A 44,425-nucleotide genomic window follows, 5' to 3' on the forward strand; every position below is an offset into this window, starting at 1 on the left:
CGAGGACATCGAGATCGACGGCGACAACAATACGATCTCCGGTGGCTCCGCCGACATGATCGACATCGAAGGCAACAGCAACACGGCAGAAGCAGACGCCGTGGAGGAGATCAGCGTCGACGGTGACGGCAACACCGTCGAGGTCGGCGAGACCCGCGCGATCGACGTCGAAGGCAACGACAACACCGTCACCTATCGGACCGGTGACCCGGTCGTCGAGACCGAAGGGAGCAACTCGGTCTCGGCCTCCTGACGGGGGTCCACTGCTGTTGACTTCTCCCCGATAAACGAGCACGCTTGGGGTTCTCGCCCCGGACCCTGGCGGAGGACCGCTACTGCCGTTCCACCAGGGGAGTCCCATGGCACACGTACGAAACGACGAGCGCTACAGCGAGCGCAGCTCTGCCCGGACCCATCGACGTGCCGCGGCTGGGATGTGCGAAGCATGAGCGAGGAACTCAGGGGTGGGTTGTCGCCGCAGCACGGTGGCAGTGTGCGGGAACGCGATCTCGCCACGGAACTGGCCGAGTTGGCTCGCGAACTGCAGGGGGAACCGGACTCCGACGCGATCCTCGCCGGCTTCGTCCACGCGGCCCTCGACCTGATCCCCGGGGTCGACGAAGGGTCCGTCAGTCTTGTCCTCGGGCGCAAGCACATCGGAGCCCACGCCCCCTCCGGGGAACTACCGAGGCGCATCGATGCACTGCAGATGGAGACCGGGCAGGGCCCGTGCCTGGAATCGGCGTACGAGCACCGGACCGTGCGGGTCCCCGACATGGCGCACGAGCAGCGGTGGCCCCTGTTCGCGCCGCGGGCCGCCGAGGCCGGCGCCAAGGGGATGCTTTCCATCCAGCTGTGGGTCCAGGGCGACGATCTGGGGGCGCTGAACCTCTACTCGTACGAGGCCGACGCGTTCACGGACGAGTCGGAGAACGTGGGCCTGCTGGTCGCCTCCCACGCGGCGGTGGCGTTCGCCGAGGCCGAGAAGAGCCGGCAACTCCACCAGGCCATCGATTCCAGGGACGCCATCGGTCAGGCCAAGGGCATCCTCATGGAACGCCACAAGATCACCGGCGAGCAGGCCTTCATCGTGCTGTCCATGGCAAGCCAGCGCACCCACCTGAAGCTCTGGAACGTCGCCGAGCACCTCATCAGCAGCGGCGACCTACCCCACAGGGACACCGCGCGCTGACGGGCGCGCGATGCGGGAGCGCTAGCCGCCCTCGTTGCCCTTGCCGTTCCCGGGAGGGCTCTTCTCCCCGCGCTGGGCAGCTTCCCTGGCCTTGTCCTCGGCCTTGCGCTGCTGCTCGGCAGCCTTCTGGGCTGCTTTCTCGGCGGCCGGGCCTCCACTGTTCTCCCGTGCGCCCTGACCGGGGGCGTCCTCGCCACTCGGATCGTCGCTGCCGGCATCGTCGCCCGTGACGTCGTCGTCGGCATCCGTCTCGTCAGGCTCGGTCTCGTCGGGCTCGGTCTCGTCGGGCTCCGTGCCATCAGGGACCGTGCCGTCGTCGGGGTCCGGAGCAGGAGCGGGCAGGGCCGGGGGTTCGTCGGCGGGAGCGGGCTGCGCCTCAGTGGGCACAGGCTGCGCGGGCGCAGGAACGTCATCCGGGACCACCGGCGTCGAGCTGTCCGACGGCGCTTCGGCCGGCGCCTCGATCGATTCCCCCGGAGTCACGACGGGGACCTGTCCCGCGTCGAGCGAGGCGATCAGGGCGTCGATGCGCGTGCTGATCACGGCAGCACGGTCCTCGGTGACGCTGCCATCGGTCCGGGCGCCGTCCACGCGGTCCTTCAGCCGCTGAGCCAGGACGACGGCGCCGTCGGCGTCACCGGCGGCGGCCGACGTGGCGATGGCTCGGACCTCCGCCTGGAAGTCCCCGGCCGTGCCGGCGTCCAGGGCCTCGTTCCCACAGGCGGTGAGGAGGAGCGCCGCGCCGACCAGGAGGGGCAGCATCTGCCTGCGGAGGGCGGTCATGGCTGCACGCTGTCGTAGAGTTCCTGCAATTTCTCGCCTGTCTCGCCGGGGACTACCGGCAGGGGTTCGATCCCGGATCCCGGCTCGGGAGCGGTCGTGATGGTGAAGGCCCACAGGGCGGCCGTCAGAAGCCCGATGACGAGCAGCGTGACCAGCCACGGGAGCACGTGCCGCCGGCGTCCGGAGGGACGGGCTCCGGCCGGCTGCCGCCGTGGGGCCGTAGGACCCCGGTCCGCCGGGTGGTGAACTGTCGCTGACACGCCCCGGGGGTCGGACACCGCGATAGCGGGAGCAGCGGGCTCGACCATCGGGCCGGGCACCGTGTCAGCCGCAGTCCGAGTAGCCGCCGTGGATGTCGCCGCCGTGCGGGCCGCGGTGTCCGACGCCGTAGGGGGTGCCGCACCCCCCGTCGCCGCCGTTCGGGACGCCACGCCACCGAAGGCTGCCGTCTCCGATGCCGCCGCGGCTGAGCGCGGCGTGGCGCCACCCGGAGGCATCGTCGTCGTGCGTGCCACACCGGCGGGCAGCATGACCGTGGCCGCGTTCGCGCGATCGTTCTGCGGGCCCATGGCCATCAGGGCCCGGACCACGCGGCCGGCGTCGGGCCGGTCGGCCGGCTCGTCGAGCATCATGGACACCAGGAGCGCCGAGAGGGCGGGGCCGGCCGAGTGCGGGATGGACGGGCTGCGGTGCAGACGCGCCAGGGCGGCTTCGACGCCGGTTCCGGGGAAGGCCCGCTCCCCCGTCAGGGCCTCGATCAGCACGAGGCCGAGGGAATAGATGTCCGAGGGCTGGCCCACGCCGTCGCCCCGTGTCTGTTCGGGACTGAAGTACGCGGCACTGCCGATCACCTGGCCCGTGGCGGTCATCCGGCTGCCGTCGAAGAAACGGGCGATGCCGAAGTCGGTGAGCAGGAAGCGGAAGACGCCGCTGTCCGCCTCCGCCGGCCGGGTCAGGACGTTCGAGGGTTTCAGGTCACGGTGCACGATCCCGCGGCCGTGGATGTACTGGAGGGTGCGGGCGAGGTCGAGCGCCAGGAGGCGGACGTCCTCGCTGTCGAGCGGACCGCCGGAGCGCAGCAGTACGCCCAGGTCCGGTCCGTCGACGAGTTCCATGACCAGGTAGGCGTTGTCCCCGGTGTCGTCGCCGCTGTCCATGTCCAGGACGCGGACCAGGCCTGGGTGGTCGAGCCCGGCGAGCATCCGCGCTTCCGCGGAGCCCCGTTCGATGCCGTCGGCGATGCCCGGCCGGAAGAGCTTGACGGCCACGTCCCGCTCGAGCCTCGTGTCCCGGGCCGAGAAGACCTCCGCCATCCCGCCGGTGCCGACCCGCTCCCCGAGGGCGTACCGCCCGGCCAGTGCCTGCTGCTCCAATGCCACCCGCTTCCACTACCCCGCTGTGCGGCTTCCGGGCATGCGCGATCCGCGCACGTCCGGGGATTTGATAAGCCGACTTTCCATCCAGTGTACGGGGCGTGCCGGGCCCGGGGGGAAGCGGTGTCGTCGTGCGCGCGGTCGGACCGGCGCGGCGCGGCGCGACATGCTGCCGATCCCGACCACGGCGCGGGCGATGCCCTGCGCGAACCCGCCGACGGCCTTTCCGATAAGGGCGCTACGACTGCTGCCCCTGGGCGATGTGGACGGGTTGGACGCCGGATGGCAGCCGCTGGGCTACCTCTTCCACGACGGGCGCATCGTCGAGGACATCATCGCCGAATGGGCGACCAGCCACACGGACCCGTTCCATCTGGAGCTGACCGGACCCGCCGGTGGAACCTTCATCCGGCGTGCAGCTTCCGGGGCGGATCCGCTCGAGATCGACGCCATCGACGCCTGCCGCATCCTCTCCGGCCGGGGAACCGCCGTGGGAGTGCTGCGACACCCGCTGCCGCTCTGAGAGCGCACAGGCCGACGGCGCCGCACCCGGATGGGTGCGGCGCCGCCGGACGCGGGTCCGGAAGGACCGATGTGATCAAGCGACGTTGTTCTCGTAGTCGCGGTCGCGGGTCTCCCGCGAGAACCAGAGCGCGATGAAGGTGGCGACGGCGGCCACGCTCAGGTAGGCGCCGACCAGCACGGTGCTTCCGTCCGCGGCCTGCCACAGCGCAACGGCGATGAAGGAGGCCGGGGCGGCTCCGATCATGCTCGACACGTTGTAGGCGACCGCCGAGCCCGTGTAGCGGACGTTGGCGGGGAAGAGCTCGGGCAGCACCGCGGCCATGGGGCCGAAGGTGAGTCCCATGAGGATGAAGCCGATGATCAGCAGCGCCATGGCACCCACGGTCCCCGCGCCGAACAGGGGTGCCCACAGGAGCCCGAAGACCGCGATGCCCACGGTGGTCGCGAGGAGCATCTTGCGGCGACCGAAGCGCTCGGCCAGCGGGCCGGAGACGAGCGTGAAGATACCGAAGAACACGACGCCGAGGATCAGCATCCAGAGGAAGTCGGTGCGGTCCATACCCAGGCCGGGCACGAACGCCGCGGCCTGCGCGTCGGTGAACTCCTTGCCGGTGGCTTCCGCCCTGGCCCGCGCCTGCTCCACGCTCGACGGCGCAGTCCCGTACGTCAGGGTGAAGGCGGTCATGAAGTAGAAGAGCACGTAGGTCGCGAACATGATGAACGTGCCGAGGATCAGGGCACGCCAGTGCAGGCGGAACGTGGTGCCGAGCGGCACCTTCACGACCTTGCCCTCGGTCTGGACCTTCTGGAAGGACGCGCTCTCGATGAGCTTGAGCCGCACGTAGAGGCCGATGATCACCATGACCGCACTCAGCAGGAACGGCACGCGCCAGCCCCACTCGAGGAAGTCCTCCGGGCTGAGGACTGTGCTCAGCAGGACGAACAGGAGGTTGGCCAGGATGAAGCCGATGGGTGCGCCGAGCTGCGGGAACGTCCCGTAGATGGCCCGCTTGCCCTCGGGGGCGTTCTCGGTGGCCAGGAGGGCCGCGCCGCTCCACTCGCCACCCAGCGCGAGGCCCTGGAGGAAGCGCAGCACCACGAGCAGCAGCGGGGCGAGGAACACCCATCCGTCATTGGTCGCCGCCGGTAGCAGGCCGATGAGGAAGGTCGCGATGCCCATGGTGAGCAGTGAGGCCACGAGGGTGGCCTTGCGGCCGATCTTGTCACCGAAGTGGCCGAAGACGACGGAGCCCAGGGGCCGGGCGACGAACGCGACGCCGAAGACGGCGAAGGAGCTGAGCAGCTGGTTCGCGGAGGTCTGGTTCGGGAAGAACAGGGCGGGGAACACCAGGACGGCGGCCGTGGCGTAGATGTAGAAGTCGTAGAACTCGATCGTCGTTCCGATGAGGCTGGCGAAGATCACCTTGCCCCGCGAGTTCAGCGGCTTGGTGGTTCCGCCGGCACTGGCGGACGTGGAGGAGGTCATGGGCGTCGGCTTTCTTGAAACGAGGCGCCTCCGCGGGAGCCCGGAGCCCCCGCAGCACGGCGTCCGTGCAACAGATGAATGCCAACATCTGACCACCGGCGTCCATCAGGTGGATAAGCCTGTCCACCATCTGGACACCGGGAACCCGATCCCCGGCCCGGACCCGAGGGTCAGATGTGCACGTGCAGGCGGCGTGCCGCCTCGGAGATGGACCCCGTCAGCGACGGGTACACAGTGAACGTGTTGGCGACGTCGTCCACGTGCAGCTTCTTCGTCACCGCGAGTGCCAAGGGGAAGATGAGTTCGGACGCGCGGGGGCCGACGACGACGCCCCCGATGACCGTGCCGGAGCCCTTGCGGGAGATCACCTTCACGAAGCCGTCCTTGACGTTCATCATCTTGGCCCGCGCGTTGGTGTGCAAGGAGAGCTTGACGATGTCCCCCTGGTACCGGCCGGACTCGATGTCCTCCTCCGTCACGCCCACGGTGGCGATCTCCGGTGAGGTGAAGATGTTCGAGGCGACCTGCTTGAGCTTGATGGGGCTCACGGAATCCCCCATGAGGTGGGCGATGGCGATCCGGCCCTGCATCGCCGCCACCGAGGCGAGCGCGAAGACCCCCGTGCAGTCGCCGGCCGCGTATACGTTGGGCGCCGTGGTGCGGGAGACGCCATCCACGGTGATGTGCCCGGACTCGTTGACGGCGACGCCGGCCTCCTCGAGGCCGATGCCGCCGGTGTTGGGGACCGCGCCGACCGCGACGAGGCAGTGGCTGCCCTCCACCGTCCGGCCGTCCGCCAGGCGCACGAGGACGCCGTCGTCCGTGCGGTCCACCGCCTCGGCGCGGGACTTGGACAGGACGGTCATGCCTCGGTCCTTGAACACGCCCTCGAGGACCTCGGCGGCGTCGGCGTCCTCGCCCGGCAGCACGCGGTCCCGGCTGGAGATCAAAGTGACCTTGGAGCCCAGCCCGTTGTAGGCGCTGGCGAACTCCGCCCCGGTGACGCCGGACCCGACGACGATCAGGTGGTCCGGGATCTCCCGGAGGTTGTAGAGCTGCGTCCAGTTGAAGATGCGTTCACCATCGGGCATGGCGCTCGGCAGCTCGCGCGGCGTGGCACCGACCGCGAGGAGCACGGCGTCGGCCTCGACGATGCTCGTCTCTCCACCGGACTGGACCTCGAGGCGGTGGTCGTCGAGCAGCTTCCCCGTACCGATGATGACCCGCACGCCGAGGCGCTCCAGAGTGGCGCGGATGTCGGAGGACTGCTCGACGGCGAGCTTCAGGAGCCGCTGGTTGACCTTGTCCAGGTCCGCGTAGACCTTGCTGTCCTCGGAGAACCGGACGCCGAGTCCGCTCGCGTCCGTGAAGCGCGTCATGGTGTCCGCCGTCGCGATGAGGGTCTTGGACGGCACGACGTCCGTGAGGACCGCCGACCCGCCGAGGCCCTGGCGCTCCACGACGGTGACGTTCGCGCCGAGCGACGCGGCGACCAGCGCCGCTTCGTAGCCGCCGGGGCCGCCGCCCAGGATCGCGAGACGCAGTGAACTGAAATCGAGTTGGTTGGTCACCGCCCCATCATCGCGCATGCCACTGACGCGCGGGAAATAGAGGGTAAGTTGTAGCGGTGACTTCTGATCCCTTTGACCTGGCCCGCGACGCTGCCGGCCACATCGCCCGCGCCACCGGCATCGACCGGCATGACACCGCGCTCGTCCTCGGCTCCGGCTGGGGGGAGGCCGCCGAGCTCATCGGCGAGACCACCCACACCCTCGATGCCGCGGACATCCCCGGCTTCTCGGCCCCCGCCGTCGTCGGCCACACCGGCACCATCCGCTCCGTCCTCACGCCGGCCGGCAAGCGCGCGCTGGTCCTCGGCGCCCGCACCCATTTCTACGAGGGCAAGGGCGTGCGGGCCGTGGTGCACGGCGTCCGCACCGCGGCCGCGACGGGCGCGACGACGATGATCCTCACCAACGGCTGCGGCGGCCTGCAGGAGCACTGGAAGCCGGGCACGCCGGTGCTGATCAGCGACCACATCAACCTGACGGCGTCCTCGCCGCTCGAGGGTGCAACCTTCGTGGACCTCACGGACCTGTACTCCCCGCGATTGCGCGACCTCGCCCGCCAGGTGGACCCCACCCTCGAGGAGGGCGTGTACGCGCAGTTCACCGGACCCCACTACGAGACGCCGGCCGAGGTCCGGTACGCCAAGCGCATCGGCGCCGACCTCGTGGGCATGTCCACGGCGCTCGAGGCCATCGCGGCCCGGCACGCCGGCATGGAGGTCTTCGGCCTCTCGCTCGTGACGAACCTCGCGGCCGGGATCAGCCCCGTCCCGCTCAGCCACACCGAGGTGCTCGAGGCCGGCCAGGCGGCCGGGCCCCGCATCTCCCGCCTGCTCGCCGACATCGTCGCCGCGCTCTAGCCGCACCCCGGCCCGGCGCCGCCACCGCAGCACCGCCGCCGCTCCCCCGCCTTCGATCCACCCACGTAAGGGACCCGCATGACCACCCCCGCCCTGGACACCCTCCTCGCCGCCGCCGACGCCTGGGCGGCCACCGACCCGGATCCGCGGACGGCGGAGGAACTCAGGACCCTGACCGGACTCGTGCGGTCCGGCGACGCCGCCGCGGAGCAGGAGCTGCAGGACAGCTTCTCGGGTCCGCTCCTGTTCGGCACCGCCGGGCTGCGGGCGGCCCTCGGTGCGGGCCCCAACCGCATGAACCGCGTGGTGGTCCGCCGGGCCGCCGCGGGGGTCGCCGCCCATGCGCTGGACCTCGCGGCCGAAGCCTACGCGCCCCGCGCCGTCGTCGGCTTCGATGCCCGCCACAACTCGCGCATCTTCGCCGAGGAGACCGCGGCCATCCTCACCGCCGCCGGGATCGAGACGTTCCTCATGCCCCGCGAGCTGCCGACGCCGGTGCTCGCCTACGCCATCCGTGCCCTCGGGTGCGAGGTGGGCATCATGGTCACCGCGAGCCACAACCCGCCGCAGGACAACGGGTACAAGGTCTACCTCGGCGGGCGCGCCGTGGAGGAGGACGCCCGCGGCGTCCAGATCGTGGCCCCGCACGACGCCGGGATCGCCGCCCGCATCGACGCCGTCCGGGACACCCCGCTCGCGGCCTCCGGCTGGACGATCCTCCCGGACGCCATCGAGACCGACTACGTGGACGCCGTCGCAGCCCTCGCCGATCCGGCCCTGACGGAGCGGGACCTGAAGATCGTCCTCACGCCGCTGCACGGGGTGGGCGGCCGGGCCGCCCGGGCGGTACTGGCGGCCGCCGGGTTCGACGACGTCACCGTCGTCGAACGCCAGGCCGAGCCGGACCCCGACTTCCCCACCGTCGCGTTCCCCAATCCCGAGGAACCCGGCGCCCTGGACCTCGCCCTCGAGACCGCGGCGCAGGTCGGTGCGGACCTCGTGATCGCCAACGACCCCGACGCCGACCGCGTGGCCCTCGCGGCACGCGAACCCTCCACCGGTGCATGGCGCATGCTGCGCGGCGACGAGGTGGGCACGCTGCTCGGCCTGCACCTCGCGGCCCGCTTCGCAAGGGGGACGGCCGCCGACGGGGCCGCCGGCGCCGCCCGGACCCGGGTCTTCGCGAACTCGATCGTCTCCTCCCGCCTGCTCGGCAGGATCGCCGCGGCCTCCGGCATCGATCACGAGCAGACCCTGACCGGCTTCAAGTGGATCGCCCGCGTCCATGACCTCTCCTTCGGGTACGAGGAGGCCCTCGGCTACTGCGTGGCCCCGGAGCTGGTGCGGGACAAGGACGGCATCTCCGCCGGGCTGCTGCTCGCCGAACTCGCCGCCGCGACCAAGGCCGCCGGCCGCACCCTCTTCGACCTGCTCGACGACGCCTTCCTGGTGCACGGCCTGCACGCCGCGGACCAGCTCTCGGTCCGCGTGGAGAGCCTCGGCCTGCTCGGCGCCATGATGGGCCGGCTCCGGGAGAACCCGCCGTCGTCCTTCGCCGGCTCCGCCGTCGGCGTCGCCGAGGACCTCGCCCGGGGTTCGGCGCACCTGCCGCCCACCGACGGGCTCCTCTACCTCACGCAGGACCGGACGCGCGTCATCATCCGGCCCAGCGGCACGGAGCCGAAGCTCAAGTGCTACCTCGAGGTGGTGGAGCCGGTCGGGTCCGCGAGCGGCCTCGGGGACGCGAAGGAGACCGCCCGCGTGCGCCTCGAGGCGGTCAAGCACGACGTCGCCGGGGCCCTCGGCCTCTGACCCCTGGCCCGGACGGCAGGAAAGACCGGTCCTGGCGCGGATCCCGGCCATTCCTGCCCCCGCGGCGGCGGGCTCGACGGTGCGGACATGGAAAGATGGGGAGCATGCCTAACGACGTATCCCTCGCCTCCTACATCGACCACACCCTGCTGAAGCCCGAGGCAGACCGTGAGCAGATCCTCACCGTCTGCCGCGAGGCGGTCGAGTACTCGTTCAAGTCCGTCTGCGTGAACCCCGTCTGGGTCAGCACCGTGCGCACGGCGGTGAAGGACACCGGTGTCCTCACCTGCTCCGTCATCGGGTTCCCCCTCGGCGCCACCACCACCGAGGTCAAGGTCTTCGAGGCCCAGGGCGCAGTGGCCGACGGCGCCGACGAGATCGACATGGTCATCAACATCGCGGCCGCGCGCGCCGGGGACCGAGACCTCCTCGTCCAGGACATCCTCGCCGTCGCGGAGGCCGTCCACGAGCACGGTGCCATCCTCAAGGTCATCATCGAGACCTCCCTGCTCACGGACGAGCAGAAGGTGCTCGCCTGCGAGGCCGCCGTCGAGGCGGGCGCTGACTTCGTGAAGACGTCCACCGGCTTCAACGGCGGCGGCGCCACGGTCGAGGACGTCGCCCTCATGCGGAAGACCGTGGGCCCGGACCTCGGGGTGAAGGCGTCGGGCGGCGTGCGGTCCCTCGAGGATGCGCGCACCATGATCGACGCCGGCGCAACGCGTATCGGGGCGAGCTCGGGAGTCGCTATCGTTAAGGGTGAACAGGGCGCATCGGGCTACTGACCACCAGGAGCCCGGCCCGCGGCCCCCGCAGCAGATCCACCAGCACACCCAGCAGTAGACCCGGCACGCACGAACGCAGTCAAGGAGACCCAATGTCACACGAAGCCAACGTCGAGAAGCAGCCCTCCCACGCCGGCGAAGGCCACCTCGTCGAGAACGTCGTAGTGTTCGTGCTCATCTTCGGCGCCTTCCTGCTGGGCATCTACCTGCTCAACTGGCTGACCCTCGACACCGTCTGGCCGATGACCGCCATCGTGGTCCTCGCCTTCCTCGCGTTCTTCATCCCGCAGGGGATCCTGGGCCGCTCGGACACCGGCTACAACCTCGCCGAGGGCAAGCAGACGGACGAGAAGGAGACCTCCGCGGGCGTCAGCTCGTAACGACCGCGCAGATCCACGCATTCCGTGGGAAGGCCGCCCCTCCGGGGGCGGCCTTCCCGCGTTTCCCGCCCGTGATCCCGCCCACGCCGGTCCGGGATCCGCCTACGCGGTGAACACCGCGTCGAGCACGTTCTTCGCCCAGTCCAGGATCTCGGCGTCCACGAGGTCCCGGCCGCCGATCCTCGCGGTCTTCGGCTTCGGGACCAGCACCGCGTTGAGCGCAGGCTTCACCGCGGCCCCCGGGTACATCCGCGTGAGGCGCATCTGCTTGGACTCCGGCAGTTCGGCCGGGGCGAACTTGATGAAGTTGCCCTGCAGCGCCACGTCCGTGAGGCCCAGGGCCCGGGCGGACACCCGGAAGCGCGCCACGGAGATGAGGTTCTCCACGGCCGCCGGCGGCTCCCCGTAGCGGTCCTTGAGTTCGGCGACGACGGCGTCGATCGCCTCGTCCGTGATGGCGGAGGCCAGCTTCCGGTAGGCCTCGAGGCGGAGCCTCTCCCCCGGCACGTAGTCGTGCGGCAGATGCGCGTTGATCGGCAGTTCGATCTTCATCTCCGCCGCCTTCTCCTCGGCCTCGCCGCGGAAGTTCGCGACGGCCTCGCCGACCAGCCGGATGTAGAGGTCGAACCCGACGCCCTGGATGTGCCCGGACTGCTCGCCGCCCAGCATGTTGCCGGCACCGCGGATCTCGAGGTCCTTCATGGCCAGCTGCATGCCCGCGCCGAGTTCGTTGTGGGACGCCACGGCCTTCAGTCGCTCGAGGGCCACCTCGCCGAGCGGCTTCTCCGACGGGTACAGGAAGTAGGCGTAGGCCCGCTCCCGTCCACGGCCCACCCGGCCTCGGAGCTGGTGCAGCTGGGACAGCCCGTAGGAGTCGGCGCGGTCCACGATCAGCGTGTTCGCGTTGGAGATGTCCAGGCCCGTCTCGATGATCGTGGTGCAGACCAGGACGTCGAACCGCTTCTCCCAGAAGTCCACGATGATCTGCTCGAGCCGGGACTCCGTCATCTGGCCGTGGGCGACGGCGACACGCGCCTCGGGCACGAGCTCCCGGAGCTGCGCGGCCGTGCGGTCGATCGACGAGACACGGTTGTGCACGAAGAACACCTGGCCCTCGCGCATGAGTTCGCGCCGGATGGCGGCGGAGGCCTGCTTGTTGGTGTAGGGCCCCACGTAGGTGAGGACCGGGTGGCGCTCCTCCGGGGGTGTGGCGAGCGTGGAGGTCTCGCGGATGCCGGTCAGGGACATCTCGAGCGTGCGCGGGATGGGGGTGGCGCTCATCGCGAGGACGTCCACGTTGGTGCGCATCTTCTTCAGCGCCTCCTTGTGTTCGACGCCGAAGCGCTGCTCCTCGTCCACGATCACGAGCCCGAGGTCCTTGAAGGCGATCTCCTTCGACAGCAGGCGGTGCGTGCCGATGACGACGTCGACCGCCCCCGAGGTGAGGCCCGCCGCCGTCTCACGCGATTCCTTGGCCGTCTGGAACCGTGAGAGCGCGCGCACGCGTACCGGGAAGCCGGAGAACCGCTCCGAGAAGGTCTCGAAGTGCTGCTGCACCAGGAGCGTGGTGGGCACGAGCACCGCCACCTGCTTGCCGTCCTGCACGGCCTTGAACGCGGCGCGGACGGCGATCTCCGTCTTGCCGTAGCCGACGTCGCCGGAGACCAGCCGGTCCATGGGGACCTCGCGCTCCATGTCCGCCTTGACCTCGTTGATGGTGGTCAGCTGGTCGGGCGTCTCGACGTACGGGAACGCCTCCTCCAGCTCGCGCTGCCAGGGGGTGTCGGGGCCGAAGGCGTAGCCCTTGGACGCCATGCGGGCGGAGTAGAGCCGGATGAGTTCGCCGGCGATCTCCTTGACGGCCTTGCGGGCCTGGTTCTTGGTCTTGCTCCAGTCGGAGCCGCCCATCTTGCTCAGCGCGGGGGCGTCCCCGCCCACGTAGCGGGTCACCTGGTCCAGCTGGTCCGTGGGCACGAACAGGCGGTCCCCGGGGGCCCCGCGCTTGGACGGCGCGTACTCGAGCACGAGGTATTCGCGCGTGGTCCGGGTGGGCCCCGCCCCGGTGGAGCGCTGCAGCAGCTCGACGAACTTCGCGACGCCGTGCTGCTCGTGCACCACGAAGTCGCCTTCCTTGAGCTGCAGGGGGTCGACGGCGTTGCGGCGCCGCGAGGGCATCTTGCGCATGTCGCGGGTCCCGGAGGCGCTCGTGCGGCCGAGGAGATCGGCCTCGGTGAGCAGCCCCAGCTTGAGCCCGTCCACCACGAAGCCCCGGCCCGCGCACGCCGTCGTGATCTCGATGATGCCCGGTTGCGGCGCGGCGTCGAGGGAGTCGACGCGGCTCGTCGGGATGTCGTTGTCGTGAAAGAGCTCCGCGAGGCGCTGCGCCGGGCCGGGGCCCTCCGTGGCGACGACGACGCGCCACTGGTCGCGGACCCGCCCGCCGATGAAGTCCATCATCTCGGCGACGTCGCCCTGGTAGCCGCGCGGTTCGCGGGCATGCAGCGTGAAGCTGTCGACGTCGGCCAGCTCCTCATCGGCCCCGAAGGACGTGATGCCCCACCAGGCCACCGCGTGGGCGAGCGCCGTGGCCCGCGTGTCGGCGAGGGACCGGAAGCTCGCCTCCTGCAGGTCGGCGCCCAGGGCGCCGCCGAGGTCCAGCGGTGCGGCGCCGCCGTCGGACGCCGTGGACCACGCGGCCGCGAGGAACTCCTCGTTCGTGGCGGCAAGGTCGTGCGCACGGGTGCGGACCTTCTCCGGCTCGAGGACGACGGCGATCGAGCCGGCCGGCAGTTCGCCCATGAACGGCACCATGGCGTCCACGAGCACGGGGGCGAGGGACTCCATGCCCTCGACGGCGATCCCGCCGGCGATCTTCTCCAGCATGGACGCCGCCGCCGGCAGCTCGGACTGCAGCTTCGCGGCCCGGGACATCACCGACGGCGTGATGAGGATCTCGCGGCACGGTGGGGCGTACAGGGCGGTCGGCGGCTCACCCGAGGTGAGGGAGCGCTGGTCGGCGACGGCGAACCAGCGCATCTGGTCCACCTCGTCGCCGAAGAAGTCCACGCGGACCGGGTGGTCCTCGGTGGGCGGGAAGACGTCGATGATGCCGCCGCGGACGGCGAACTCCCCGCGGTGCGTGACCATGTCCACGCGCGCGTACGCGGCGTCGGAGAGGGCACGGACGACGTCGGAGAACGCGACCTCGTCGCCGACCTTCAGCGATACCGGTTCGAGGTCGCCGAGCCCCGCGACGAGCGGCTGCACGACGGCGCGGATGGGCGCGGTGATGACCCGCACGGGGTTCCCCTCCGGGTGGGCCAGCCGGCGCAGCACGGACAGGCGCCGGCCCACGGTGTCGGAGCGCGGCGAGAGCCGCTCGTGGGGCAGGGTCTCCCAGCTGGGGAACTCCTCGATGGCGCTCTCCGGCAGGTAGCTGCGCAGCGCGGCCGCCAGGTCCTCCGCCTCCCGACCCGTCGCGGTGATCGCCAGGACCACCGGCTCGGCACTGCCGGCATCTCCCGGAGAGGCCGGGACGGCGTCCAGGCCGTCGACCATCTCGGCGATCAGGGGCGCGCGCATCCCGGCGGGAGCCCCGATCTGCAGGTCGGGGCTCCGCTCCTCGACCGGGCGTGACGCGTTGGTCAGCACGCGCGCATAGGACGCATCCTCGGCGAGCGCTGCGCGCAATCCGTTCAGGCTCATCTGGTGGGACTCCTCGGGCAACGGGGGTGGAGAACGGGGTGACGACAGCACGAAAGCCCGGAAACAAGACGCGTTCCCGGGGATGCTTCCACATTACCAAGCCCCGCCGACGCTCCCCGTGGCGTGTAATCGGCGGCACACCGGGCGAGGCCAGGCCGTAGGATTGCGGGAGACCCCTGACCTGCCGCCCCGCGGCACCACCTGTGCATCCTTCGGAGGAACCATGGCATTGAACGCGTCCACCACGCTCCCCTACGACACCCGGACGGTGCTCGGCGTCTTCACGGACGAGGGCTTCGTGCGCCACATGAGCGAGTACGTCGGCGGCACCCTCGAGTCCCTCACGGTCGACGGCGACACCTCCGGTCCCTTCACCCTGACGGCCGTCCGCACCATGCCCACCGACCGGCTCCCGGACATGGCCCGCAAGTTCGTCGGAGAGACCCTCTCCGTCACGCAGACCGAGCAGTGGAGCGCGCCGTCCGCGGACGGCTCACGCGAGGCGAAGCTCGAGATGACGGTCGCGGGCGTCCCGCTGAACGTCGCCGCCGTCCAGCGCCTGATCACCCAGGGCACGGACACCGTCGTCGACCTGCAGGGCAACGTCACCTCGTCCATCCCGTTCCTCGGGGGCAAGATCGCAGGCGCCGCCGAGCCGATGATCGGCAAGGCGCTGAACGTCCAGGCCGTCGAGGCCCGGAAATGGCTCGCGAACCGCTGACCGCGGCCACGCCACCCGCACCCTCCCCGTCGACCCGAGAGTTCCGCGCACGCCATGCACCTGCCCACGCCCCTCGCCCTCATCCTGATCCTCGCCGGCGTCTGGACGCTCGTCGTCTGGCCGCCGTTCCTGCGGCGCATCCTCAAGGACCCGCGCGCCCGTGACGAGAACGGAGCCGCCACGCGGTTCCTCACCGTGCACATGATGCTCATCTCCACGTCGATGATCCTCGGCGCGGCGACCGCCGTCATCGGCGTCCGCGCCCTGGTCGCCTAGCGGCACCCGCCGCAGCCCGCCCCACCCAGGAGACCCCATGGCCCACGACGAGTCCCCGAAGCCAGCCGGCTCCCACCCGGTGATCCTGCAGCGCTCCAGCTATCCCGAGTACCTGCGCATCTCGGAGATCCTCCGCAAGGAGACCGTCGGCGGCATCCTGCTGCTGATCGCCGCGAGCCTCGCGATCATCTGGGCCAACTCCCCGTTCTCCGACTCCTACTTCGCCATCCGCGATGCCGAGTTCGGCTACGAGCCGTGGCACCTGAAGCTCTCCGTCGGCCAGTGGGCGTCGGACGGCCTCCTGGCGGTGTTCTTCTTCCTCACGGGACTCGAGCTCAAGCGCGAGTTCGTCGCCGGTGACCTCCGGCGGATCAGCCGCGCGATCGTCCCCGTGGCGGCGGCCTTCGGCGGCGTCGTCGTGCCCGCGCTGATCTACACGGCCGTCAACCTGTCCTCCCCGGACACCCTGCGCGGCTGGGCCATCCCCACCGCGACGGACATCGCCTTCGCGCTGGCCGTGCTCGCGGTGATCAGCTCGCACCTGCCCGGGGCCCTGCGCATCTTCCTGCTGACCCTCGCGGTGGTCGACGACCTCATCGCGATCGCGATCATCGCGTTCTTCTACTCGGAGGACGTCAGCTTCGTCTTCCTGCTGTGGATGCTCCTGCCGCTCGGGCTGTTCGCGCTGCTCGCGCAGCGCCTGCCCAAGTTCTTCGGCAGCACAACGCGCGGCCCGTGGCTGATCCTCCTGCCCCTCGGCATCGCCACCTGGGCCCTGATGCACGCGTCGGGCGTCCACGCGACGGTTGCGGGTGTGCTGCTCGGTTTCTGCGTCCCCGTCCTGCGCAGGTCCGGCGGGAAGACCGTGCTGCCCCGCCCGGACAAGCCCGGCCTGGCCGAGGTGCTGGAACACCGCTTCCGTCCGCTCTCCACCGGTTTCGCCGTCCCGGTCTTCGCCTTCTTCTCGGCGGGTGTGGCGATCGGCGGTGCCGCGGGGTTCGCTTCGGCGGTCACCGATCCGGTGTTCATCGGGATCGTGCTCGGCCTCGTCCTCGGCAAGCCCATCGGCGTCCTGCTGACCACGTTCGTCGTCACGAAGCTGACCCGCGCCAACCTCGACCCCGGGCTGAGCTGGTGGGACCTGCTGGGCGTCGGGATCCTCGCCGGTGTGGGCTTCACGGTCTCGCTGCTGGTGAACGATCTGAGCTTCGGCGCGGGCAGCGAGCACGACGACCACGCGAAGGTCGCCATCCTCGCCGCGTCCGTGCTGGCGGCGCTCCTGGCGAGCGTGGTGCTACGCGCCCGCAACAAGCGCTACCGGCGGATCGACGAGGAGGAGAAGGTGGACTCCGACGCCGACGGCATCCCGGACGTCTTCGAGGAGCGCGGCAACTAGGATCGGTCCATGACGGACACCGGCGGGTCGGGGGAACGGGAGGACCGCCCCGGGGCGGGGCGGTCCCGGAACCGCCGCCGGCGCATCATCCTCAGCGAGCTCGCCCTCACCGTCACCTTCACCCTCGCCGTCGGACTGGGCCTCGCCCAGCGCGACGCCCTCGACTCGACGGCCCTCTTCCTCGCGGGGTGGGCCCTCAATCTCGTGGTCCTGGTGCTGTGCTGCACGCTGCCGTGGTCCAGGATCTCCGGCCGCTGGGTCATCCTGATGCCGCTCCTGGACTTCGTGGCCATCGGCCTGGCCCGGGCGGCCGCGGGCGACGCCCTCTCCGGCGTCGGCCTGCTGGCAGCCTTCCCCGTGGTGTGGATCGCTGCATCCCGGGTGCGGACGGCCGCGGCCGTCGCCATCACCGTCCTCGCCTCCCTGGCGATCATCTGGTTCCCGGTCCTCGCCCAGCCGGGCCCGGTGACCCTCGACACCGTCGTGGACCCGATCCTGCTACCGATCATGCTCACCGGCCTGGCCTGGTTCGTCAGCGAGCTGACGAAGGACAACCGCCGGCGGCAGGCGGCCCTCCAGGCCTCGCAGGCCGCGCTGCGGGACAGCGTGGAGGCCGGGCGGGCACGCGAGAGACTGCTCGGGACCGTGCTGGACACCGTGAGCGTGGGGGTGCTGGCGGTCGACGCCCACGGTCACGACATCCTCATGAACGCCCGGCAGCGGGAGGGCCACGCCGCTGCGGCGCCACCGGGCAACGACGATCCCACCGAGGCCGAGCTGCTGATCTTCGGCGAGGACAGGGTCACGCCCGTCCCGCCGGAACGGCGCCCCGTCCTCCGCGCGGTCGGCGGCGAGGATCTCGACGGCGAACAGGTGTGGGTGGGGACGGGTCGGTCCCAGCGCGCCCTCAGCATCTCCTCGCGGTCCATGCACGACGACGAGGGCGCGTTCACAGGGACCGTCGTGTCCTTCAACGACGTCACCGAGCTGCTGCGCGCCCTGCACGCCAAGGACGATTTCCTCTCCAACGTCTCCCACGAGTTCCGGACGCCCCTGACGTCGATCCTCGGCTACCTGGAGCTCACCGTGGAGCGCCGCGGGAGCCTGCCCGAGGACGTGACCGGCTTCGTCCAGGTGGCGCGGCGCAACGCCCTGCGCCTGGAGCGGCTCGTGGAGGACCTGCTCGCGATCAACGCGGGGACGTTCCAGGTGCACCCCGTCCCCACCGACGTCGGCAGGATCCTGGCGGAGGCGGCGTCGTCGGGCCTGGTGCGGGCCACCCGCGCGGGAGTGCAGCTCGTGAACCGTGCGCCGGCGGGCCTGCCGGCCGTGGCCGACCCGGTGCGGCTCGCGCAGGCCGTGGACAACCTGCTCAGCAATGCGGTCAAGTACAACCGGCGCGGCGGCAGCATCACGCTCGACGCCTCCGTCGGCGAGGACGGCCTGACGGTCCGGGTGGAGGACACCGGGATCGGCATCGAGGCCGAGGAGCTGCACCAGGTCTTCGACCGGTTCTTCAGGTCCTCGTCGGTCCGCTCGTCCTCCGTGCCGGGGGTGGGGCTGGGCCTGCTGATCACACGGAGCATCGTGAACGAGCACGGCGGGTCCATCACCGTGACGAGCGAGCCGGGCGTGGGGACCTGCTTCAGCATGACCATCCCCCAGCCGGCGCCCTCGGCTGGTTAGGCGTTGGCCGCCAGGAGGGACTCCTCGAGGGCCACCCACGCGAGCATGGCGCACTTCACCCGGGCCGGGAAGCGGGAGACGCCGGAGAACGCGGCGGCGTCGCCGAGCACCTCTTCGTCCGCCTCGATCCTGCCGCGCGAGCGCATGACCTCGCGGAAGCTGTCCACGAGGCCGATCACCTCGTCCCGCGGCAGCCCCTGCACCAGGTCGGTCAGCACGGAGGCCGAGGCCATGGAGATGGCGCACCCGGCGCCGTCCCAGCTCACAGCGGTCACGGCGCCGTCGGCCACGCCCGCGCGCAGGGTGATCTCGTCGCCGCACACCGGGTTGAGCTGGTGGGACTCGCCCACGCGGCCCACGCCGTCGTGCTCGCGCAGCGGCGAACCGTGCCGCGCCTTGGCGTGGTCGAGGATGATCTGCTGGTACAGCTGTTCGAGGCCCGTGCTCATCGGTGTGCTCCAAAGAAGGGACGGACCAGCGCGACGGCGTCCAGGAAGGCGTCCACCTCGTCCGTCGTCGTATACAGGTAGGTGCTCGCGCGGGTGGTCGCGGTGAGCCCGAGGCGACGGTGCAGCGGCTGCGCGCAGTGGTGGCCCACGCGCACCGCGATGCCCTTGTCGTCGAGGAACTGCCCCACGTCGTGGGCGTGCACACCGTCCACGTCGAAGGACGCCAGTCCGATGCGGGGGCGGCCGGCGTCCGGGCCGAGGACGCGGATGCCCTCGATGGCGCCGAGTCCCCGCACGAGGCGCGCGCCCAGTGTCTCCTCCCAGGCCTCGATGCGCTCCATGCCGGTCTCGGCGAGGTAGTTCGCTGCGGCGCCGAGGGCGATGGCCTGGGAGATGCGCTGGGTGCCGGCCTCGAAGCGGTTCGGGGAGGGCAGGTACTCCGCCCGCTCCATCGTCACGGTGGTGATCATCGAGCCGCCCGTCAGGAAGGGCGGCAGGGCGTTGAGCAGTTCGGCGCGGCCGTAGAGCGCCCCGATGCCGGTGGGCCCGAGCATCTTGTGGCCGGAGAACACGAGGAAGTCGACGTCCAGGGCCTTCACGTCCACGGGCAGGTGCGGCACGGACTGGCAGGCGTCCAGCAGGGTGAGGGCACCCACACCCTGCGCGAGCCGCACGAGGCGGGCCACCGGATTGATGGTGCCGAGGACGTTCGAGGCATGGGAGAAGGCCACGAGCTTCGTGGCGGGCGTGATGACGGCCGCGGCCTCCTCGAGGCGCAGCGTGCCGTCGTCGGCCACGGGGATGAAGCGGAGCTCGGCGCCGGTGCGGGCCGCGAGCTCCTGCCAGGGGATCAGGTTGGCGTGGTGTTCCATCTCCGTGACCACGATCCGGTCCCCGGGGCCGAGGGCGAAGCGGCGCGCCGCCTCTCCCCCGCGCCCGAGGCTCGCGTTGGACATCGCGTAGGCCACGAGGTTGATGCCCTCGGTGGCGTTGGAGGTCCAGACCAGCTCGTCCGTCCGTGCGCCGATGAACCGGGCGACGGCGGCGCGGGCGTCCTCGTAGGCGTCGGTGGCGTCCACGGCGAGCGAGTGGGACCCGCGGTGCACGGCCGCGTTGCGTTGCTCGTAGAACTCCTGCTCCGCCTCCAGCACGCTCACCGGGTTCTGGGAGGTGGCGCCGGAGTCGAGGTAGATGAGCGGCTTGCCGTTGACCTCGGTGCCGAGGATCGGGAAGTCGTTGCGGATGCGGTGCACCTCGGCGTCGGTCAGCACGGCGTCGGACGGGGTGAGCGTGACGGGTGTGTCGACCACGGGCACTTCGGACTCCTCGGATCAGGCGGCCGACGGATCAGCCGGCAGACCTCACGCCAATTACGCAAGGCTTCTCTGCTGTAATCCTGCCACTCCGGGCGCCCCGGGGCACCCCAGTGCTGCCTAAGTCGGGACGGTCAGCGGGTGGGCCGCCCCGGCAGCGAGGACGGGACCGCATTCGGCTGCTGCAGGACCTCGCGCCGGCTGATGCCCAGCTTCGCGAAGATGCGGTACAGGTGCCCCTCGACGGTGCGCGTGGAGATCCCCCGGATCTCCGCGATCTCCCGGTTGGTGTGCCCTTCGGCGACCAGCTTCACGATCACCTGCTCCCCGCGCGTCAACCTGGCCCCGTGGGCCGGCGGCGCGCCGCCGCCGCCGGGCACCACGCGGAGTTCCGTGCGCAGGGCCGCCAGCTGCCGGTCGATGCCGCGGGCCGTCGCACCGGCCGGTCCCACCAGCGCGGCCTCCTCCAAGCACCGGACTGCCAGCGGCAGGAACCCCCGTTGCCGGGACGCCTCGCTCTCGATCACGAGCGTGTCGCGGTCGCCGGCCGCGGCCGCGTCGGCGAAGCGGTGCAGGCAGCGGCCCGGCTCGCCATCGAACGCCCGGGTCACCTCCGCAAGGGGCCGCAGCGCCGATCTGTCCCCGAGCACCGCCGCATGGTCGAGGGCGGTGGCGGCCACCAGCAGCGAGCGCCGGTCCTGGGCCCGGGCGGCGATCGACCGGAGGCGCGGCACGGCGTCCTCCTCGCCTAGGTAGCCCAGCGCGGCCACGACGTGGGCGTCCCCCATGCGGCGGGCGACGGCGTCGGATCCGCCCGTCAGCGGCCCGCGGGCGTCGATGAGGGCCCGGGCGTCCGGCTCGTCGCCGGAACGCGCGCAGGCGTAGGCCGCGGCACCGGAGACCCAGTCGAGGAGGTGCAGGGCGTCGCTGTCGCGGAAGGCCTCGACGGCCAGGAGTAGGTGCTCGCGCGCGTCGCGGAAGCGGCCGGTCTGCAGGCTCCTGCTGCCGTCGATGACGTCGAGCCAGCCGCTGAGGAGGAAGGCGCTCTCGGCCTCCGGCGGATAACACCGGTGGAAGCGGTCGCGGGCGTGGTCCCAGGCACCGGTGCCGATGAGGGACATCAGTTGCTCCCCGGACACGGCGTCGCGGTAGGTCAGGAGGTGCTCGGGATTCTTCTCGAGCACCTCCTGGGCCTCCTCGAGGACGCGGGACGCCGCCAAGGGTCTCCCGGAACGGGTCAGGGCGTGCGCCAGCAAGGTGAGGTGTCCCAGCCGCACCTCCTCCGGCAGCCCAGGATCCACCGGCGCCGCCTCCAGGTCAGGGGTGCCGTTCAGGTTTCCGCCGAGGATCTCCACGGAGGTGTGGAGCAGGCGGACGGCGTCCGTCTCCAGCAGGAGAGCCCAGCGCTCGACGTCGGCATGCAGCGCGCGCCCGCCCTCCGGCAGGTGGCGGTGCAGGTGCAGGGAGAGGGCGGCCCCGTCCCGTGCGACGGCGGGGTCCTCCACTGTCCGGAGCGCCTCGTCGAGGAGCACCCGGGCGAGCGGCCGGTTCCCGGCCGTCCCCTGCACCCAGGCCACTTCGAGCAGGTAGGAGGGCGTGGGGGCGGGCTGCCGGACCGCCCTGAGCGTGTCCAGCGCGAGACGCGGATCGTGGAGCCGGTTCGCCACCCGCGCGGACCGCAGCAGCACGGGGTCCTCGACGGGCGAGGACGTCCTGAGAGCCGAGGCCACCCAGGCGGCGAGTTTGTCCGGGTCCTGGGGCGGTTGAGGCAGCGCGGCGCGGGCGGCGTCGGCCCGGTCCAGGGCGCGGACGGGGGAAAGACTGCCGCGCAGCGCCTCGGCGTGCAGGGGATGCCGGAGGGACACGAACTGCCCGCTCAGGGGGTCCAGCTCGATCAGGCGCTCCTGGGCCAGCCGGGCCAGGACTCCGCGCTCCACGGCTGCTTCGAGGTCGGCCAGCGCGACCCGCCCCACGGCGGCGACGGCTTCAAGGGCCTCGATCTCCGCAGGGCTGCGCTCCCCCAGTCCGTGCAGCAGGAGGTCGACCAGCGGTGCGCCGATGGCCGGCCGCGGCCCCCGCGAGCGCCACACACCGTTCCTGGCGACGAGGTAGCCCTGTGCCCTGAACTGCTCGATGAGCATGGTCAGCAGCCGCGGGTTCCCCCGGGTGGTCGCAGCCAGCATGCGCGCGGCGCCGGTGAGGATGGGACCGCCGAGCAGCTGCCCGCACAGTTCCCGGACCTCGGGGAGGGTGAGCGGCTCCACCAGGTGGTGTGCCAGGAGGCCGTCCTGCGCGGCGCGGGCGAACTCCCCCACCGGGCCCGGTACCTGGCGTGCGGTGGCGAGGATCTTCACCTTCTGGGCGGTGGCCAGCTGCATGATGAGCAGCGCGGACTCATTGTCGAGGGTATGTGCGTCGTCGACGAGGATGACCGGCGGGACCTGGGACCGCGGCTCCGGGGCGACGTGCCGCATGAAGTGGCGCAGGACGGCGGAGGAGGATTCGGTGTCGGCCGGTGCGAGCCCCACCATGTAGCGGGACAGGGCTCCGTAGGGGATGGGGCGGAGCCCAGTCCCGCCCCGTACCGGGACGATCCGGGCCGTGTCCCTGAGCTGGTGGGACACCTGCCGTGCGATGGCGGTCTTCCCGATGCCGGCCTCTCCCACGAGCACGACGCCCACGGCATCGGGGGCCACGAGCGCGTCGGCGACCGTGCGCACGAGGTCCGCCCTCCCACCCAGCATCTGCAGCCCCTCTCCGGTGTCCATCATCGGTTCCTGAATACGGAGCGCAGTTGCTTGCGGTTGTGCACGCCCAGTTTGGACATCGCCCGGTGCACGTAGCCTTCGGCGGTGCGGATGGAGAGGTGCTCGGCGGCGGCGATGTCCTTGTTGGAGGCGCCGCGGGCCACCATCCTGGCCACCGCGCGCTCGCGCTCCGTCAGCGCCTGTCGGGTCAGGGACCGGCGCCGCTCCACGGCGGTCTGCCGGAGGATCTGTTCCGCGCGAACGAAGATCAGGGGGTCGTCCTCGGGTGCGCGCAGCTGGACGGCGAGCAGGGAGGAGGAGCCGGCGAGGTCGTGGTCACCGGCGGCGAGGGAGGCCTCGGATGCCTCGAGGAGCAGTGCCGCGTCCTGGGAGAGGACGCCCCTGCTGAAGAGCCGGGCCAGGTGCGCGAGCGGGCCCTGGAGCTCGCCGGAGCGCACCAGCAGACGGTGGGCCACCGAGGCCTCACCGAGCCGCACGGCCTGCAGCAGGAAGAGGAGTTCCAGGCCCTTGCTGCCGAGGCCACGCTCGACGTTCGCGGCGCGTAGCATCGCCCGCGCAGCGCCGCCCTGATCCTCGAGCAGGGACGCCGTGAGCAGGCTGAAGTAGTCGACGATGCGCCAGGCGGGCCAGCCGCCGCGCCTGTTCTGCCGCCGTCCGGCGTCGAGATGGCTCCGGGCGGGCTCGTCCTGGCCGTCCAGCGCGTACGCGTACGCTGCGGCGGCCTCCGCCGCGGGCAACATCCCGGAGCGGTCCTCCACCCCCAGTTCGGCCATCGCCGGCAGGAGCAGCCGCAGCGCCTCCCGGCTTCGGCCCACCGCAGCCAGCAGGATACCCGCCAGGCTCTCCGCCCACACCTCGTCCTGCACGTCGTCGCGTGAGGACGAGACCCGGCCAAGGCGTTCGAGGGCCTCGTCGAGGCGGCCCGCGAGGGCGAGGGCCAGCACGGCGCTCTGGTGCGCCTCCTGCCGGTCGCGGGGATGGGAGGCGGTGCGCGGGCTCTGTACCAGGACTTCGGCAAGCACGTCGGCGCGCTCGTGCTGTCCTGCTGCGGCGAGGGCGATCATGAGCATGCCCTTGGCACGCATCGCCGTGGACGAGGCGTCGAGGATGGAGGTGGTAAGGCCCGAGGCGTCGCGGATGACCTCCGCGTAGCGCCCCTGGAGCAGGCCCAGTTCCACGCGCAGGAGCATCAGCTCCACCGTCAGGGGCTCGCGGGCGGCCCCCTGCACGGCCGAGCAGTCGGCGTCGCACCCGTGCAGCACCTCCAGCACGGCGTCGTCCACGGGGGCGGAGCGCAGCCGCGTCCGTGCGTCTTCCAGGCGCAGCGCCGCCCGGCCCGCCGGGGGCAGGGCGGGATCCTGCAGGAGCGCGTCGATGGCGGAGCGGACGGCCAGGGTGGCGGCGTCGTCGAGGGGCAGCCGCGCGTACTCGACGACGCCGGCCGGGTGCTGCCGCCAGTTGTCGAGCGCGTCGAGGAAGCGGCGGGCCGCGCCGGGCAGCGCGAGCTGGTTCGCGTGCTTCGCCGCGCGCAGGAGGCGCTCCTCCGGGACAGCGACGCCCGCGTCGAGGAGCCAGGCCGTGAGGACGACGCCGGCGGCGGGTGGCAGGTCCTCGCGCCCTTCGATCTTGTCGAGGACCGCGAGGATCACAGGCTCCGGGGAGCGCGAGAGGGCGGCCCTGAACGCCGCGGCGGCGCACGGCTCCGCGATGACCGCGGTGGGGTGCTCACCCCATTGCACGCGGATCAGCCCGCGCTGGTTGAGCGTGTCCACCTCCTCCCGGGGAATGTGGTCCAGCAGCATCCGCAGCGGCATCGCCTCGAGCACGGCCAGGAGGGCGAGGGCCGTCCGCTCGACGCCGGTCGCGGCGTCGAGCGGGTTCGTCCCGATGTCGGCGCCGTACAGGGCGTTCCCCTGCCGCTGGCGGCACTGTATCCAGATCCCGTCCCGGTGTCCCACCTGGCCCGTTTCGAGCGCGAGCGGGAGGAGGGTACGGAGGTTACCGGCCTTGCCGTCGCTCGCACGCCACAACGCCACCGCCAGGGCGCGGGACACCTCGCCGCCGAGGACCTCCCGCAGCAGGTTCCGGGTCTGGTCGAATGTCAGCGGTTCGATGTCCACCCGCACCAGCACCTGGTTCCGCCACAGCTCGAGGAAGGGCTCGGGGGTGCTCGGGATCTCCTCGGTGATGACCACGAGCCGCACGGACTCCGTGGAGGCGAGATGGGCCAGGGCGGTGGCGGACTCCGGGTCCAGGTCCGCCACGTTGTCGACGACGACGACGGGCAGGTCCCCGGGCATTCCAGCGAAAAGGGACTGGAGCGCGGTGAGCAGCACCAGCGGGTTCCCGGTCACCTCGTCCTCGAGATCGACGAGGAGCACGGTGAGCGCGCTGTAGGCCACGGTGGCGCCGAGGCTGGAACCACGGATGTACAGGGTCTGCTGCTTCGCGGGCAGGGCAGTCACGGCGTGCCGGGCCACCGCCGTCTTGCCCTGTCCGGCGGCGCCCACGAGCAGCACGCCCGAGGACGCCGGGTCCAGGAGAGCGGTCCGCACCTGGTCCGTCTCGGCACTGCGGCCCACCAGGGGCCAGGTGCCGGTCGCCACGGTCTCATTCATGGAGCGCGCCAGAGTTGTGCGTCGCGCCGGGCCGGTACGTGCCCGCGCGACATCGGCACCTCGTGTCCACCTGCTGCGTCATCGCTCATCCCCATTGACCGCGTGACTGGGCTTCGGCTCCCCCACCCGCCCCGGGAAGGGCTCGCTGCTACTACGTCGGTCCCGCCGAATAATACGCGAGTTTGTATCGTTGTCTACCCGCATCGGTACCTGATGGACCTCTCGGTACCTGCTCGTGACCTGTCGAGGCCGTTCTTGCGCGGAGCGCCATACCCGATCGAGAAGGCTGGTGCCTAGGTAGTGGGCTGCAACAGGTCCGGCTCACGCATAGCCTGCACAAGATCGGCGCGCCCCCTGATGCCGAGCTTCACGTAGATGCGATGCAGGTGCCCCTCGATGGTGCGCACCGAGACACAGAGTGCCTTCGCCATGTCCCGGTTGCTCTCCCCGGCCGCGACGAGGCGCGCCACGGCGCCCTCGCTTCTCGTGAGGGCCTTCAGGCGGCCGGCGCCGCCCGGCACCTCGAAGGACGTGCCGACGAAGGGGGCGCCGTACGTGCCGAGGCGCCGCGCGGCAACGCGGCCGTCCGAGGAAGTCCCGGACTCGCCCCGGAGCTCCCAGGCCCGTGCGGCCGCATTCAGGGCGATCAGCGGGAGCCCGACGGCCGCAGCCCGGTCCGCGACCTCCCCGAGCACGGCGGCATCCCCTGCACCGGCGGCCCCGGCGAAGTCCGCGAGGATCAGGGCCTCCTTGCCCTGCAGCTCGGCGGCCGCCCGGGCCAGGCGGCCCGTGGCACCGGCCACCCCGAGCAGGACGGCGAGCACGAGGAGGTCCTTCTCACAGGTCCGGAGCTCGGGCGGCCGCACCTCGTCGACCAGCGCAGCGAAGGGCGTGGGCTGCTGCGGAGCGCGAGGCTCCCGCGAGGCCGCGGCTGTGGCGAACACGCGGCCCAGGATCTCGAGATCCAGGCGCCCGCGGTGCGGCAGCGCCCGGTGCTCCCCGAGCAGCGCCGCGGCCTGCTCCGCTTCCCCGAGGACCGCTGCACCCCAGGAGGCCACCCCTACGGCATAGGGCAGCAGGAGTTGCCGGTCCACCCTGCGCAGCGAGGCCAGTGCCGGCACCAGGGCCTGCAGGCCGTCCCGGAAATCTCCCCGCCGGACGAGCACGATGCCCCGCAGCGCCTCCCCTGGCCCGAAGGGCAGCGCGGCGGTCTCGGCCTGTCCGAGCACGGCGAGCGCCTGGTCGGCCGCGCCGGCGTGCGCGAGGACGAGGACGTGCCGGGCCAGGACGTCCTCGTACACGTGGGCGAGCCGATAGGGGTCGGCGAGGACGGCGGCGAGCGCGGCGTGCGTGCACTGCACGGCCTCGACCGCCCGGCCACGCAGCCCTAGGGCTTCCCCGCGCAGGGCGAGGGCGACGGCGCGCGATGCCGGTAGGTGCTCCGCGTCCTCGAAGAGGAGCAGGTCCCCGGTCAGGGGCAGATCCGCGGGCCTTCCCTGATCGAGGAGGAGCTGCGCCCTCAGAAGGTCCACTCCCGCCGCGGCATCGGCCGTGCGGGACGGAAGGCCATCGAGCAGCGCTGCGATGTCGGCCGCGGGCGCACCCGCCAGACGCATCGCAGCACCCTGGGCGACGACGGCGGTCGGCACGGGGTCGCCCGCACCGTCATCGGCCGCACCGGCCTCTACCTCTACTACCTCGGCCTTCCACTCGGCGAGCAGTCGCACGGCCTCTGCCGGACGGCCGCGCGCGGTGAGCAGGCGTGCGCGGCCGACGGCGGCGGCCGGCCCGTGCGCCGCGGGCACGGCGTGCAGGAACCGGTCCGCCGCCTCCAGCCGACCCAGCTCGGTGGCCACCCGCGCCGCGTCGAGGAGCACTGCCGCCTCTGCGGAGGCCCCCACGTCGAGGGCCCACTCGAGGTGGCGGAGCCGGTGGCACCCATACGGCGGGAGGGCGAACGCGGGGTCGTAGAGCCGTGCATGCAGCAGGGCCTTCCGGCCGAGGGGTAGGGTGGCCCGGAGCACCGCGCCGTACAGGCCGTGGCGCAGCGACAGGTAGCGGGCGTCCGCGGGGTGGCCGGCCACGAGCTGCTGGTTCCTCAAAGCGCGGACGGCCTCGCCCCCGGTGATGCGTTCGACGTCGTCGGCGGGGACCGCCCCGCCGAGGGCCAGGAGATCCAGGGCCGTGCGCTGCGCTTCTGGTATCGGTGCGAGGATCGAGGCGACGAGATCGGTCAGCGCGCCCGCCGACGGGTGCCGCGTGAGATCGAGATCCCATCCCTCGGCATCCACGGGAGGCACAGCCGTCGATATGAGGTGTTCGAGCACCGCCCTGAGGAGCACCGGGTTGCCGCCGGTGGTCTCGCGGAGGCGCATCAGGGCCCGGGTTCCCAGCGGGCGTCCCAGCGCGTGCTCCGCCGCGGCGCGCAGCGGGGCATCGGCGAGCGGTTCGAGCTGAATCCGGTCGAGGTAGCCCTCGCTCGCGAAGGCATGGAGCCCGGTCGCGGGAGCCAGGGAATGGTCGGCGAATGCGACGAGCCGGATCACCCCCGAGACCGCCAGCTGTGTCAGTACGTGGGTGCTTTCCTCGTCGAGGAACTGCGCGTCGTCCACCAGCACCGTCCCGGCGGGGCCATCGTCCGGTCCTCGCAGGTGCTTCCGGGCGGCACGCAGCATGGGGATGGGATCAGCGAGGTCCTGCGCCGGGACACCGGCGAAGAGATCGCCGAGAGCCCCGTAGGGCACGGAACGCAGCGCACGGGATGCGCGCACCACGTGGGATCGCCCAGCGGTGGGGAGGGAGCGCTCCAGGGCGCGGAGCAAGCACGATTTCCCCAGGCCGGTCTCCCCGAGGACCAGGGCCCCCTGCCGGTCGTCCCGGCCCAGGGCATCGAGCAGCGCGTCGAGAACAGGTTGCCGGCACGGCAGGAGGTGGTCGGTGCGGAGGAAGTTCATCGGGCTCCGGCCTGAACGAGGTCCGCGAGTTGGCCGCGGGTGCTCAGGTGGAGCTTGGAGAAGATCTGGTACAGATGCCCCTCCACTGTCCGGGTGGTGACGCCGATCCTCAGGGCGATGTCCCGGTTGTTCTCCCCGGCGGCGACGAGCCGCGCCACCTCCCGCTCGCGCCGGGTGAGGCGTTCGAGTGCAACGTCCAGCTCCATGTCCGAGGTGTCCCCGAAGAGCCCGTGGGCCCGCCGCTGGACGCCCCGGAGGACTCCGCGGCCGCCGGAGAGCTGCGCCGTCTGCAGCGCCTGGGCCGCACACTCCCGCGACAGGCCGAGATCCCCGGCGAGCGCCGCACTCTCCATCGCCTGGGCGAACAGCTCCGCGTCCGACGCGCCGATCGCCTTCGCATACAGCTCACAGGTGGCGGCGTAGCCACCCTCGACACGCGCAGCCGCGGCCGCCAGGGCTCCGGCAGCCCGGGTGTTGCCCGAGCGGACCTCGGCCAGGCGGTGCAGCATCACCGCCAGCGACGCCCCCTGCGCCTCGGCCGCCTGCGCGAGGAGGCGGAGCCGTGCGGCGGTCTCCGACTGCGGGTCGCGTGGACCTGCCGACACCGCGCGCAGATGACCGACCGCCGCGGTTGCCAGCCACGACGCCGGGCGTCCTGCTTGTACTCGGGGCAGGTGGCCGACCGCCCCATCCCCCGCACCGGACTCGGCGTGGCCGTAGGCGAGGACGGCCGACGCCAAGGGCAGCAGGCCGTGCGGGTCCAGCACCTCCAGTTGCCGAGTCACGGGCAGGAGGAGCGCGCGCGCCTCGTCGGGCCGGCCATGGAGGGCAGCACCCACGCCTGTGACGAAATCCTGCACGAGGTCGGACCCGCCGGCGGACAAAGCGACCCGGCCGTCCGTGGCCGCGCCACCACCTTTCCCCGCGTGGCCTGCACTGCCGGCCGCGTACTGGGCAACGGCGATGCGCAGGCGCGTGACATCGCGCACCCGCCGGCTGAGCGCTGATGCATCCACACGATGCTGCAGGGCGAGGGCCAGCCCGACGGCGGCCAACTGCTGGTCCGTCATCGCGAGGGCCCCGCACAGCAGCCCATCGGCGAGCGCTTCCTGGTCCGGGGTCCACCCGGTGCGGTCCGTCCCCTGCAGGAGCCCGACGACGGCCGGGAAGTCGCCGGCGAACGCGGCATCGTCGGCCCGCTCGATGATCAGGTGCCCGCGGCACTCCAGGAGCTGCCGCCCCGGACACCCCGCCGTCCCGGACTCCTGGTCTGCGCGGGCGAGGAGCAGGCCGGCGTCGTCGAGCAGCGCCGCCCGCGCGCCCGGAGGGCCGCCGGTGAGGCGTGAGGCGCGGCTGCGCAGCAGGAGCAGCGCCACCTGAGTGGGAACGGCCGGCCCGTCCGTGGCCAGTGGGCCGTCCGCGAGCAGCGCCTCCGCCCGGTCGCCGTGCCCGAGGTCGAGGGCGGCGCCGGCCGCGACGAGCACACGGTCCGGGCCGTCGTCGGTGTGGAAGGACGTCCAGAAGAGGGCCCGCTCGTGGCGCCCGAGGAACGCGCAGCGACGCGCCGCCGCGAGGGACAGATCCGCTGGGACAGGCAGGCCGGCGGCGAGCAGCCAGTCGGCGTGCAGCATCGGGTCGAGCCCGGCGGGATCGATGGCGCCGGGACGGCCGACCAGCAGCGCATACAGCGTCGCGGCCTCCTCCTCGGTCGTCTGCTCGCGGACAGCGGCTGCGAAGAGCGCCGAACGCAGGGAAACGATCCCGGCTCCCGCGCTGGTCCCGGTGACGACGAGGGACTGCAGGGCGTCGAGATGCGCTGCCTCGTCCCCCGGCAGAGGAGGCTCGGGGACCGGCGCGTCCGACGGCGTTTCCCGACTGCCGGCGAGGTGCAGGACCGCGAGCGAGGGGAGCGAGCCGGCGAACGCGAGCGTTCGCACGATCCGCTGCTCGTGCTCGTGCAGGGCAGCGAGCGTGGACCGCGCCACGTCCAGCGCGGCGGACGGCACGGGGACCCGATCCGCCGTGGTGACCCACACCCCGCCCTCCAGCAGAAGGCCCTGGTGGGGCAACTCCTCGAGGGCGGCGGACAGGTAGCGGGCATTGCCCTCGCTCGAACGCTCCAGCAGGTCGACGCCGTCCGGGGACACGGGGGCCCCGAGCGTCGCCTCGGCGATGGATCGGATCTGCTGCCGGGTCAGGAGCGGGAGGTCGAAGCATTCCAGATCGCCGTCGCGCCACAGGTCCGCGAAGGAGGTGTCCATGGCCCGGAGTGCCTCGGCGGCGATCAGCACGGAGGCCGTCCCGGCGATCACGAGCCGGCTGATGACCGTCGCCGATTCGGCGTCGAGGTGGGCCGCGTTGTCGATGGTGAGGAGCACGGGGCGGCCGTCGGACTGCTCCTCGAGGAGGGCCCGGACACCCCGGACGATAGCCACCGGATGCTGGGTATCTCGGGACTCGAGCTCTGCCAGCAGGAAGGCGATGGCCCGGTACGGCTCGGCGGAGGCACGTTTGGAGGCCCAGATCCGCACCACGTGGTGGGTACGGGAAGCACGGTGGGCCACGGCCCGCAGGAGCGCCGTCTTGCCGCTGCCATCCTCGCCGAGGACCACGGCGCCGATCCCTCCTGGGGCCTGGAGGCGCCGCAGCACGGCCTCCACCAGGTCGGCGCGGGCCGCAATGAAGGCCTGCTCCCCCTGCGAGCCGGCCGCGGACGCACCGGAGAAGGGCGTGTCTGCGCCGATGAAAGAGTGCGTTCGAGACTCCACAGTAGTGCCGTCCTGTTCCCCAGAGAATGCAGCGAAAGACCTGATCCCACACTAGGAAGACGGGTGGCTAGTAGCACGAGTGGGATCTACCGAGGGTCAAAAAAGGCCTACTCGCTTAACCCGCTCCGAAGGTTGAGCAATTACCTGAAAGGCGGCGCTGGAACTACGCAGCCGGGAAGTCAGGAATGAAAAGGCTGAACCGCGTGCAGGAACAAGCCTTACTGCGAAGCAGCCGGATTATGGCCGGTAGGATCGGGGCAGGTCTCGAACAGCGGGGAAACGGTGAAGCGTCTTATTAGGATCGTTCTGCTCGGATGGGTCGCTATCGCAGAAGTGGTCCTTACCGGTGCACTCGCGCGGAACAGGTGGGACATGATTATCGCGTCCACGCCCGCGTTCTCGCGACATTCGAGCAGGGCATTCCTGAGCAGGTCCGCGAGTACAGGACCGCCTTGATCAGCAACCCCGCGCTTGGCTTTGCTTATGCCGTTGATGATGGAAAGCTCACCAACACCGCCGACCAGTCTGAGCAAATAGAGTCTTACCTCGAGACCGACCTCGGCAAGCCAGTGACCCGAGTCGGCGCGACGTTCTCGTTCACGCCCCGCGACGGTGCCCTGTGAACGGCGGCGCGGTAATGGTAGGTGTGTGGGAATCACCGATCGCTGACTTCTTCCCTGCTATCCCGTACAGCCCTGCCCATTTCGTCATCAATAGGAGTGGCTGGCAGTACGGCCCATAGAACGCCGGTATCATCAACGGAATCGTCCAATCCGGGATATTCCTTGCGCCCCTCAGGAATTACGGCACCGAGTACACAGTCGATATCCTCCTCGAAGGTGATACGGGGGTGGTAATCCTGCCTGACGGCACCCATCCGACCGTAACCGACCCGAGGATCGGCCAGCGAGCGGGAGCCTTCCCTGCTGGAAAGTGTTCCAAGAGAACGCAGCCGCCGGCTGCAGGCCCGCGTTCACGAGGGCGTGGGCCAATTGGCTTCGAGCCGTGCGGCACAGGATGGGAGGTCGCCCTTTGGATGAGGTGACAGCGAAGGAAATCGCCTGCACTCACCGGTTTCGGCTCGACTACTTCTGGGCGTGGAACTTCTGCTGCGCTTCGAGCAGGCCGTCGCGGATCAGGAGTTCGACGGCGTCCGCGGCGTCGTCGAGCAGGAACGGCAGTTCCTTCTTCTCGACCGTGCCGAAGTCCTTCAGCACGAAGTCGGCGGCGTCTTGGCGTCCGGGCGGTCGCCCCACGCCCACGCGCACGCGGTGGTAGTCCTTGGTGCCGAGAGCTTTGCTGATGTCACGGAGGCCGTTGTGACCGCCTTCTCCCCCACCGAGCTTGAGCTTCAGCGTGTTGAAGGGGATGTCGATCTCGTCGTGCACGGCGATCACGTGATCGGGTGCGACGTCATGGAAGCGGGCGAGCGTGGAGACCGGGCCGCCCGTGATGTTCATGTAGGTGAACGGCTTCGCGAGGACCAGGCGCGGACCGCCGATGCCGAGGCGCGCCTCGAGGGTGACGGCCTGCGCCTTGGAGGAGGTGAAGCGACCGCTCAGCCGGGAGGCGAGCAGGTCGAGGACCATCTGGCCCACGTTGTGGCGATTGCCTGCGTAGCCGGGCCCGGGATTCCCGAGCCCGACTACGAGCCAGGTGTCAGAGGACACCGATTCTTGCTTACTTCTCGTCGGCGTCGGTAACGACGGCGTCAGCATCGGCATCGCCGGCGGTCGCGCCTTCGGCGGTGGCCTCGGTGTCGACGTCGGTCTCCTCGGTCTCGCCCAGGTCCTGGACCGTGGGGGCCATGAGGTTGACCACGAGGGTCTCGGGGTCGGTGAGGAGGGTGACGCCCTGAGGCAGCACGATGTCCGAGGCGTGGACGTGCTCGCCGACGTCGTGGCCGTCGATGCTGACGGTGAGGGTCTCGGGCAGGTGGGTGGCTTCGGCCTCGACGAGGACCGTGGTGGCCTCGAGGTTGAAGACGACGTCAGGGACGGGCTCGCCTTCGACGTGGATGGCGACGTCCACCTGGACCTTCTCGCCGCGACGGACGGTCAGGAGGTCGAGGTGCTCGACGATCCGCTTGAGCTGATTGCGCTGGATGTCCTTGACGAGGGCCAGGTGGTCCTCGCCCGCGATGTCCAGCGACAGCAGGGCGTTGGGCGTGCGGACGGCCAGGGTGGTGGCCTTGGCCGGCAGCAGGACGTGGATGGGATCGGCGCCGTGCCCGTAGATGACGGCGGGGATCATGTTGGCGCGGCGGGCCTGGCGGGCCGAGCCCTTGCCGAACTCGGTGCGGACGTGTGCTGCGAGCTTCTGCTCGGACATGGCTTCTCCTGGAACGATTGCGGCTCGTCGCGTGGATGCGCGAGCACTGGGACGCAAGCCGGGGCGGAAGGAACACGCGAGTGGGGCAGTCGTCTAGAAACCAGTCAAGTCGCTAGCCACCGTCGATCACGGAGTTCGACCGGACGTCGTGCAATCCGGCCCGCTCCCTCGCCTAGGCATCGCTTTCCATGGTACAGGACCGAGGCCTGCCGCCTGTTCCGTCAGCAATAATGGACCCACTCCCGCCGGTCAGGCGGCCCGTCCCCGAAGGATCCCCGCTGAATACTGCGCCGCTCCCCTCCCACCGGGACCGAACCGTGGCCGCCGCGCTGTGCGGGGTGTGGCTCCTGGCCGTCCCGCTGATCGTGCTGTGGCCGACGCCGGTGGACCGCGCGGGCGGTGGCACGCTGCGAGGCGTGCTGGAGTTCCTGTACGGGTGGGGGTTGCCCAACTTCGTCTCCTACGGCGTGGTCGAGTCCGTGGCGAACGTGCTGATGTTCGTACCGTTCGGCCTGTTCTGGTTCATCCTCGCCCCGCGGTCCTGGCGCTGGGCCGGGCCGCTGGCCGGATTGGGACTCTCGGCATTGATCGAGGTGACGCAGCTCGTCCTGCTACCGCAGCGGTTCGCGACGCCGTGGGACGTGCTCGCCAATACGCTCGGTGCCTTCCTGGGGTGCGGGGCGGGCTGGGTACTGCTCCGGGCACGGCCTGCACTCGGTCCTGCGCAGCGGTAGTTCACGCCGTGTTTGGACCGCGTTCGCCCCTGAGGAGGGCGTGTGGGACGTCCGGGCGAGAACTGCTCTACTAGGATCGTGCTGACTGGGGAACTTTTTTTAGGGGACAAGCACATGCGTATTTCCGTGATCGGTTGCGGCTATTTGGGGGCCGTGCACGCCGCATGCATGGCGAAATTGGGCCACGACGTGGTGGGCATCGACGTCGACCCGCGGAAGATCGGCGAGCTGCAGGCCGGCCGGGCACCTTTTTTCGAGCCGGGCCTGCCTGAACTTCTCGACGAGGTCCTGGCGACAGGACGGCTGAAGTTCAGCGCCAACATGGCGGACGCGAAGGGCGCTGAAGTCCACTTCCTGTGCGTGGGTACTCCGCAGCGCAAGGGCGAGTATGCAGCCGACATGCGTTACGTGGACGGCGCCTTCATGTCTTTGCTGGATTCACTGGAGCCGGGCAACGTGGTGGTCGGCAAGTCCACCGTCCCGGTGGGCACCGCCGCGCGACTCGCCGACGACCTCGCCGATCGCTACCCCGAGGCCGTCCTCGCCTGGAACCCAGAGTTCCTCCGCGAAGGATTCGCTGTGAAGGACACGCTCTCCCCCGACCGCTTCGTCTACGGGGTGCCGGCCGGAGAGCCGGGCGCCCGAGCGACGGCCGCGCTCGACGAGGTGTACAGCACACCCCTGTCCCTGGGCACCCGCCGCCTCGTGGCGGACTACGCCACCGCCGAACTGGTGAAGGCCGCCGCGAACTCTTTCCTGGCGACGAAGATCTCCTTCATCAACGCCATGGCCGAGGTGTGCGAGGTCACCGGCGCCGACGTCACCGTCCTCGCGGACGCGATCGGTTTGGATGAACGCATCGGCCGCAAGTTCCTGAACGCGGGCATCGGCTTCGGCGGCGGCTGCCTGCCCAAGGACATCCGCGCCTTCATGGCACGGGCCGGAGAGCTCGGAGCAGACCAGGCGCTGACCTTCCTTCGTGAGGTGGACGACATCAACGTCCGACGCCGCCTGCGAGTCGTCGAGCTGACCCGCACGCTCGTCGGCGGCTCACTTCTCGGCAAGCGCATCACCGTCCTGGGAGCAGCGTTCAAACCCAACAGCGACGACGTCCGCGACTCCCCCGCCCTCAGCATCGCCGCGCAACTGCAACTGCAGGGCGCAGAGGTCACGGTCACCGACCCGGAGGCCATCGAGGGCGCCCGTAATCGGTTCCCGGAACTCGCCTATGAAGAAGACCTACAGCAGGCAATGAGCAAAGCGGACGCCCTCCTCCTCCTGACCGAATGGCAGGAATACCGGGACATCACCCCAGGGCATGCCGGCCCGCTGGTCCATGCGAAGAACATCCTTGACGGCCGCAACGTCATGGATCCCACCGTTTGGCGGGCCGCGGGCTGGAACTACAAGGGCATCGGCAGGCCCTAGAACATGCTAGCTGGGACTGACGCCGGGACAGCGTCTCACAACACACCGTTCCGCATCCTCACGGTCTGCACCGGCAACATCTGCCGGTCCCCCATGGCGGAGCGGCTACTGCAGGCGGGGCTGGACGAACGCTACCCCGAGGAGTTCGTCGTCGAGAGCGCCGGCACCGGCGCGCTGGTCGGCAATCCGATCGATCCGCAGGTAGCGGGACTTATCCGTGTGTTCGGCGGCTCGGCGGAGAACTTCTCTTCCCGACAACTCACCCCGGAGCTCCTTCACGATGCGGACCTGGCACTCGCCCTCACCCGGGAGCACCGCAGCCGTATCGTCGAAATGGCACCGTCCATGCTGAGGAAGACCTTCACCCTGCGCGAGTTCGCGAGGATTCTTCCGCACCTGACGCTCGATGAGGCATTGCCGCCGGCTGACCGCTGGCGAGCAGCCCTCCCCCGGGCACTTCGCGCGAGGTCAGCCCACGCGGCGTCCGGACAGGACGACGTCGTCGACCCCTACCGACGCAGCGACGAGGTGTACCAACAGATGGTCGCTCAGATCGTCCCGGCCCTCCGAGCGCTTGCCCTCCCGTCCGCCTAGCCACGCTGACCGCAAGCGAAGGGGGAGGCCCTGGAACCATCCAGGACCTCCCCCTTCGCGGTAGCTACGTTCCCGATCCGACACTCGGACGGGGAAGGCGCGATCTCCTACCTAGGGGTTGCGGATCACCTCGATCGCGGAGATCTTCGGCTGATCCACGGTGGATGCGAAGTCGATATCGAGGTTCCCGTCCGTGACACCCAGGGTCTGGCTCACGATGTGGGCCGTCATCGGGCTGACGACCGCATTGAGATCGAGGTTGTTGATCTCCTGCGGTCCTCCCTCGAGGTTGACGCCGAAGACACGCTTGCCGGTTCCGCCGGCTCCACCTCCAGTTGCACCGTGGTAGATCTCCGCGAAGTGCAGCCTGACCGTGTAGTTTCCCGCAGGCACCGGGATGTTGTACCCGAACGTTCCCGGACCGGTGGTTGCGCTGCGCTCCGAGAAGTAGAGCGCATCGCTGTCGGTGCCTGCGATCTGCGTGACCGACGGGTTGGTGTAGGTCTTGCCGCCTGCGAAATACGTGTCGGCCAGCCAGTTCACGCCGCCGGTCGTCACCGCACCGCCGCCCGCGTTGATACGGATGGCTTGATTCGACGACGCCGGGATGGCCGTGCTTGCCGTGGCCGACATCTGGGAGGCGTTCCCCGATGCGTCCACCGCCTGCACCCGGTAGAAGGCCTGGGCAGCGAACGGGAGGTTCGTGTCCGTCACCTTCAGACCGCGTACGGGCGTGTTCCCGCTGATGCGGGTCCACGGTCCTGCCGCAGAGGTTGCCCGCTCGACGTAGTAGCCGGCGAGGTCAGCTTCCGGTCCTGCCGCCCAGGTGACGTCGATCGCGGACCCGGAAGCCGCTGCGGCGACGCCTGTGACGACGCCCGGCGCGGTGGTGTCGGACGAGGCAACCGGGACCATGTTCGTGACGAGGTACATGTTGTCCTGGTAGTCACAGTTCGTCGGTGCGATACCGCACTGGTTCGGCGAGCTGATGTAGTCGTGACCCACGATCCACGCCCCTGGGACGATCTTCCTGTCCCTGTCCCTGACCGGCCAGGTCTTCACGGCCATGTAGTTGGCGTTGTTGGTGGACTGCCCTGCCACGACGATCCCGACGTTCCCGGTGGGATTCGTCGTGAGCTGCGTGGGTCCCGTCAACGCGTTGTTCAGGGGAAGCATTGCCTGCCCGTACGCCGCGTTGTGTGTCGCCGTCGCCCCGTTGATGTTGACCGTCTCGGTTGCCGTGCAGCAACCGTGGAAGGCCGCGATCTGACGGGCGGTGACCGGGATGGCCGAGTCGAGCCGCTTCCACTGCAGGGACCGGACTTCCTCCCCGTTCAGGGCAGAGGTGCGCATCTCGTCGCCGTTGGAGGGGTTGCCGAGGTCCGTGGTCCAGCCGAACGCCTGGGCGATCTCATTGACGGACAGCTCGCTGTTGCCTTCCGGCTGCGTCATGTAGGCGCCCCGGAGTTGCACCGGCTTCAGCGCAGCGGATGGGTCGCTCGACCTGACGTTCAGCTGTGCGACCCTGACACCCTTGCCGCCGGACGCCGCCGTGAACTGCACGGTGACCGGGACTGATGCGTTGGGCTGCACCGTGAACGGCAGTTCGGGTGCGTTGGTCACCGTGAACTGCCCGGCGTTGGGTCCGCCGAGGGCGAGTTCGGTGATGCGAAGACCCTTGCTGCCGGTGTTGGACAGCGTCACCGTGGCCTCGTCCACGACCTCGTGGGTCGAGACGCCACCATTGATGCGGTGCATGACCAGCCAGTCCTCGGACAGGCCGGGGATGGGGGCTCCGCCCTGGCGGGTGACCTGTTCGTTCCGGAGAGTCAGCGTCCCGCCGATGTCGAGGACCTCGAACTGGACGGTCCTGGTGGTGGATGCCCCGGTGGTGTCGGTGGCGGTCACCTCGAGCACGTAGTTGCCGGCCGTGTCGAAGACGAACGGTGCCGTGTAGGCCACGGGGTCCGCCCCGTTCACCGAGTAGGTGAGCGATTCGATCGTCGTCCCGGTCGGCGCCGTGGCTGCAAGGGACACGTTGGCCGTCCCGCCGCTGAAGCTGGAGCCGATCTCCGTCCCGTTGACCGTGACGGCGACCGATGGGGCGGTGAGTGCCTTGCCCGCGATCGTGATCCAGTTGATCTTGGTGTTGGTCCCGGTGGGAACCACCGTCAGCTGTCCGTCCGTTACCGTCACCTGGGCCGTGCCTGTCTTGAACGGGGCGCTGCCGGTGGGAACGAAGGGATCGACCACGGGGGTGCCTTCGACCTCGATCGCGTGCGTCGAATCGAGGAAGCCGGCGTCACCGACGGAGACGCTGACGGTATACGTCCCGTCCGCTACGTCAGCTTCCCAGGTGCCGTCCGACAACCCGGTGACAGTTCCGCTCTGCATGATATTGAGCGTCTGGAGCAGCGGGTCGTTGGCCGGATAGGTGATCCCGGATGCCGCGGCCGTGCGGTACCGACCGCCGAGCACGCGGTCTGCAGGTTCCCCGCCCACCAGCCAGCCGAAGCCGGTGGCCGCCGAGTAGCCCAGCCCGTAGTCCTTGATCCAGCCTGCGGGCGTAGGAGCGGATTCCGTCTGGAAGTTGTACTTCACCTCGGTGGTCGCCGCCGGCGGGCCGTCGAGGCCGTCTCCCTTGATGGAGATCCAGTTGATCTTGCTGTTGGTGCCCGTCGACGTCACGGTCAGCTTGCCGTCCGCGACGGCTACATCCCGGGTCCCGGTCTGGAACGGGGTTGCTCCGGTCGGAACGAAGGAGTTGACCAGTGGCTGCCCTTCGACAGCGACCCCGTGGGTGGAATCCAGGAATCCGGAATCACCGACGGACAGGGCGACCTTGTACGTCCCGTTGGGAAGCTCGTACTCCCACACCCCGGTGCTGACGTTGGTCGCCGGCCCCATCAGTGTGGTCGTTTGCAGCAAGGGGTTGTCGGCGGGGTAGTTGATGCCAGGCGTGGCCGTGGTGCGGTACCTCGCGGCACTGCTGCGGTCCGTCGGCGCCCCGTCGACGAGCCACCCGAACTTGCGTTCGGCATCGAAGGCCATGCCCGTATCGGCGGTCCATCCTGCCGGCGTCGGTGCCGCCGGAGTCTGGAAGTTCACCTTCACCTGGGCGCCGTCGGTGGGATCATCCCCCGGCACCTCGGTGTCGGCCAGCGGGACGATGTCCAGGTAGTTGATCTTGGTGTTGGTGCCGCCATTGGCGTCGACGGTCAGGAAACCGTCGGTGACCTCGACGTCAGCGGTCGCCGTGGCGTGGCGGCTGTTCGCACCGGCCGCACCGGTCGGAACGAACCTGCTGATGACGGGCTGGTTCTCGAGGTTGATGGTGTGCGCCTCGAGATCGGAAGTGTTGACCGTCGAATCGCCCGCGGCGACAGTGACCCGGTACTCGCCGGCGGGCAGCGCCACCTCCCAGTACGCGTAGGTCGCGACACCGTTGAACGTCCCCGACACATCACCGGACTGCATGTGCATCAGTGACTCCAGGCGCTGGTCCGTCTGCGCCGTGACCCGCGTCCGCCCGTTGCCCGGGGTGGTGCCGCCGGTCGAGATGTCCAGCGGGTTCTCCGTGGCCTGGCTCTTCCAGCCGTAGCTCAGTCCGGTGCCCTGATCGGGCGCCGTCCGTGCGCCGAAGGCCTGTCCGTGGTCCCGGAGGTATCCGGCGGGCAGGGGCCCGGCGAGGTCGGAGAAGTTGACGCGGATCGCGTCTGTCGACGGCGGTGTCACGTCGCCCGCCGGCTTCACTCCCTGGACCAGGAACACGTAATCCTGGTAGTCACCGTTGGCGGCATCCTCGAAGGCCACGATGTAGCTGTTGGCCATCGCCGCTCCGGAGCGGTCCTTTGCCGGGTAGATGCGCGCCCGGTGGGCGATTCCGGTATTGAGCCGGTCCTCGGTGAAGCCGACCCGCTGGAAGACGTTCGAGTAGAAGTAGAACCCGAACTCCTCGGTGCCCGGATCGAAGCTGCTCGCCGATCCTGGACTAGCAGGCGGAAGCAGTGACTGGTAGCCGCTGATATCGATGGAGCCAACCTTGTTGCGTTCGGTCTCCGTCCCGTTGCCGGTGTACCACCCGAAAGGCAGGTCCTCGCGGGGTGCGTATTGGGCCAGGGGCTTCATGGTGACCGGCGCGCTGCCCGACTTCACGAACAGCGGTTCGAGTACCTCATCACCCTTCGCGGTCGGTTCCACACCGCCTGCGAGGTTGGTCCACCCCACGTTGACCTTGTGGCCGAGCGTGCCCAGGACGTCCGCGAAAGTGGGTTCGTTCCCGCCTTCGATGCCGTTCATGGAGAGCCCGTACAGACCGATTTCGAGCGTCGTGTCGCCGGCGGTGATCGCAAGCGTCGCGCTCCGCTGTCCTACTGCGGATCCGGGCTTGAAGGCCACCTGCAGGGTGGTACTGGCTCCGGGAGCGAGCGAGGTCCCTGATCCACCGGTGATGGTGAACTCGCCGGCCTGCGCACCCTGGATCGCCCGTGAGAGCGTCACGGCATCAGGGCCGGTGTTGGTGACCGTGAGCGGCTTGGTGCTGCTGGTGGTGTTCTTCACGGCCGAGAAGACGAGCTCGTCCGTAGAGGCATCCAGCTTGGCCGCCTGCTGGTCGGCAGGCACCCGCAGGAGGAACATCTTCTGCGCGCCACCACTTCGATCGTACTGATTCACGTAGAGGTTGCCCGTCCCCGGATCCTCGACGACCTCCAGCGGATCGTTGAACCCGTCCGCACCACTGATGGTGGTGTTGGGGACACCCGGTACGCCGGTGGGTACCTGCGCGCCGAGGATCTTGCCGGTCGCGGGGTCCGGCTGCAGGAAGATGAGGTCGTTGTTGTTGGAGAAGCGCGTGACCACCAGGCGGCCCTTCAGCTGACCGCCGAAGGTGTCGCTCTGGTACTCGAGCGCCCCGTTCGGGGACTTGTTGAACTCGAAGTCATAAGCGATTCCGCGGTAGTTCGGATCCGCCTTCACCCCGGAGGCGTACTTGCTGCCTCCCTGTCCTGGAGACTCCGGCAGGTTCGCCGGGTCATTGCCCTCGTTCAGCACCCATTCGCAACGCTCGGGGTTGGGATGGCCGTAGTAGCCGCCCTCGACGACGTCGAACAGAAGGTCGCGCTGTGTCGGGTGGTTGGCGATGGCCGGAACCGATCCTCCGGTGTAGTTGCGACGCTGGCACTGCGCGGTGACGTCCCTGCCGTTGACGGTGGACGCACCCGGGATGCCCGGTGCCGCGACACGCGTGAACGTGCCGTTGGCGTTGGCCGTGACGCCGGGTGAGTTGCCTCCGCCTGCCGTGCCGTTGGTGGGGACGTACAGGTGTCCGTTGGAGTGCCAGACCAGATCGTAGGCATTGCGGATGCCGGTCGCGTAGATCTTCAGCGGAGCGTTCGAGGCGTACGGGTTGTAGGTTCCGCCGTCGGCTGTCTGTACGTTGATCGAGCCGGCACCGCTGGCCGCGGCCTGCACCTGCGGGTTCGCGGGGTCGAAGACCAGGGTTGCGGCGGTGAGGAGCTTCTCCCCGCGCTGACCCCAGGAGTTGTCGAGGTCACCCGCTGCCTGGTTCGATCCCTGCTGGAAGTACAGGCGTCCGTCCGGACCGTAGACCATGGAGTTGGTCAGGTGGTCCGACTGGGAGCGCGGGAGGCCTTCGAAGATCTTGGCCTCGTTCTGCAGATTCGCGCCGGTGAGCCGGCTGATGCCGGAGATCCATTGCCCCTGCTCGTTGCCGACATTGGCGCTGGTGGAGGTGATCCACAGCTTCAAGTCGGTGGCCGTGGAGGACTTGTCGAAGACGAGGCCCACCATGGCGCGGCCCTGGTAGCCGAGGCTTTCCTTGTTGGAAAGTGTCCCGTCCTCGTTCACGGTGAAGCGGAACAGGCCCTGGCCGATCGTTGCCCCATACAGCTTGTCATCGGGACCGAAGGCGAAGGTCGACCAGTAGGTTCCCGCCCCGATGGGCAGTTCCACCTTCTCGAATCCGACGCCGCTCAGGGGTGTGAACTCCTCGGGGGTCTCGACCGTGCCGGCTCCCGTGGTGAAGATGGAGGAGAAGGGCACGAACGGTGCTCCGAAGTTGTCCTTCACCTCGTCGGTCACCACGAAGCGGTAGTTGGTGTTGGGCTTCAGGGGCGAATCCGGCTGGGTGGAGATGACGTCGTTGCCGCCGGAGGTCCCGGTGGACGACGGCACTTCCACGCCGGAGGCTGCCTCGTAGATGTGGACATTTCCCGGCAGCGTCGTGGGGTCCACGCCGACGCCGGCGTACGGTACGCGGATGGTCGCGGAGACGCCGTCGTTGAGATCGTGTCCCGAGGCACGGTTATCCGGCCGCATGGTGTCCACGTGCGGTGCCTGTTCCAGGCCGAGCACCTCGACGTAGGCGATCTTCGTGTTCGTTCCGCCTGTCGCCGTGAGCGTGAGCGCGCCGTCCCATACACCGACGGTGGTGGTGGAGGTGCGGTACTCCTCGCCGGCCGTGGCCTGGAAGCTCTCGATGCCCAGCCCGGCTTCGATGTTGATCACGTGGTTGGAGTCGTAAACGTTCGATGCGCCGGGCTCGTCACCCACCGCGATTTCGACCTCGTAGAGGCCGTTCGGTACCGCGAGCTCCCAGACGCCCTCGGTGTTGACACCGTTGGTCCCGTTCACGTCGCCGTACTGCATGTGGATGATGCTGTTGAGTCGTCCGTCGATGCCCGTGCGGACGCGCTCCCTGCCGTTGCCGACCAGACTCACGGGGGTCCCGTCTTCGGAGAGCCACCCGTAGGAGAGCCCGGTGCCCTGGTTCGGACTGGTCCGAGGTCCGTAGGACTGGCCCCAGTCGGCGAGGTAACCCGCGGCAGGGACGGCGTTGGTTGCCGTGAAGTCCACCTTCACGTCAGTGGTGTTCGGAACCGTCGGGACGGCGAACACCTCGTTCGAGACCTCCGACTCGTTGCCGGCGGTGTCCACTGCGGTCACCACGTAGAAGTAGGTGGTGCCGTTGCTGACCGTGTCATCCGTGTAGGCGGTCCCGTTCACGAGGGCTTCCCCGGAAACGGCCTCATCCTCTCCGGTGTCGGCGACCACGGGCTGCAGCGAGCGATAGACCCGGTAGCCGGCGGTGTCGGCAGCGGTCGACGCGGCCCACGTCAGCTCGACCGAGGCGTCGCCGGCGACGGCCGCGAGGTCGAGCGGTGCGTCAGGTGCTTCGGTGTCCTCGACGGTGGCCACCATGGCCATCGCCTCGTTCGACACCTCGGACTCGTTGCCTGCAGCGTCCACGGCCGTGACCACGTAGTAGTAGGTCACGTCTGCGACGGCGCTGACATCCCGGTAGCTGGGTGTACCGACCAGCGGGGAGCCCGACAGCGGAGTGTCCGAGGCCTCTACGCCGGCCTCGGTTCCCCGGTAGACCCGGTAACCGACGGTGTCCGTGGAGGCGCTGGCCTCCCAGCTGAGGGCTACGGCGGAGTCGTCCGCCGTAGCGACGAGCTGGCCTGGAGCTGACGGGGCCTCGGTGTCGGCACCTACGCGGGTGTAGGAGACGTTCGCGGAGGCTTTGCCCCATCTCTGGTAGTACTCGACCTCGACCACCGCGGACTCATCCAGCATCACGGCCGCGGTATGGGTCTGCGTCGCGCTCTGCGGGAACCACTTATCCAGCACCAGCTCCCCGTCGACCTTGATCCGGACACCGTCATCAGTACGCGCCTGGAATTCATAGGTCCCGGCACCTTCGGCCACGGTCTTCGTCCAACGCACCGAGTAATCGGTCGTACCAACACCGGCAGGACCCGCACCATCGGCGAACGCCTGATCAATATCGTCGACACACTCAATCTTTACCGGCGCACCGGCAAAATCCTTGCCCTTGAAGAACTCAGCCGTCCAATCACCCACAGCACACCCGTTATCGAGCTTCGTGTAGGAGAC

The 44,425-nt window shown here is 70.1% G+C and carries 29 protein-coding genes (1 of these 29 running past the window's edge); 15 read left to right on the forward strand and 14 right to left on the reverse strand.

Annotated elements, in window-relative coordinates; all coding sequences use genetic code 11:
* Both AC4D2F_RS11685 and AC4D2F_RS11690 read left to right on the forward strand, forming a co-directional pair.
* On the forward strand, positions 1–253 hold the 3' portion of the coding sequence (locus AC4D2F_RS11685) for a DUF3060 domain-containing protein (RefSeq protein ID WP_181033673.1). Its footprint begins 71 nt before the window's first position; only the last 253 of its 324 coding nucleotides appear in the window; its start codon lies beyond the left edge, outside the window; the stop codon is at positions 251–253.
* Between the two features lie 192 nt (positions 254–445).
* Complete coding sequence (locus AC4D2F_RS11690; RefSeq protein ID WP_490910708.1) at positions 446–1,192, forward strand: GAF and ANTAR domain-containing protein; 747 nt, start codon at positions 446–448, stop codon at positions 1,190–1,192.
* 21 nt (positions 1,193–1,213) lie between these two features.
* Here AC4D2F_RS11690 and AC4D2F_RS11695 read toward each other — a convergent pair whose 3' ends face one another.
* On the reverse strand, positions 1,214–1,975 hold the full coding sequence (locus AC4D2F_RS11695) for a hypothetical protein (protein ID WP_490910709.1): 762 nt from the start codon (positions 1,973–1,975) through the stop codon (positions 1,214–1,216).
* Positions 1,972–3,354: a serine/threonine-protein kinase gene (locus AC4D2F_RS11700; protein WP_490910710.1), complete on the reverse strand. Its 1,383-nt coding sequence runs from the start codon at positions 3,352–3,354 to the stop codon at positions 1,972–1,974. The genes AC4D2F_RS11695 and AC4D2F_RS11700 overlap by 4 nt, the downstream gene beginning before the upstream one ends.
* A 256-nt stretch (positions 3,355–3,610) precedes the next feature.
* Between AC4D2F_RS11700 and AC4D2F_RS11705 the strand changes: the two genes are divergently transcribed.
* A complete protein-coding gene (locus tag AC4D2F_RS11705) occupies positions 3,611–3,871 on the forward strand; it encodes a hypothetical protein (protein ID WP_490910711.1) in 261 nt (86 codons plus the stop codon).
* 75 nt (positions 3,872–3,946) lie between these two features.
* Here AC4D2F_RS11705 and AC4D2F_RS11710 read toward each other — a convergent pair whose 3' ends face one another.
* Both AC4D2F_RS11710 and AC4D2F_RS11715 read right to left on the reverse strand, forming a co-directional pair.
* Entirely contained in the window at positions 3,947–5,359 is a 1,413-nt protein-coding gene (locus tag AC4D2F_RS11710; protein WP_490910712.1) for an MFS transporter, read from the reverse strand.
* A 170-nt stretch (positions 5,360–5,529) separates the two neighbouring features.
* Positions 5,530–6,930 (reverse strand): NAD(P)H-quinone dehydrogenase, encoded by a 1,401-nt coding sequence (locus AC4D2F_RS11715; RefSeq protein ID WP_490910713.1) that lies wholly within the window; start codon positions 6,928–6,930, stop codon positions 5,530–5,532.
* A 56-nt stretch (positions 6,931–6,986) separates the two neighbouring features.
* Between AC4D2F_RS11715 and AC4D2F_RS11720 the strand changes: the two genes are divergently transcribed.
* From AC4D2F_RS11720 to AC4D2F_RS11735, 4 genes are all read left to right on the forward strand, one after another.
* Positions 6,987–7,787 carry a purine-nucleoside phosphorylase gene (locus tag AC4D2F_RS11720; RefSeq protein ID WP_104168377.1) on the forward strand — a complete coding sequence of 267 codons (801 nt, stop codon included), beginning with the start codon at positions 6,987–6,989 and terminating at the stop codon, positions 7,785–7,787.
* Between the two features lie 78 nt (positions 7,788–7,865).
* Positions 7,866–9,599, forward strand: coding sequence for a phospho-sugar mutase (locus tag AC4D2F_RS11725; RefSeq protein ID WP_490910714.1), 1,734 nt, complete (start codon positions 7,866–7,868; stop codon positions 9,597–9,599).
* A 104-nt stretch (positions 9,600–9,703) separates the two neighbouring features.
* Positions 9,704–10,384: a deoxyribose-phosphate aldolase gene (gene deoC / locus AC4D2F_RS11730; protein ID WP_490910715.1), complete on the forward strand. Its 681-nt coding sequence runs from the start codon at positions 9,704–9,706 to the stop codon at positions 10,382–10,384.
* 92 nt (positions 10,385–10,476) lie between these two features.
* Positions 10,477–10,764 carry a hypothetical protein gene (locus AC4D2F_RS11735; protein WP_258069955.1) on the forward strand — a complete coding sequence of 96 codons (288 nt, stop codon included), beginning with the start codon at positions 10,477–10,479 and terminating at the stop codon, positions 10,762–10,764.
* A 102-nt stretch (positions 10,765–10,866) separates the two neighbouring features.
* On the opposite strand, the gene mfd is transcribed toward AC4D2F_RS11735, so the two are convergent.
* Positions 10,867–14,469, reverse strand: coding sequence for a transcription-repair coupling factor (gene mfd, locus AC4D2F_RS11740; protein WP_490910716.1), 3,603 nt, complete (start codon positions 14,467–14,469; stop codon positions 10,867–10,869).
* 223 nt (positions 14,470–14,692) lie between these two features.
* Here mfd and AC4D2F_RS11745 point away from each other — a divergent pair, with 223 nt between their 5' ends.
* From AC4D2F_RS11745 to AC4D2F_RS11760, 4 genes are read left to right on the forward strand one after another with little or no spacing between them, the layout of a single operon-like run.
* Complete coding sequence (locus tag AC4D2F_RS11745; RefSeq protein ID WP_104168381.1) at positions 14,693–15,190, forward strand: DUF2505 domain-containing protein; 498 nt, start codon at positions 14,693–14,695, stop codon at positions 15,188–15,190.
* A gap of 54 nt (positions 15,191–15,244) precedes the next feature.
* Positions 15,245–15,466 (forward strand): SCO4848 family membrane protein, encoded by a 222-nt coding sequence (locus AC4D2F_RS11750; protein WP_104168382.1) that lies wholly within the window; start codon positions 15,245–15,247, stop codon positions 15,464–15,466.
* Positions 15,467–15,503: 37 nt separating this feature from the next.
* Positions 15,504–16,862, forward strand: coding sequence for a Na+/H+ antiporter NhaA (gene nhaA / locus AC4D2F_RS11755; protein WP_490910717.1), 1,359 nt, complete (start codon positions 15,504–15,506; stop codon positions 16,860–16,862).
* A gap of 9 nt (positions 16,863–16,871) precedes the next feature.
* Positions 16,872–18,548: a sensor histidine kinase gene (locus AC4D2F_RS11760; protein ID WP_490910718.1), complete on the forward strand. Its 1,677-nt coding sequence runs from the start codon at positions 16,872–16,874 to the stop codon at positions 18,546–18,548.
* Here the strand turns inward: AC4D2F_RS11760 and sufU are convergent.
* The 6 genes from sufU to AC4D2F_RS11790 all read right to left on the reverse strand — a co-directional run bounded on the left by sufU (position 18,545) and on the right by AC4D2F_RS11790 (position 31,418).
* Entirely contained in the window at positions 18,545–18,997 is a 453-nt protein-coding gene (sufU, locus tag AC4D2F_RS11765) for a Fe-S cluster assembly sulfur transfer protein SufU (RefSeq protein WP_104168385.1), read from the reverse strand. The genes AC4D2F_RS11760 and sufU overlap by 4 nt on opposite strands.
* Positions 18,994–20,313: an aminotransferase class V-fold PLP-dependent enzyme gene (locus tag AC4D2F_RS11770; RefSeq protein WP_490910719.1), complete on the reverse strand. Its 1,320-nt coding sequence runs from the start codon at positions 20,311–20,313 to the stop codon at positions 18,994–18,996. The genes sufU and AC4D2F_RS11770 overlap by 4 nt, the downstream gene beginning before the upstream one ends.
* Before the next feature lie 131 nt (positions 20,314–20,444).
* Complete coding sequence (locus AC4D2F_RS11775) at positions 20,445–23,078, reverse strand: LuxR C-terminal-related transcriptional regulator (protein WP_490910720.1); 2,634 nt, start codon at positions 23,076–23,078, stop codon at positions 20,445–20,447.
* Entirely contained in the window at positions 23,078–25,696 is a 2,619-nt protein-coding gene (locus AC4D2F_RS11780; RefSeq protein WP_490910721.1) for a helix-turn-helix transcriptional regulator, read from the reverse strand. The genes AC4D2F_RS11775 and AC4D2F_RS11780 overlap by 1 nt, the downstream gene beginning before the upstream one ends.
* 293 nt (positions 25,697–25,989) lie before the next feature.
* Positions 25,990–28,650, reverse strand: coding sequence for a helix-turn-helix transcriptional regulator (locus tag AC4D2F_RS11785; protein WP_490910722.1), 2,661 nt, complete (start codon positions 28,648–28,650; stop codon positions 25,990–25,992).
* A complete protein-coding gene (locus tag AC4D2F_RS11790; RefSeq protein WP_490910723.1) occupies positions 28,647–31,418 on the reverse strand; it encodes a helix-turn-helix transcriptional regulator in 2,772 nt (923 codons plus the stop codon). Before AC4D2F_RS11790 ends, AC4D2F_RS11785 begins: the two co-directional genes overlap by 4 nt.
* A gap of 452 nt (positions 31,419–31,870) precedes the next feature.
* Here AC4D2F_RS11790 and AC4D2F_RS11795 point away from each other — a divergent pair, with 452 nt between their 5' ends.
* Positions 31,871–32,041, forward strand: coding sequence for a hypothetical protein (locus AC4D2F_RS11795; RefSeq protein WP_490910724.1), 171 nt, complete (start codon positions 31,871–31,873; stop codon positions 32,039–32,041).
* A 462-nt stretch (positions 32,042–32,503) separates the two neighbouring features.
* On the opposite strand, the gene pth is transcribed toward AC4D2F_RS11795, so the two are convergent.
* Together pth and AC4D2F_RS11805 are read right to left on the reverse strand one after the other, a co-directional pair.
* The gene (gene pth / locus AC4D2F_RS11800) at positions 32,504–33,088 is read right to left on the reverse strand and encodes an aminoacyl-tRNA hydrolase (protein ID WP_490910725.1); all 585 of its coding nucleotides are present in this window, start codon (positions 33,086–33,088) and stop codon (positions 32,504–32,506) included.
* A gap of 10 nt (positions 33,089–33,098) precedes the next feature.
* A complete protein-coding gene (locus tag AC4D2F_RS11805) occupies positions 33,099–33,749 on the reverse strand; it encodes a 50S ribosomal protein L25/general stress protein Ctc (RefSeq protein ID WP_490910726.1) in 651 nt (216 codons plus the stop codon).
* Between the two features lie 317 nt (positions 33,750–34,066).
* Here AC4D2F_RS11805 and AC4D2F_RS11810 point away from each other — a divergent pair, with 317 nt between their 5' ends.
* From AC4D2F_RS11810 to AC4D2F_RS11820, 3 genes are all read left to right on the forward strand, one after another.
* Positions 34,067–34,483 carry a VanZ family protein gene (locus tag AC4D2F_RS11810; protein WP_490910727.1) on the forward strand — a complete coding sequence of 139 codons (417 nt, stop codon included), beginning with the start codon at positions 34,067–34,069 and terminating at the stop codon, positions 34,481–34,483.
* Positions 34,484–34,597: 114 nt separating this feature from the next.
* Positions 34,598–35,911, forward strand: coding sequence for a UDP-glucose dehydrogenase family protein (locus AC4D2F_RS11815; protein WP_490910728.1), 1,314 nt, complete (start codon positions 34,598–34,600; stop codon positions 35,909–35,911).
* 3 nt (positions 35,912–35,914) lie between these two features.
* Positions 35,915–36,505, forward strand: a complete 591-nt coding sequence (locus AC4D2F_RS11820) for an arsenate reductase/protein-tyrosine-phosphatase family protein (RefSeq protein ID WP_490910729.1) — start codon at positions 35,915–35,917, stop codon at positions 36,503–36,505.
* A gap of 111 nt (positions 36,506–36,616) precedes the next feature.
* On the opposite strand, the gene AC4D2F_RS11825 is transcribed toward AC4D2F_RS11820, so the two are convergent.
* Positions 36,617–44,392 (reverse strand): malectin domain-containing carbohydrate-binding protein, encoded by a 7,776-nt coding sequence (locus tag AC4D2F_RS11825; RefSeq protein ID WP_490910730.1) that lies wholly within the window; start codon positions 44,390–44,392, stop codon positions 36,617–36,619.
* Positions 44,393–44,425 lie beyond the last annotated feature (33 nt).

Source organism: Arthrobacter sp. TJ-263 (assembly GCF_058269155.1).

Excerpts from the sequence above, each read along its gene's own strand:
- AC4D2F_RS11690 (WP_490910708.1), top strand. The coding sequence starts at position 446 with ATGAGCGAGGAACTCAGGGGTGGGTTGTCGCCGCAGCACGGTGGCAGT.
- AC4D2F_RS11695 (WP_490910709.1), bottom strand. The coding sequence starts at position 1,975 with ATGACCGCCCTCCGCAGGCAGATGCTGCCCCTCCTGGTCGGCGCGGCG.
- AC4D2F_RS11710 (WP_490910712.1), bottom strand. The coding sequence starts at position 5,359 with ATGACCTCCTCCACGTCCGCCAGTGCCGGCGGAACCACCAAGCCGCTG.
- AC4D2F_RS11725 (WP_490910714.1), top strand. The coding sequence starts at position 7,866 with ATGACCACCCCCGCCCTGGACACCCTCCTCGCCGCCGCCGACGCCTGG.
- deoC (WP_490910715.1), top strand. The coding sequence starts at position 9,704 with ATGCCTAACGACGTATCCCTCGCCTCCTACATCGACCACACCCTGCTG.
- AC4D2F_RS11735 (WP_258069955.1), top strand. The coding sequence starts at position 10,477 with ATGTCACACGAAGCCAACGTCGAGAAGCAGCCCTCCCACGCCGGCGAA.
- mfd (WP_490910716.1), bottom strand. The coding sequence starts at position 14,469 with ATGAGCCTGAACGGATTGCGCGCAGCGCTCGCCGAGGATGCGTCCTAT.
- AC4D2F_RS11745 (WP_104168381.1), top strand. The coding sequence starts at position 14,693 with ATGGCATTGAACGCGTCCACCACGCTCCCCTACGACACCCGGACGGTG.
- AC4D2F_RS11750 (WP_104168382.1), top strand. The coding sequence starts at position 15,245 with ATGCACCTGCCCACGCCCCTCGCCCTCATCCTGATCCTCGCCGGCGTC.
- nhaA (WP_490910717.1), top strand. The coding sequence starts at position 15,504 with ATGGCCCACGACGAGTCCCCGAAGCCAGCCGGCTCCCACCCGGTGATC.
- AC4D2F_RS11760 (WP_490910718.1), top strand. The coding sequence starts at position 16,872 with ATGACGGACACCGGCGGGTCGGGGGAACGGGAGGACCGCCCCGGGGCG.
- sufU (WP_104168385.1), bottom strand. The coding sequence starts at position 18,997 with ATGAGCACGGGCCTCGAACAGCTGTACCAGCAGATCATCCTCGACCAC.
- AC4D2F_RS11775 (WP_490910720.1), bottom strand. The coding sequence starts at position 23,078 with ATGGACACCGGAGAGGGGCTGCAGATGCTGGGTGGGAGGGCGGACCTC.
- AC4D2F_RS11780 (WP_490910721.1), bottom strand. The coding sequence starts at position 25,696 with ATGAATGAGACCGTGGCGACCGGCACCTGGCCCCTGGTGGGCCGCAGT.
- AC4D2F_RS11785 (WP_490910722.1), bottom strand. The coding sequence starts at position 28,650 with ATGAACTTCCTCCGCACCGACCACCTCCTGCCGTGCCGGCAACCTGTT.
- AC4D2F_RS11805 (WP_490910726.1), bottom strand. The coding sequence starts at position 33,749 with ATGTCCGAGCAGAAGCTCGCAGCACACGTCCGCACCGAGTTCGGCAAG.
- AC4D2F_RS11815 (WP_490910728.1), top strand. The coding sequence starts at position 34,598 with ATGCGTATTTCCGTGATCGGTTGCGGCTATTTGGGGGCCGTGCACGCC.
- AC4D2F_RS11820 (WP_490910729.1), top strand. The coding sequence starts at position 35,915 with ATGCTAGCTGGGACTGACGCCGGGACAGCGTCTCACAACACACCGTTC.